The sequence below is a fragment of the Streptomyces olivaceoviridis genome, from assembly GCF_014650115.1.
Lineage (GTDB): Bacteria > Actinomycetota > Actinomycetes > Streptomycetales > Streptomycetaceae > Streptomyces > Streptomyces olivaceoviridis.
In genome coordinates this window covers 1-55645 of the sequence record NZ_BMUI01000021.1, presented here as the reverse complement: position 1 = coordinate 55645, position 55645 = coordinate 1, and the positions used below count along the sequence as shown (strand labels likewise).

General features: G+C 72.5%; 49 protein-coding genes and 5 pseudogenes (1 of these 54 cut by a window edge). 29 read left to right on the top strand and 25 right to left on the bottom strand.

The window, feature by feature from the left end; translation table 11 throughout:
* Window positions 1–1484, bottom strand: partial view of an MFS transporter gene (locus IE273_RS31510; protein WP_189818572.1) — the 5' portion only. 7 nt of this gene lie to the left of the window's left edge; the window shows 1484 of its 1491 coding nt (coding positions 1–1484); its start codon is at window positions 1482–1484; its stop codon lies off the left edge, out of view.
* 86 nt (window positions 1485–1570) lie between these two features.
* On the opposite strand from IE273_RS31510, the gene IE273_RS45285 reads away from it, so the two are divergent.
* The gene (locus tag IE273_RS45285) at window positions 1571–1972 is read left to right on the top strand and encodes a MarR family winged helix-turn-helix transcriptional regulator (RefSeq protein ID WP_189818571.1); all 402 of its coding nucleotides are present in this window, start codon (window positions 1571–1573) and stop codon (window positions 1970–1972) included.
* A gap of 34 nt (window positions 1973–2006) precedes the next feature.
* On the opposite strand, the gene IE273_RS31500 is transcribed toward IE273_RS45285, so the two are convergent.
* The gene (locus IE273_RS31500; protein WP_189818570.1) at window positions 2007–2747 is read right to left on the bottom strand and encodes a maleylpyruvate isomerase family mycothiol-dependent enzyme; all 741 of its coding nucleotides are present in this window, start codon (window positions 2745–2747) and stop codon (window positions 2007–2009) included.
* Window positions 2748–3053: 306 nt separating this feature from the next.
* Window positions 3054–4382, bottom strand: coding sequence for a C1 family peptidase (locus tag IE273_RS31495; protein WP_189818569.1), 1329 nt, complete (start codon window positions 4380–4382; stop codon window positions 3054–3056).
* Window positions 4383–4646: 264 nt separating this feature from the next.
* Between IE273_RS31495 and IE273_RS31490 the strand changes: the two genes are divergently transcribed.
* Window positions 4647–5042, top strand: a complete 396-nt coding sequence (locus IE273_RS31490; protein WP_189818568.1) for a luciferase domain-containing protein — start codon at window positions 4647–4649, stop codon at window positions 5040–5042.
* A gap of 41 nt (window positions 5043–5083) precedes the next feature.
* On the opposite strand, the gene IE273_RS31485 is transcribed toward IE273_RS31490, so the two are convergent.
* Window positions 5084–5863: a DeoR/GlpR family DNA-binding transcription regulator gene (locus IE273_RS31485; protein WP_189818567.1), complete on the bottom strand. Its 780-nt coding sequence runs from the start codon at window positions 5861–5863 to the stop codon at window positions 5084–5086.
* Window positions 5864–5988: 125 nt separating this feature from the next.
* Here IE273_RS31485 and IE273_RS31480 point away from each other — a divergent pair, with 125 nt between their 5' ends.
* Together IE273_RS31480 and IE273_RS31475 are read left to right on the top strand one after the other, a co-directional pair.
* Window positions 5989–6870, top strand: a complete 882-nt coding sequence (locus tag IE273_RS31480) for an SIS domain-containing protein (RefSeq protein WP_189818566.1) — start codon at window positions 5989–5991, stop codon at window positions 6868–6870.
* A gap of 31 nt (window positions 6871–6901) precedes the next feature.
* Window positions 6902–7762, top strand: a complete 861-nt coding sequence (locus IE273_RS31475) for a class II fructose-bisphosphate aldolase (RefSeq protein ID WP_189818565.1) — start codon at window positions 6902–6904, stop codon at window positions 7760–7762.
* A gap of 41 nt (window positions 7763–7803) precedes the next feature.
* On the opposite strand, the gene IE273_RS31470 is transcribed toward IE273_RS31475, so the two are convergent.
* On the bottom strand, window positions 7804–8937 hold the full coding sequence (locus tag IE273_RS31470) for a methyltransferase (RefSeq protein ID WP_189818564.1): 1134 nt from the start codon (window positions 8935–8937) through the stop codon (window positions 7804–7806).
* A 67-nt stretch (window positions 8938–9004) separates the two neighbouring features.
* On the opposite strand from IE273_RS31470, the gene IE273_RS31465 reads away from it, so the two are divergent.
* Both IE273_RS31465 and IE273_RS31460 read left to right on the top strand, forming a co-directional pair.
* Window positions 9005–9655 (top strand): alpha-ketoglutarate-dependent dioxygenase AlkB family protein, encoded by a 651-nt coding sequence (locus IE273_RS31465; RefSeq protein WP_189818563.1) that lies wholly within the window; start codon window positions 9005–9007, stop codon window positions 9653–9655.
* Window positions 9656–9703: 48 nt separating this feature from the next.
* Window positions 9704–10951 carry an ROK family protein gene (locus tag IE273_RS31460; protein WP_189818562.1) on the top strand — a complete coding sequence of 416 codons (1248 nt, stop codon included), beginning with the start codon at window positions 9704–9706 and terminating at the stop codon, window positions 10949–10951.
* Here the strand turns inward: IE273_RS31460 and IE273_RS31455 are convergent.
* The 3 genes and pseudogenes from IE273_RS31455 to IE273_RS31445 all read right to left on the bottom strand — a co-directional run bounded on the left by IE273_RS31455 (window position 10948) and on the right by IE273_RS31445 (window position 13433).
* A pseudogene (locus tag IE273_RS31455) lies at window positions 10948–11850 on the bottom strand (S66 family peptidase). The gene IE273_RS31460 and the pseudogene IE273_RS31455 overlap by 4 nt on opposite strands.
* A 60-nt stretch (window positions 11851–11910) precedes the next feature.
* Complete coding sequence (locus IE273_RS31450) at window positions 11911–12822, bottom strand: phosphotriesterase family protein (RefSeq protein WP_189818561.1); 912 nt, start codon at window positions 12820–12822, stop codon at window positions 11911–11913.
* Complete coding sequence (locus tag IE273_RS31445; protein WP_506005272.1) at window positions 12819–13433, bottom strand: DUF4865 family protein; 615 nt, start codon at window positions 13431–13433, stop codon at window positions 12819–12821. Before IE273_RS31445 ends, IE273_RS31450 begins: the two co-directional genes overlap by 4 nt.
* On the opposite strand from IE273_RS31445, the gene IE273_RS45280 reads away from it, so the two are divergent.
* Window positions 13320–13622: a M23 family metallopeptidase gene (locus tag IE273_RS45280; protein ID WP_373309420.1), complete on the top strand. Its 303-nt coding sequence runs from the start codon at window positions 13320–13322 to the stop codon at window positions 13620–13622. The two genes, IE273_RS31445 and IE273_RS45280, sit on opposite strands and share 114 nt — an antisense overlap.
* Before the next feature lie 12 nt (window positions 13623–13634).
* A pseudogene (locus tag IE273_RS43940) lies at window positions 13635–14081 on the top strand (aggregation-promoting factor C-terminal-like domain-containing protein); the annotation flags it as partial.
* 272 nt (window positions 14082–14353) lie between these two features.
* On the opposite strand, the gene IE273_RS31435 reads toward IE273_RS43940, so the two are convergent.
* Window positions 14354–15070, bottom strand: coding sequence for a hypothetical protein (locus IE273_RS31435; RefSeq protein ID WP_189818559.1), 717 nt, complete (start codon window positions 15068–15070; stop codon window positions 14354–14356).
* 373 nt (window positions 15071–15443) lie between these two features.
* Here IE273_RS31435 and IE273_RS31430 point away from each other — a divergent pair, with 373 nt between their 5' ends.
* Complete coding sequence (locus IE273_RS31430; RefSeq protein WP_189818558.1) at window positions 15444–15842, top strand: hypothetical protein; 399 nt, start codon at window positions 15444–15446, stop codon at window positions 15840–15842.
* 507 nt (window positions 15843–16349) lie between these two features.
* On the opposite strand, the pseudogene IE273_RS43935 reads toward IE273_RS31430, so the two are convergent.
* Together IE273_RS43935 and IE273_RS31425 are read right to left on the bottom strand one after the other, a co-directional pair.
* A pseudogene (locus tag IE273_RS43935) lies at window positions 16350–16424 on the bottom strand ((R)-mandelonitrile lyase); the annotation flags it as partial.
* A 33-nt stretch (window positions 16425–16457) separates the two neighbouring features.
* Window positions 16458–17033, bottom strand: a complete 576-nt coding sequence (locus IE273_RS31425) for a TetR/AcrR family transcriptional regulator (protein ID WP_229887739.1) — start codon at window positions 17031–17033, stop codon at window positions 16458–16460.
* 186 nt (window positions 17034–17219) lie between these two features.
* On the opposite strand from IE273_RS31425, the gene IE273_RS31420 reads away from it, so the two are divergent.
* On the top strand, window positions 17220–17510 hold the full coding sequence (locus IE273_RS31420; protein WP_189818556.1) for an SHOCT domain-containing protein: 291 nt from the start codon (window positions 17220–17222) through the stop codon (window positions 17508–17510).
* Between the two features lie 668 nt (window positions 17511–18178).
* Here the strand turns inward: IE273_RS31420 and IE273_RS43930 are convergent.
* Both IE273_RS43930 and IE273_RS31410 read right to left on the bottom strand, forming a co-directional pair.
* A pseudogene (locus tag IE273_RS43930) lies at window positions 18179–18593 on the bottom strand (ATP-binding protein); the annotation flags it as partial.
* 372 nt (window positions 18594–18965) lie between these two features.
* Window positions 18966–19289, bottom strand: coding sequence for a hypothetical protein (locus tag IE273_RS31410; RefSeq protein ID WP_014671112.1), 324 nt, complete (start codon window positions 19287–19289; stop codon window positions 18966–18968).
* 305 nt (window positions 19290–19594) lie between these two features.
* On the opposite strand from IE273_RS31410, the gene IE273_RS31405 reads away from it, so the two are divergent.
* The 8 genes from IE273_RS31405 to IE273_RS31370 all read left to right on the top strand — a co-directional run bounded on the left by IE273_RS31405 (window position 19595) and on the right by IE273_RS31370 (window position 27304).
* Entirely contained in the window at window positions 19595–20719 is a 1125-nt protein-coding gene (locus IE273_RS31405) for a PLP-dependent cysteine synthase family protein (RefSeq protein WP_189818554.1), read from the top strand.
* 231 nt (window positions 20720–20950) lie between these two features.
* Window positions 20951–22156 (top strand): ATP-binding protein, encoded by a 1206-nt coding sequence (locus IE273_RS31400; RefSeq protein ID WP_189818553.1) that lies wholly within the window; start codon window positions 20951–20953, stop codon window positions 22154–22156.
* Window positions 22153–22554 (top strand): roadblock/LC7 domain-containing protein, encoded by a 402-nt coding sequence (locus IE273_RS31395; RefSeq protein ID WP_189818552.1) that lies wholly within the window; start codon window positions 22153–22155, stop codon window positions 22552–22554. The genes IE273_RS31400 and IE273_RS31395 overlap by 4 nt, the downstream gene beginning before the upstream one ends.
* The gene (locus IE273_RS31390; RefSeq protein WP_189818551.1) at window positions 22551–22925 is read left to right on the top strand and encodes a DUF742 domain-containing protein; all 375 of its coding nucleotides are present in this window, start codon (window positions 22551–22553) and stop codon (window positions 22923–22925) included. Before IE273_RS31395 ends, IE273_RS31390 begins: the two co-directional genes overlap by 4 nt.
* Window positions 22900–23502, top strand: coding sequence for a GTP-binding protein (locus tag IE273_RS31385; RefSeq protein WP_189818550.1), 603 nt, complete (start codon window positions 22900–22902; stop codon window positions 23500–23502). The genes IE273_RS31390 and IE273_RS31385 overlap by 26 nt, the downstream gene beginning before the upstream one ends.
* Window positions 23503–23756: 254 nt before the next feature.
* The gene (locus IE273_RS31380; protein WP_189818549.1) at window positions 23757–25070 is read left to right on the top strand and encodes a cytochrome P450 family protein; all 1314 of its coding nucleotides are present in this window, start codon (window positions 23757–23759) and stop codon (window positions 25068–25070) included.
* 103 nt (window positions 25071–25173) lie between these two features.
* Complete coding sequence (locus tag IE273_RS31375; protein ID WP_189818548.1) at window positions 25174–26436, top strand: cytochrome P450; 1263 nt, start codon at window positions 25174–25176, stop codon at window positions 26434–26436.
* 79 nt (window positions 26437–26515) lie between these two features.
* Window positions 26516–27304: an enoyl-CoA hydratase/isomerase family protein gene (locus tag IE273_RS31370; protein WP_189818547.1), complete on the top strand. Its 789-nt coding sequence runs from the start codon at window positions 26516–26518 to the stop codon at window positions 27302–27304.
* Here IE273_RS31370 and IE273_RS31365 read toward each other — a convergent pair whose 3' ends face one another.
* Both IE273_RS31365 and IE273_RS31360 read right to left on the bottom strand, forming a co-directional pair.
* Window positions 27305–27778, bottom strand: coding sequence for an SRPBCC family protein (locus tag IE273_RS31365; RefSeq protein ID WP_189818546.1), 474 nt, complete (start codon window positions 27776–27778; stop codon window positions 27305–27307).
* Between the two features lie 82 nt (window positions 27779–27860).
* Complete coding sequence (locus IE273_RS31360) at window positions 27861–28694, bottom strand: DeoR/GlpR family DNA-binding transcription regulator (RefSeq protein ID WP_059264469.1); 834 nt, start codon at window positions 28692–28694, stop codon at window positions 27861–27863.
* Window positions 28695–28954: 260 nt separating this feature from the next.
* Between IE273_RS31360 and IE273_RS31355 the strand changes: the two genes are divergently transcribed.
* The gene (locus IE273_RS31355) at window positions 28955–31525 is read left to right on the top strand and encodes a hypothetical protein (protein WP_189818545.1); all 2571 of its coding nucleotides are present in this window, start codon (window positions 28955–28957) and stop codon (window positions 31523–31525) included.
* 39 nt (window positions 31526–31564) lie between these two features.
* Here the strand turns inward: IE273_RS31355 and IE273_RS31350 are convergent, their stop codons facing one another.
* The 4 genes from IE273_RS31350 to IE273_RS31335 all read right to left on the bottom strand — a co-directional run bounded on the left by IE273_RS31350 (window position 31565) and on the right by IE273_RS31335 (window position 36353).
* Complete coding sequence (locus IE273_RS31350; RefSeq protein WP_189818544.1) at window positions 31565–34003, bottom strand: right-handed parallel beta-helix repeat-containing protein; 2439 nt, start codon at window positions 34001–34003, stop codon at window positions 31565–31567.
* A gap of 230 nt (window positions 34004–34233) precedes the next feature.
* Window positions 34234–34839, bottom strand: coding sequence for an Rv1733c family protein (locus tag IE273_RS31345; RefSeq protein WP_189818543.1), 606 nt, complete (start codon window positions 34837–34839; stop codon window positions 34234–34236).
* Window positions 34840–35042: 203 nt separating this feature from the next.
* Window positions 35043–35867 (bottom strand): MOSC domain-containing protein, encoded by an 825-nt coding sequence (locus IE273_RS31340; protein ID WP_189818542.1) that lies wholly within the window; start codon window positions 35865–35867, stop codon window positions 35043–35045.
* A 45-nt stretch (window positions 35868–35912) separates the two neighbouring features.
* Window positions 35913–36353, bottom strand: a complete 441-nt coding sequence (locus IE273_RS31335) for a DUF6643 family protein (RefSeq protein WP_189818541.1) — start codon at window positions 36351–36353, stop codon at window positions 35913–35915.
* 294 nt (window positions 36354–36647) lie between these two features.
* Here IE273_RS31335 and IE273_RS31330 point away from each other — a divergent pair, with 294 nt between their 5' ends.
* Window positions 36648–37880 (top strand): TerD family protein, encoded by a 1233-nt coding sequence (locus IE273_RS31330; protein ID WP_189818647.1) that lies wholly within the window; start codon window positions 36648–36650, stop codon window positions 37878–37880.
* Between the two features lie 6 nt (window positions 37881–37886).
* Here the strand turns inward: IE273_RS31330 and IE273_RS31325 are convergent, their stop codons facing one another.
* Window positions 37887–39080 (bottom strand): glycosyltransferase, encoded by a 1194-nt coding sequence (locus tag IE273_RS31325; protein ID WP_189818540.1) that lies wholly within the window; start codon window positions 39078–39080, stop codon window positions 37887–37889.
* Between the two features lie 39 nt (window positions 39081–39119).
* On the opposite strand from IE273_RS31325, the gene IE273_RS31320 reads away from it, so the two are divergent.
* Both IE273_RS31320 and IE273_RS31315 read left to right on the top strand, forming a co-directional pair.
* On the top strand, window positions 39120–39905 hold the full coding sequence (locus IE273_RS31320; protein WP_189818539.1) for a glutamate racemase: 786 nt from the start codon (window positions 39120–39122) through the stop codon (window positions 39903–39905).
* Window positions 39906–40010: 105 nt separating this feature from the next.
* A complete protein-coding gene (locus IE273_RS31315) occupies window positions 40011–40556 on the top strand; it encodes a hypothetical protein (RefSeq protein WP_189818538.1) in 546 nt (181 codons plus the stop codon).
* A gap of 60 nt (window positions 40557–40616) precedes the next feature.
* On the opposite strand, the gene IE273_RS31310 is transcribed toward IE273_RS31315, so the two are convergent.
* The gene (locus IE273_RS31310; protein WP_189818537.1) at window positions 40617–41585 is read right to left on the bottom strand and encodes an O-antigen ligase family protein; all 969 of its coding nucleotides are present in this window, start codon (window positions 41583–41585) and stop codon (window positions 40617–40619) included.
* 349 nt (window positions 41586–41934) lie between these two features.
* On the opposite strand from IE273_RS31310, the gene lnt reads away from it, so the two are divergent.
* The 4 genes from lnt to IE273_RS31290 all read left to right on the top strand — a co-directional run bounded on the left by lnt (window position 41935) and on the right by IE273_RS31290 (window position 46998).
* On the top strand, window positions 41935–43545 hold the full coding sequence (lnt, locus tag IE273_RS31305) for an apolipoprotein N-acyltransferase (protein ID WP_189818536.1): 1611 nt from the start codon (window positions 41935–41937) through the stop codon (window positions 43543–43545).
* A gap of 101 nt (window positions 43546–43646) precedes the next feature.
* Window positions 43647–44126 (top strand): NUDIX hydrolase, encoded by a 480-nt coding sequence (locus IE273_RS31300; RefSeq protein ID WP_189818535.1) that lies wholly within the window; start codon window positions 43647–43649, stop codon window positions 44124–44126.
* A 54-nt stretch (window positions 44127–44180) separates the two neighbouring features.
* Window positions 44181–45002: a 3-hydroxybutyrate dehydrogenase gene (locus IE273_RS31295; RefSeq protein WP_189818534.1), complete on the top strand. Its 822-nt coding sequence runs from the start codon at window positions 44181–44183 to the stop codon at window positions 45000–45002.
* Window positions 45003–45078: 76 nt separating this feature from the next.
* Window positions 45079–46998 carry a helix-turn-helix domain-containing protein gene (locus tag IE273_RS31290; protein WP_189818533.1) on the top strand — a complete coding sequence of 640 codons (1920 nt, stop codon included), beginning with the start codon at window positions 45079–45081 and terminating at the stop codon, window positions 46996–46998.
* Window positions 46999–47082: 84 nt separating this feature from the next.
* On the opposite strand, the gene IE273_RS31285 is transcribed toward IE273_RS31290, so the two are convergent.
* Both IE273_RS31285 and IE273_RS31280 read right to left on the bottom strand, forming a co-directional pair.
* Window positions 47083–48459, bottom strand: coding sequence for an MFS transporter (locus IE273_RS31285; protein ID WP_189818532.1), 1377 nt, complete (start codon window positions 48457–48459; stop codon window positions 47083–47085).
* A gap of 1117 nt (window positions 48460–49576) precedes the next feature.
* A complete protein-coding gene (locus IE273_RS31280) occupies window positions 49577–50509 on the bottom strand; it encodes an acetylxylan esterase (RefSeq protein WP_189818531.1) in 933 nt (310 codons plus the stop codon).
* 33 nt (window positions 50510–50542) lie between these two features.
* Between IE273_RS31280 and IE273_RS31275 the strand changes: the two are divergent.
* Window positions 50543–51678 (top strand): annotated as a pseudogene (locus tag IE273_RS31275) (IS110 family RNA-guided transposase).
* Here IE273_RS31275 and IE273_RS31270 read toward each other — a convergent pair.
* The gene (locus tag IE273_RS31270; RefSeq protein WP_189818530.1) at window positions 51662–52057 is read right to left on the bottom strand and encodes a hypothetical protein; all 396 of its coding nucleotides are present in this window, start codon (window positions 52055–52057) and stop codon (window positions 51662–51664) included. The pseudogene IE273_RS31275 and the gene IE273_RS31270 sit on opposite strands and share 17 nt — an antisense overlap.
* 112 nt (window positions 52058–52169) lie before the next feature.
* Window positions 52170–52991 carry an AraC family transcriptional regulator gene (locus IE273_RS31265; RefSeq protein WP_189818529.1) on the bottom strand — a complete coding sequence of 274 codons (822 nt, stop codon included), beginning with the start codon at window positions 52989–52991 and terminating at the stop codon, window positions 52170–52172.
* A gap of 71 nt (window positions 52992–53062) precedes the next feature.
* On the opposite strand from IE273_RS31265, the gene IE273_RS31260 reads away from it, so the two are divergent.
* Window positions 53063–53881 carry a phytanoyl-CoA dioxygenase family protein gene (locus IE273_RS31260; protein WP_189818528.1) on the top strand — a complete coding sequence of 273 codons (819 nt, stop codon included), beginning with the start codon at window positions 53063–53065 and terminating at the stop codon, window positions 53879–53881.
* The gene (locus IE273_RS31255) at window positions 53878–54195 is read left to right on the top strand and encodes a hypothetical protein (protein ID WP_189818527.1); all 318 of its coding nucleotides are present in this window, start codon (window positions 53878–53880) and stop codon (window positions 54193–54195) included. The genes IE273_RS31260 and IE273_RS31255 overlap by 4 nt, the downstream gene beginning before the upstream one ends.
* The last annotated feature ends 1450 nt before the right edge of the window (window positions 54196–55645 follow it).

Genomic DNA, 55645 nt, shown 5'->3' with positions numbered 1-55645 from the left:
CGGACCGGTACGCGGTCCACGTCCGCCTCCTTCACGGTGGACCTGGCGACCACGACCGACCGTCCCCGGCGGGACCGGCGCAGCCCGGTGAGCGACAGCAGCAGCCCCACGACGGCCATGGCCGCGACCACGACCAGACCGGGCCGGTAGCTGTCCAGGACGGCCTGCGGAGTGGCCCGCGCGGGAGCGTGCGCGGTCACCACCGCCGTCACGACGGCCAGGAAGAGCGCGCCGCCCACCTGCACCGAGGTGTTGAGCAGACCCGAGACCATGCCCTGCTCGTGCTCGTCCACGCCGTTGGTGGCCTGGACGTTGAGGGACGGGAAGGTCAGCGCGAAGCCCGAGCCGACCAGCAGCATGGTCGGCAGGATCACCGCCGCGTAGACCGGGTGCAGGTCGACGCGCAGGAACAGCGCGTACCCGACCGCCAGCAGGACGAAGCCGAGCACGATCAGCCGCGCGGTGCCGAACCGGTCGATGACGGCCCCGACCTTGGTCGCGGAGAGCGCCACCAGCGCGCCCGCCGGCAGGAACGCGAGCGCCGTGTGCAGGGCCGACCAGCCCAGCACCTGCTGCATGTAGAGCGTGACCAGGAACTGGAACCCCGTGTAGCTGCCGACGAACGTCAACGCGCCCAGCTGGGCCCGGACCTGCGGCCCGGAGCGCAGCACCCCGAGCCGGACCAGCGGGCTCGGGGTGCGCAGCTCGACGAGCACGAAGGCGACCAGCATGACGGCCACGGCGACGAAGGACAGGAGCGTCCGGGCCGAGGCCCAGCCGGTCCCGGGCGCCTCGACTACGGTGAACACCAGCAGCAGCATCGAGGCGGTGCCGAGGACGGCACCCGGGATGTCGTAGCCGCCGTGGTCGCGTTCGCGCTCGGTGCGCGGCAGCAGCCTCGTGCCCACGACCAGCGCGAGCAGTGCGACCGGGGCGGGCAGCAGCATGGTGAACCGCCAGCTGGCCTCGGTGAGCAGCCCGGAGAAGACGAGGCCCATGGAGTAGCCGGCGGCGGCGCAGGTGGTGTAGATCGACAGGGCCCGGTTGCGCAGCGGGCCCTCCGGGAACGTCGTGGTGATGATCGACAGGCCCGCCGGTGCCGTGAAGGCCGCGCTCAGGCCCTTGACGAAGCGGCTGGCGATCAGCAGCGGGCCGGAGTCCACGAGTCCGCCGAGCAGCGAGGCCAGTGCGAAGACACCCAGCGCCACCAGGAACACCTGGCGCCGGCCGAGCAGGTCCGCGGTCCGGCCGCCGAGGAGGAGCAGGCCGCCGTAGCCCAGGATGTAGCCGCTGACGACCCATTGCAGGGTCGACGTGGACAGGCCGAGATCGGAACCGATGGAGGGCAGCGCGACGCCGACCATCGACACGTCCAGCGCGTCCAGGAACATCGCGGCGCACAGCACCAGCAGGGTGCCCCACAGTCTGGGTGTCCAGCGGACCGCCGCGGACGGCGTCGCGGAGGTGTTGAGCGGAGAGGTCATGCCGCGAACACTTACATGCACCTGCATGAGATGCAAACGCATTTAATGACGGTGCAATAAATGCGTTTGTCTGCTACGGTGCGCTCATGGCGGCGAAGAGGCAGCCCGAACAGGCGCTCGTGGAGCAGTGGCGGGACATCCTGGCCCTGCATGCCCGCACCCAGTGCGAAGTGGACCGGGCGCTGCACGGGCACGGACTGTGCGCGAGCGACTTCGAGGTGCTCGACCTGCTGGCCGAGGGCGCGGCCGCGGACGGCGGCTCCGCCTACCGGGTGCAGGAGATCTCCGACCGGGTCCACCTCAGCCAGAGCGCGCTGTCCCGGCTCATCGGCCGCCTGGAGAAGGACGGCCTGGTCGAGCGGGCCATGTGTCCGGAGGACCGGCGCGGGGTGCGGGTGGTCCTCACGGCGAAGGGACGCGCGCTGCACGGCGAGGTACGGCCGGTGCAGCGCGCGGTGCTGGCCAGGATGCTGGCCGAGGCGGACTGAGGGGTCTCGGTGGCGGTGAGGGCTGTCGCGGTCGTCAGATCCGCGACCGCTCCCGCCACAGGGCCGCGAGTGACGGGTCGCCGGTCAGGTGCGGCACCGCCGTCCGGTTCCACAGCGCCAGGTACAACTGATCGGCCGGCCCCGAGAGTTCGGCCTCGGCCGGACCCTGCTCCGCCCGTGCGGTCACCGGCGGCCCGTCACCGAGCCGCACCGTCCACACCGCGTCCTGCCCCGCGTCCAGCGCGCGCACCCGGAGCGTACGCGGCTCCTCGGTGCGCATCCGGCTGCGGGGGCGGGCGTGGAAGCCGCGCAGCAGTTCGTCGATGCCGTCCACCGCGAACTCCGGCGCGATCGGGGACGGCGTGCCGCCGCGCGCCGCCTCGGCGTCGTAGCGGTGCACGGTCGTCTCGTGCGCCTGCCGCCGGGTCCAGAACGCCAGCGACGAGGGGCTCGGCGCGGGATGGAAGGTCCAGCACTCCAGGTCGGCGGGCGCGGCGGCCAGCGTCTCCACCAGCAGGCCGTGACCGTCCCGGTACCAGGCCACCAGCTCGGCCCCGTCCAGCGCCGGCGGCTCGCCCAGGGGCCGGGGGGCGGTCTGCCCCTCGGCGACCAGGGCGGCGGCCCACCGGTGCACCGTGCCGGTGTGCCGTACCAGGTCCCGCACCTGCCACTCCGGGCACGTCGGCACCTTGGCTTCGGGCCCCGCGGCGGCGGCGGCCGTCGCGAGCAATCCACCCTCGCGGTCCAGGATCTGAAGGAACTCGGCAGTCTCCATGGGCTGAGTGTGCCGGATGGAGCGGGCTCCAGCGGGCATGCGTGCACGGCGCGAGCGGCCGGTAAGGCGCCGGTGACGACCGTTCCGCCGGCCTCGGGCACCTCCGGGCGGCACGGCTCGGACGCGCCCGCGCTGCCCGGCGCCCCGGCTCGGTCCCCGGAGCGCGCGGCGGCGAGCCGCGGTTCGCCGACCGCGACGACGACGGGGGTACGGCGATCACGCCGCACGCGATCCGCGTGGCGCTCGGGCCGGCCACCAGCGCTGACGGCATCGACAGGCGGTGCGGCGGCGGGCCCTCGCCGGCGCTCAGTCCGCGAGGGCGCCCATGGGGTCCCAGGCGGGCAGGACGATCGGCGGCTGGTCGAGGGCGCCGGCCAGCTCCGGCGGCAGCGCGGAGCGGCGCACGGCGATCTCGAAGACATGCTCGCCGAACCACGAGTCGTTCATGGTCCAGAATCCCTTGTCGGCCTTCTTCTCGCCCCAGCTGTTCTCCACCCGCCAGCGGCGCGGGCTCCCGTCCACCACGTCGACGCCGGTGAACAGCATCGCGTGGGTCATCTGCGTGTCGTGGTGCAGCAGCCGGTCGGCCTTGTCGAGGGTGAACGGGGCGTCGTAGACGGCGGCGTAGTCGAAGAGCGCGGCGTCCCAGACGCCGGCGTCCGCGTGCATCATCTTGGCCACGTCGCAGCCGAACCACACCGGCTCGCCGCCGACGATCGCCTCCATGGCCAGCCGCTTCAGCAGCTCGATCGGCGCGTTGAGGTAGACGACCGGCGGGGCGTCCACGACATTGCCCAGGTACTCGACGGTGAACGTGCGGCCGACCGGGCTCGACTCCCGGGGATCGTGCACCAGGCAGACGTACTCGTCCAGCGGGAGCTGGACATAGGAGGCGGCGAACTCGGCCGGGGTGAGCCAACCGTCGCGGTGGAACTCCTTGTCCTTGTCCTCCCACTGCCACAGGAACCGCTGCGGAGGCGTACCGAGATGGATGCCGAGCACCCGGTGGACGGCGGCCAGCACCTCCCGCTTGTGCTCCCGCTGTGCTTCGACCCCCTCGGCGGCCAGCGCGCGCAGGTCGCGGGCGCCCTGGCGGAGCAGGGTGCCCAGGGCCCGGTTCATCGCCCGGGTCGAGGAGGAGCTGTCGGTCTCCGGCATGGCCGACTTGGGGACCAGGCCGTGCTTGGCGACGAGGGCGACGAACATGTTCCACTGGCCGCCGTCACTGATCGGGTCCGCCAGCAGGTGGGCCACCGTGCGGTCGTCCACGTCCCGGTCCGAGGTCTCGACGACGGCCTCCAGGAAGTGGTTGGCCCGCTCGAACTTGTCCCACCAGAGCAGGTAGTTCTGGGAGAACTCGAAGTCCTTCACGCCCAGCTTCCGTGCGGCGCCGACCCGGAGCAGGTTGAGCCCGGCGAACATCCAGCAACGCCCGCTCTGCTTCTGGTCGGTGGCCTTCCAGTCGTCCAGGTGGTGGGAGACCGAGTGGTCGACACCGGTGAGTATCCGCCGGTCGAGGGCGACATCGTCGACGGGTGTCCGCGTGACCGCGTTCTGCATCAGCCGGTTCACCGGGCGCGCGGTGAACTCCTTCTCGAACAGCTCCAGCTGGTCCGGTGTCAGACTGCGCTCCATGGGCCGGCGGGAGTCATCGTTTCCGAAGGTCACAGCGGTCTGCCTCCAGTTCCCGGAGCTTCGTGAGAGGAGCGCGCCCTCACCGTCGCACGGCGGTTCGGCCGGAGTCAACGGAGTGTCGAGGCTCAGCTGCCTGCCGTCTGGGGCGCCGGTCTGTTCGACGCGTGGATTCCTGTGCGGATTCGTGAACGCATGGCGGATACAGGTCGGTTAATGCTTGCTCACGAGCTGGTTGCGGGCGGGTGAGCGCGCCATGATGGGCCCATGACGTTGGCCTCGCGCGCGTTCGCGCAACTGGCGACCTGGCCGGACCTGAGACAGGCCGTCCCGAGCTGCGGTCTGGGACGGGCCGTGCGGTCGGCCCAGGGGGAGATCGCGCACTTCCACTCCGAGCGTGATGTCGATCTGCGGCTCACCGACCGGGCCGTCCGGCGGTTCGCCAAGGACCTCAGGGGCTCGGACGCCATCAGGGTCGTGCCCGGCTCGCAGTGGGTCACCCTGCGCCTGGACGCCGCGAGCGACGTCGATCTGCTGTTGACACTGGTCAGCGTGGCGCTCCAGGCCCAGCAGATGTGGCCCGATCCGGCGGACCGGGCGGTCGCGGGCTGCAACGACCAGCGCGGCGCGGGGTTCGTGAAGGCCGACCTCGGCGGGCTCTGAGGCGGCGCCGGGAGCCGGGGGCCGGCCAGGCCGGGGCCGTCTCACACCGTCAGCACCCGGACGCCCGCCTCCTCGAACCGCCGTACCGTCTCCCGCTCCGCCGCCGTGTCCGTCACCAGCGTGTCCACGAGCTCCGTCCCGCAGATCCGGGCGAACGCCCGGCGGCCCAGCTTGCTGGAGTCGGCCGCGACCACCACCCGCTCGGCGCGCTCGCACAGCAGCCGGTTGATCGCGGCCTCCGCCTCGTCGTGCGCCGCCGCCCCGTGCACCACGTCGAAGCCGACGACACCGAGCACCGCCACGTCGAGCGTGATCTGGCCCAGCACCCCGTCCGCGAGCGGGCCGACGAGCTCGTACGACTGCGCACGCGCCACCCCGCCCGTCACCACGATCTTGAACTGCGGGCGTACGGCGAGCTCGTTGGCGATGTTGAGCGCGTTGGTGACCACGGTGAGCGCCGGTGAGCCGGTGGCGAGGTCACCGCGCACGGCCAGCGCCCGGGCCACCTCCGTGGTGGTCGTACCGCCGGTCAGTCCCACCGCCTCGCCCGGAGCGAGGAGTTCGGCCACCGCCTTGGCGACGCGCTGCTTCTCCGAGGCGCGCCGGGCCGTCTTGTAGCGCAGCGGGAGTTCGTAGGACACCCCGTGCACCACGGCCCCGCCCCGGGTGCGGACCAGCATCTGCTGTTCCGCGAGCTGGTCGAAGTCCCGGCGGATCGTCGCCGCCGACACCGCCAGCTCGGCCGCCGCCTCCTCGACCTCCAGCCGGCCGCGCTCGACGAGCAGTTCCAGCAGCGCCTGCCAGCGGGCGTCCCGGGACATCCGCCGCCTCCCTTCCGTTCGATCTCCGGCGACCCTAGCGCACCCGACCTGGCGTCCGAATGCTTGATTGTGCTCGAAAGCTCGCTATATCTTGCAAGAACAATCAGCCAGGGGAGGGTCTGGGCATGACACATGTCGAGGACGAGCTGAACAGCCAGCCCGAGTGCTGGATACGCGCGGCCGAGCAGGCGGAGCACCACCGCGGCGCACTGCCGGAGCCGGGCGAGCGGGTCGCCGTCGTCGGGTGCGGGACCTCGTACTTCATGGCCCAGGCCGTGGCCGCCCTGCGCGAGGGCGCCGGACAGGGCGAGACCGACGCCTTCCCCGCCTCCGAGTTCCCGCACGGGCGGTCGTACGACCGGGTCCTCGCCCTCACCCGGTCCGGCACCACCACCGAAGTGCTGGAACTGCTCGCGGGGCCGGCGGGGCGGACCCGCACCACCGCCGTGACCGCCGACCCGGACACCCCGGTCGTGTCGGCCGCCGACGACCTCGTCGTGCTGGACTTCGCCGACGAACGCTCCGTCGTCCAGACCCGGTTCGCGACCACCGCGCTCACCCTCCTGCGTGCCCACCTCGGCCTGCACACCGACGCCGTCGTCGCCGACGCGCGTACCGCCCTCGCCGCTCCCTTGCCCCAAGGGGCCGTGGAGTGCACGCAGTTCGCCTTCCTCGGGCGCGGCTGGACCGTCGGACTCGCCCACGAGGCCGGGCTGAAGATGCGCGAGGCGTCCCTCTCCTGGACCGAGTCCTACCCGGCGATGGAGTACCGGCACGGCCCGATCAGCGTCACCACCGAGGGGACGGCCACCTGGATGCTCGGCGAGGCGCCCGACGGACTCGCCGAACAGGTCCGCGCCACCGGCGGCCTGTGGATCGAGGGCGGGCTCGACCCGCTCGCCGAACTCGTCCGGGTCCAGCGGCTCGCCGTCGCCGTCGCCGCCGCCCGGGGCCTCGACCCCGACCGGCCGCGGCACCTGACCCGCTCGGTGATCCTCGCCCCCTGAATCCGCCGGCCCTCCCGGAAGGACACCTCACGTGCCCCTCGCGTCCACCGGCGAGCTGATCACCCGGGCCGCCGCCGCCCGCTCCGCCGTCGCCGCGTTCAACGTCATCACCCTGGAACACATCGAGGCCGTCATCGCCGGCGCCGAGTCGGCCGGCGCGCCCGTGGTCCTCCAGGTCAGCGAGAACGCCGTCAAGTTCCGCTACGGACGGCTGCTGCCGCTGGCCCGCGCCGCCGTCGCCGCCGCCGAACGGGCCGCCGTACCCGTCGCCCTGCACCTGGACCACGTGCAGAGCGACGACCTGCTGCGCCAGGCGCCCGGCGCCGGGTTCAGCTCGGTCATGTACGACGCGGCCCGCCTGCCGTACACCGGCAACCTGGCCGCGACCCGGGCCGCCGTCGACTGGGCACACGCCCAGAACCTGTGGATCGAAGCCGAGTTGGGGCAGATCGGGGGCAAGGACGGCCGGCCCGCGCTGGACGCGCACGCGCCCGGCGCCCGTACCGATCCCGGCCGGGCGCGGGACTTCGTCGCCGGCACCGGCGTCGACGCCCTGGCCGTCGCCATCGGCAGCACGCACGCCATGACCACCCGCACCGCCGTCCTCGACCTCGGCCTGCTGGGGCGGCTGTCCGCCGCGCTGACCGTGCCGCTCGTCCTGCACGGCTCCTCCGGGGTGCCGGACGACGGTCTGGTCGCGGCGGTCGGCCGCGGCATCGCCAAGGTCAACGTCGGGACCGCGCTCAACGCGGCCATGACCGGGGCGATCAGGGAGTTCCTCGCCGCCCGTCCCGAGGCCGTCGACTCGCGCACCTACCTCGGTGTGGGGCGGGAGGCGATGGCCCGCGAGGTACGGCGGATCATCGGGGTCCTCTCCGGGGCCGGGGGCTGACGGGGGCCGGGGGCTGACCGGCCCGGCTCCCGGCGGAGCGCCTAACCCCTCTTGACCGCCCTCAGCACCACGAACTTCGGGTCCGACGCCACCAGTTCACTGTTGCCGAACAACCGCCTCAGCTTCACGTGGTACCCCAGGTGCCGGTTCCCGATCACCCACAGCTCACCCCCCGGCCGCAGCGACCGCAGCGCCCCGGTGAACATCCGCCACGCCACCGCGTCCGTCGTCGCCTGGTGGGAGTGGAACGGCGGGTTGTTCAGGACCAGGTCCACACTGCCGGGCGCCACCCCGGCCAGCCCGTCCCCGACCCGGAACTCGGCGTGCCCCGGCACCCCGTTCGCCTTGTACGTCGCCTCCGCCGAGGCCACCGCCTGGTACGACTCGTCCACGAACAGCACCTCGGCCGCCGGATCGGCCAGCGCCACCGCCGTACCGACCACGCCGTTGCCGCAGCCGAGGTCCACCACGCGCCCGGCGCCGGGAGCGGGCAGGTGCCGCAGGAAGAAACGGGTGCCGATGTCCAGCCGCTCGGCGCAGAACACGCCCGCGTGGTTGACCACCGTGCGCCCCGACACCGCGCCGACGCCGTCCGGCAGGGCGTAGCTGTACGGCCACGGGTTCGCGGGCCGCTCCAGCGCCGGGTCCGGGGTGCAGAAGATCAGCCGGGCCTTCTGCCGGGCCAGGGAGGTCCGGGTCGGGCCGAGGATCCGCTCGAACAACTGGAGCGTCGAGGTGTGGATCTCCTTCACCATGCCGGTGCCGACCAGGACCGTGCCCGCGTGCACGGCGGGCGCCAGCCGCAGCAACTGGTCCTCCAGCAGCGCCAGGCTCTTCGGTACCCGCACCAGCAGCACGTCCACCCGCTCCGGCGGCGGGTCCTGCGTGGTGAGCAGCCGTACGGCACCGGGCTCCACGCCCGCCCGCGCCAGGTTCGCCCGGGTCGCCTCCTGGCCGAGGAAGGAGTCGGTGATCTGCGTCGGCCGGTGCTCCGCCAGCGCGGTCACCAGCGCGCCCCAGCGGTCCCCGACCACCGCGACCGTGCCCGTGAGCGGTACCTTCTCCTCCGCGAGGTGGCGCAGCAGGTACGCGTCGGAGGCGTCCCAGGCGCGCAGCCGGTCGCGGGGGTCGTCGGGGAAGCGGGTCAGCTCGACCTCGCCCCACGGTGTCGTCATACGGTCGCTCATCGTGCGTCCAGGCTAGCGGAGCCGCAGATCAGGGGGCGTGGGGCAGGATGGGGGCATGGAGGACGAGCTGTTCCCCCGGGAGCGTGCGGAGGTCGCGCCGGGCGCCGTGCAGGTCGTGGACTGGCTGGACGCCGAGCGGCAGCGCGCCCTGCTCGCCGCCTGCCGGGACTGGGCCCGGCCCCCCGCCGGGCTGCGCACGGTCCGCACACCGGGCGGCGGCACGATGACCGCGCGCCAGGTCTGCCTGGGCTGGCACTGGTACCCGTACGCCTACGCCCGCACCGTCGTCGACGGCGACGGCAGCCCCGTGAAGCCGTTCCCGGACTGGCTCGGCGCGCTGGGCCGCCGCGCGGTGGCCGACGCGCTCGGCCCGGACGCCGTACCGGCCGCGCCGTACGACATCGCGCTGATCAACTTCTACGACGGTGACGCCCGCATGGGCATGCACCGCGACGGCGACGAGAAGACCGACGCGCCGGTGGTCTCGCTGAGCCTCGGGGACACCTGCGTGTTCCGCTTCGGCAACACCGGCACGCGCGCGAAGCCCTACACCGACGTGGAACTGCGCAGCGGAGACCTGTTCGTCTTCGGCGGCCCGTCCCGGTTCGCCTACCACGGAGTGCCGCGCGTCCGGCCGGGCACGGCCCCGGCCTGGCTGGGTCTCGCCGGACGGCTGAACATCACCCTGCGGGTGAGCGGCCTGTAGCCGCCGGCGCAGGCCACCCGGGGTGCGGATCATGGGAGACTCGCCCTCATGAGCGGCAAGGCGGATCCCCGGGCAGCGGGGGAGAGGACCACGTCGAGGGCGCGGCTGGACCGCGGGCGCGGGGCGCTCGGACCGGCGCTGGAGCTGGTGCACACCGGACGGGCGCCGACCCGCGCCGTGCTCACCGCCGAACTCGGCGTCACCCGGGCGACGGCCGGCGCGGTCGCCGCCGAGCTGGAGGCGCTGGGCCTGATCCGCGTGGACGCCCGGCCCGGCTCGGCGGCCGGCTCGCAGGGGCGCCCCTCGCACCGGCTGGAGGTCGCCGAGGACGGTCCCGTCGCGCTCGCGGCCCAGATCCACGCCGACGGCTTCCGGGCCGCGCTGGTCGGCCTCGGCGGACGGATCGTGGCGACCGCGCCCGGCTGCGAGACCGTCGACGCCGACCCGGCGAAGGTGCTCGGCTCCGTGGTCGAGGCGGGCGCGGAGCTGCTGCGCGGCACCGGCCGGCGCTGTGTCGGCGCCGGACTCGCCGTGCCGTCCGCCGTCGCCGAACCCGCCGGCCTGGCGCTCAACCCCCTGCACCTGGCCTGGCCCGTGGGCGCCCCCGTCCGGGAGATCTTCGCGGAACGCGTGCGCGCCGCCGGCATCGGCGGACCCGCGTTCGCGGGCAACGACGTCAACCTCGCCGCGCTCGCCGAACACCGGCACGGCGCCGGCCGGGGCGCGCGGGACCTGCTGTGCGTGGCGACCGGGCACCGGGGCGTCGGCGGCGCGCTCGTCCTGGACGGCCGTCTGCACACGGGCAGTTCGGGGCTCGCGCTGGAGGTCGGCCACCTCACGGTCAACCCCGAGGGCCGCCCCTGCCACTGCGGCAGCCGGGGCTGCCTGGACGTCGAGGCGGACCCGCTGGCCCTGCTCGTGGAGGCGGGGCGAGAGCCCGGCCCCGAGGTGTCGCTGGTCCAGCAGGCGGGCGACCTGCTGCGCACCCAGTACGACGACCCGGCCGTCCGCAGGGCCGCCGAGGTCCTCATCGACCGCCTCGGCCTCGGCCTGGCCGGCCTGGTCAACATCCTCAACCCGGACCGCATCATCCTCGGCGGTCTGCACCGCACCCTGCTGGACGCGGACCCCGGCCGGCTGCGCGCGGTGGTCGCCGACCGCAGCCTGTGGGGCCAGAGCGGGGGCGTCCCCATCCTGCCGTGCACCCTGGACCACAACAGCCTGGTCGGCGCGGCGGAACTGGCCTGGCAGCCGGTGCTGGACGATCCACTGGAGGCGCTGGCCGAGAGCGACTAGGTGCGACGACCGCGGGACACCGGGCCGACACCGGGCCGTCGGTACGTCACCGTGATCCGGCGCGCCGGGCCGTCCACGCAGACCTGTCCGCCGTAGGGGATCACCACCTGCGGATCAGTGTGGCCGAAGTCCACGTCGAAGACGGCCATGGTGTGCGCTCGGCAGCTCCTCCGAGGTCTCCAGGAACAGCACGCCGCCGTCGTAGGCCGCCGGATCGCGTTCGATCTCGCGGTCGGCCATCAGCAGCCACGAGAGGATCTCCAGGTTGCCGCCCCCGCGCGCCCCTCGACGACCCGGTCGGGCCGGTGCCAGATCCAGCCGCCGCCCGGCTGGGAGTCGGGTTCGGCGTCGAACGTGGCGGGATCGGCCCAGTCGCGGTCGGTGTCGCGGTAACGCTCGGCCGGGCGCAGTTCGTACGGGCCCCGGGTGAACAGGGCCGCGCGCACCGAGTCGGCGGTCATCGGGTGCAGCGCGTACGGGCGCCCCAGCTCGGTCATCAGGCAGGCGCCGTGGTAGCCGACGATGCCCAGGTTGTGCAGGAACAGCAGCAGATTGGTGTTGTCGCTGGAGCCGAAGAACGGCTTCGGGTGGGCGCGGATCAGCTCCCGGTCCAGGTGCGGCAGCACGGTGATCTGGTCGTCGCCGCCGATGCTGGCCATCACGGCCTTGACCGTCGGATCGGCGAACGCCGCGTGGATGTCGGCGGCGCGCTCCCGGGGGGTGGAGCCCATGGTGCGGGTGGTGGGGTATTCCACCGGTTCCGGGCCGAAGTCCTCCCGCGGCCGCCTGAGCCCCAGCTCGTGGGGGAGCGGCAGGATCCCCGGCAGACCGGATCCGGGTGAGAGGATCGCCATTCGGTCGCCGGGCACGGGCTTCGACGGATACGCGGGTGCGGTCATGCCGGTCAGGTCAGGGAACCGACCGGCTCCTGATCACCCGCGTTTCCCGCCGCGAGGCGCTCACTTCCAGGCGGCCCCGAACGCCCGCCCCGGGTGCTCCGTGAGGACGCGGTCCACCAGGTCCGCGCCCACCGCCTGAACCAGCCGCTGCCGTACCCGGCGCAGCAGGTACGGCATCCCCGGCCCGCCGTCGACCGAGCGGGCCCCGGCGGTCACCGTGTCGCCGCCGAGCAGCAGCCGGTCCCCGAACCCGGCCTCCGCCAGGGCCCGTACGGCCTCCGGCATCCGCCAGTCGGTGGCGTGGTGGGCGCGGGACGGGCCGTCGAAGGCCAGCCAGCAGCCCGACGCGGCGGCCTGCCGGTGCGTCACCGGGTCGGGGGAGCGGTTCAGGTGCCCCAGGATCACCCGCTCACCCGGCACGCCCAACTCACCGCACAGCAGGTCGAGTACGTCCAGGGCGCCGGTGCCCAGCTCCAGGTGTACGGCGACGGGGGCGCCGGTGGCGTGGTGCGCCTCGGCCGCCGCCGCCATGGTCCGGCGGGCGTGTGCGTCGAGCCCGTGGAAACCGCCCGCCACCTTGATGAAACCGGCCCGCACACCGGTCGTGCCGATGCCCTCGGTGAGTTCGGAGACGAACAGGTCGGCGAGCCGGCCGCCGCGCAGCCGGGCGAGCGACTCGGGGTCGTAGTGCGCCGCTTGGTGCAGTCCGGTGGCGCAGACGATCCGTACCCCGGTCGCGCGGGACAGCCCCGGCAGGTCCGCCGCGCGCCGGCCCATGCCGTACGGCGTCCACTGCGCGACGGCCGCTCCGCCCGCCGCGCGGAAGGCCGCCAGTTCGGAGCGCGCGGCGCGGAGGTCGTCCAGTTCCTGACCCGGCAACCGCGGGCTGCGCAGGAAGAGATGGTCGTGCGCGTCGCACACGCCCAGCTCCCCGGCCGGGATGTCACCGAGGACCGTACGGACGCGGGTCACCACTGCCGTCCGCGCGGGAGCCGGTCCCGGCCGGGTGCGGACAGGTGCAGCACCTCGAAGACGTCCCCGTCGGCCTTGGCCGCCTCGTGCTCCCAGAGGGAGAAGTGCACGAGCTCCCAGGTGTGGGTGTCCACGGCCGCCGCAGCGAGCACCGCGCCGTCCTGCGCCGCCAGCCCCTCGGTCTCGGCCGCAGCGTCCGCCATGAAGGATGCCAACCGCACGCCGTCCGGCACCGGTTGGCGCCGGCGCACGGCGTACGCGGGTGCGGAGGCGGCGGCGGTGCCCTCCTCGAAGGCCAGGCCGGTCCACTGCCGGACCGCGGGCCGACCGAAGTCGTCGACGGGTCCCTGGAAGGCTCCGCCCCACAGGAAGCCGTTCATGCCCTCCAGAGTGTTCCAGAGGTAGAACGGGCCGTACTGGTTCACCGGCGAGCCGTTCACGCCGCGTTCGCGCATCAGGTAGGTCTTGATGCCGAGACCGTCCCAGTCGTCCAGCAGATGACCGACGCGGACGACACGGGAGCGGATGACCCCCATGTCGTAGTCGGCGGGCAGGGCGACGTCATCGGCAAGGTCGGCGCGACGGGTAACGTCACTGGCCCTCATCTCCACCTGGAGGCGCGGGTCAACGGGCGTGCCGTCGACCCCATGCCGTACCTGGAGAGCATCCGCACAGGTGGCAAGGTCTCTCAGTCCATCGCAGCAGCTGAGAACTTCGCCAAATCCCAGCTCAAGTACTTCGGTTGGGGCATGGGCGAGTGGCCGTCGCTTGACCGTCTGTGGACGGGAGAATCGGGGTAGAGGTGGAACGCCAAGAACCCATCCTCCGGTGCGTACGGCATCCCGCAGGCACTTCCCGGATCGAAGATGCAGTCCGCCGGCCCTGACTGGCTGACGAACCCCGCGACACAGATCCGATGGGGCATGGTCTACATCAAGAGCCGCCCCGACTACGGGTCCCCGTCCGCGGCCTACGGGAAGTGGCTGTCTCGCTTCCCGCACTGGTACGACGACGGCGGCTACCTCCCGCCGGGCCTCTCCCTCGTCGCCAACGGCACGGGCTCCCCGGAACCTGTTTTCACGTCGACGCAGTGGGACGACATCAGGGCTGCCCGCGGAGCCGGCCGACCCATCACGATCAATGTGGAGTCGACGACCGTCCTCGACGGCCAAGAGCTGAAGGGCATGGTCGACAAGCGCATTGAGATGTACGACGGGCAGGTAGCCACCGACCTCAACAATGGACGCTGGGTCATCTGACACGCACACCACGCCGCCTCTCCCGCCATGGGACGAGGCGGCCCACACACTCTCACCCCGCGCCCCGGCGGCCGCCATGGCTGACGGGGCGCTCCCATGACTTCAGGAGGAGCAACGATGGACGCGACGAAGACCGCGAAGCAGCAGCCGACGCAGTGCCTTCACTGTGGAGCCGACGTCGAGCAGACGCCGGGAGTCGGCCGCCTGCGGAGGTACTGCACGCCCGCGCACGGCAGAGCGTGGCGGCTGCGCATGCGCATCGCGGGTTGGCTCTAGGCGGTTGGGATGGGTCGTCCTTCCTCCCACAGCGCTGCAACATGGCTCGCGAACCGGTCGTAGAGGCCGTCATCGCCCAGTCGGCGCAAGTGGAGCATGGGCGACTCGTGCCCGAGCAGACTCGACAGGTGCGGCGTCACGAGCATCTCGTCATCGAAGGTGAAGACGGACAAGGCAATGTGACCGTCGGAGAACCTGGCTTCGACGCCGCTTGAGTCGATCTTGTTCAACGCGTCCAGTGTGATGCGAATCCGTGTGCTCACGGTTAGCGGAACACCTTCGATCTCCTCACGACGTCGGGTTACCTCTGACTCCGGGTCGCCGACGAGGAACCGTACGCGGCATCCTGCGGCAGCCTTGGCAGACAGGCGCTCTGCTAGACGGGGATGCTCCTGCCAGATGAAGTAGTTGGTGTACCCAGCGAAGGTGATAGAGGTTGACGCGCCATCGATGAGCCGCGCCCACACTGACGTAGAACAGGCGTTGCGGTACGGGTAGGCGGAGACGATCTCTCGATCAGGTCCCGTCTTCACAGCACTACGGATCGCCTTTGGCCACAGCACGTCTGCACTCACTCCCAACGCCTTTGCGACGTCATCCCGTGTACTGGGGTGCGGCACCCGGTAGGGGTCCGCTACCCACCGCTCCACGGTCTTAGCTGTCACTCCGACTGTACGGGCGAGGCGGCTGCGCGAAATCTTCGCCTCGTCCATAGCGCGCTGTAGGTCCGTATTCAAGGCTTCCCCCGGGGACGTTTAGGCCACTTAGGACGATAGCGCGCGGACGGCCTGAGTGTCCGCGGGTTGTCCGTTAAAACGTCTCGCGTGACGACCGACGATCTGTGTTGTCGGGCGGTCGACGAACGGGAGATGCAGGGATGGCGTCACAGACGTTTCAGCACGGAGTCACACTCAGAGACCTGCTTGCGTATCAGCCGCCGCAGCCGAAGACCGGCTGTAGGACGTGCGACGCAATGGCACGGGATATCGAGCGGCTCGACAGGCCGGGCGGATCGGACTACGACCCGTCGAAGGCGTCAGACCTGCGCGTAAAGCTCAGTCGACACCAGAAGAGCGGGTGCTGAAGATGACAGAGCCGAACCCGTACCCGCCGATCCAGTCGGCCGAAGGACTGGCCTACCTCCCCACCGTGACGTACCTCGAAACCGCTGGCCGCCTCCGCTCCATCCGGCTGGACGAGGACGACGACCCGGTTGAGGTGGCCCGGCAACTGGGACTGCGCTCCGGGGAAAACCGCTTCCGCGTCGTCACGATCCAACGGTTCAGCCTGACGCCGGATCCCGCGGCCCTCCCGGAACCGTACGTCGGCCCGCAGTGCGGCGCCATGGACGCGCTGGAGAACGGAGTCGTGCGCTGTGAGCTGGAGGCGCATAGCGACGGCATCGACCACGCCGGCAGAGTCCTGCGCGACGGTGAGGCGGGAGAGATCCACTACTGGCGCAGCAAGCCTGCGCACACCCCATAGACCCGCGTACTGGGCGCCCGTGCGCCTGGCTCGCGGAGGGCGCGACGGGGGTGTAAGTGCCGGTGCGGTCGGCCCACTGCACCCCCGTCAGCGTCCACTAGGCCCACTCCGGGGCTTTCCTGCCTGCCGGTCCCGGGGTGCGGCCCAAGTCCCTCGTCCTCCACTGCTCATCACAAGCCGGAGGGCGAGGGCCCCAAGCTCCTCGTCCCGCCCTGACCCCCTCAGCCGGGACGAGGTTGCCGTTCCGTAGCCCGCATCCGTGGCGGGTAGGGATGGCACTGCCCCGCTCATCTCCGCCCCCCGTCGGGGGTGAGCGGGGCTTTATCGTTCCCGCAGATCAGCGCCCCTGATAGGCTCTATGCAAGGGTGTCCATGCAGCCAGGGTGAACTCGTACTGCATGGCGTGCATATCGCGATTCCCTTCTCGGGCGGGGGAGTCGGCCACTGCTCGGGCGGGATGGTCGGTCACGTGCGCGTGCCACTCGGTCGCCGTGCCGTCCGCGGCGGCACCAGCCCCTCGCCCTCCAGCACGTGCAGCGCCTGTCCGTGCGGATGCCGGTGCCAGGCCGTGTGCGCGCCGGGTCTCGGGACGCCGTCTGGTGATGTGCACGTGACTCAGTTCTCCTGTCGAGGAACCGGAGGTGCCAGCAGGGAGAGCAGACCGCGTACGCCCGCGTCGAAGGCGGCCGGCGATCCGGACGCGCGGGCGAGGACGTAGCCGCCCTGCACGGTCGCGAGGACGGCCGCGGCGATCTCCTTGCCGTCCAGACCGGGCGCGAACTGCCCCTGCCGCTTGCCCTCTTCGACGATCCCGGCGATCCGCTCGCGGATGGCGGCGATCGTCCCGTCGACCGGCGCGCGCAGTTCCTCGCTCGCGATCACGTCCGGGTCCATGGTCAGCCGACCGACCGGACAGCCCCGCAGCACGTCACGCTCGCGCAGCAGATACGCCTCGATGCGCTCGTACGGCGTGCCCGGTCCGCCGAGCACGGCCTCGGCGGTGGCCCGCAGTTCGTCGGCGGTGCGCCGGATGGCCGCCAGGGCGAGGTCCGGCTTGCCCTTGAAGTGGTGGTACATGCTGCCCTGACCGGCCCCGGCGCGCTCCAGGATCGCCTTGGGGCTGGTGCCCACGTACCCGCGCTCCCACAGCAGCTCGCGGGTGGACTCGATGAGTCGTTCCGAGGTGCTCATGCGCTCACTGTACATACTAGTAGTTACAGTCCGCCATCCACTCACTCCGGAAGCAGCCCGGCGTCAGGGTCGTACTCCCCACGAGGTACGCGCACTGCCGCCGACCGCACGACGACCCGGACCCCGTGCCGGAGGGAGCCTCGGGACACCACCCGAAGACCCGAACCGACGAGGGAGAGACCTGAGATGCAGACCCTGGCGCACTGGGACGGCGGCGGACCCGGCCCATGGAGCCTGTTCGTCCCGCTGATCTGGGCGGCCGTCGTGACCGGCGCCGTCACCGTGCTGCGCCGCACCGCCCGGCGCGGTCGCGGCCCCTGGCGGCCGGTGGACGCGGGACGCCCGGCGGGTGACTCGCCGCTCGCGGTCCTCGGCCGCCGCTTCGCCTCCGGCGAGATCGACGAGGACGAGTACTGGCGCCGTCTGTCCGTCCTGGAGGAGCAGTTCGGCCGCACCGGAAAGGGCGGTGCGGCCTGACGGCGACGACCGCGGCGCGGGCGGCGGCCGTGTGGTCGACGCAGAGGCAGCGGAAGGACGGGCCGCACCGAGGCGGGCCGCCCCCAGGGGGCGGCCCGCGCTGCCGCGGTGTTCCGGGGAGGAGGGGCGGCGGACTCGTGACGGGTCCGGTGCCCCCGGCCGGAGGCGTGGTCGTCCGGGAGGCCACCCATGGGCTCTGGTTGGTCACAGGCGTGGTCGTCCGGGAGGCCACCCATGGGCTCTGGTTGGTCACAGGCGTGGTCGTCCGGGAGGCCACCCGTGGGCTGGGCGCGCCAGTGGCCGGCCGGGAGGCTTCGCGGGTCAGGAAGGGACGGCTGACCGGGCGGGTGCCGCTGTCCCGGCCGAGGTGGGGGCGGACCCCGTGGCCGGGGCGGGCGCTCCGACCGGCGCCGTGGCGGCGACGGGCGCCGTGCTTCCGGCGGGTGCGGCACGTCGGAGGGGTGGGGGTGCGGGACTGGTGAGGGGCGCGGCACTCACCGGCACAGGGGCTGCCGGGGCCACGCACGGCCCCGAACCGGTCGACCCCGCCGGGAGAACCGCCCCGGCCGGGACAGCCGCCCTCGTGGGGACGGCCGCCCTCGTCGCAGCCGGTGCCGGCGTGCTCCGTACCGCCCCCCGCGGCGACCCCGACGGATGGCTGCGGGCCGTTGCCGGAGCCGGGAGGGTGAACCAGACGACCTTGCCGTTCTCGCCGTCCGGGCGGGCGCCCCAGCTCTCGCTGACCGCGGCCACCATGGCCAGGCCCCGCCCACAGGTGGCCAGCGGGGTGGCGGTCGTCGTCTCCTTGGCGTCGGCCGGCACCGGAAGACGCGGATCGTGGTCGCGCACCGAGACCGTGAGCCGGTCCGGCAGCAGCTCCAGCTCGACGGTGCACGACTTGTCGGGCCGGGCGTGCCGGTGGACGTTGCTCAGCAACTCCGTCACACCGAGCGCGGCCCGGTCTATCAACGGGTCCATATGCCAGTAGCGCAACTGCGCAGATACGATTCTGCGGACCTGGCCGATCCGCGACGGCAGGGCTTGGAGCTCCACCGTGCAGTGCCTGCTTGGGTGACTGATCACGGCTGCGACTCCCCGATGTGAGGTCCGGAGGAACCGGAAGAACACGGAGAACAACGGATCCAGCAGGGTGCTTGCGTCCAAACGTCCGCCTGCTGTCGTGGCCGGCGGGCTGGTTCGCAGCGTTATCGCCGGTAAACCCAGAGTGACGTGAGACCAGCGTGGCGCAGCGGATGCGCTCCCGCAACTCGCCGCGACCGACCGCTGCCCGGCGTGTGCGACCGGCCACTGTTCGGCCTGTGCGACCGGCCGCCCTCCCGCTGTGCTACCAGCCACTGTTCGGCCTGTGTGGCCTGGCGCCCTCCCGTGTGGGCGACCGATCCCCGCTCGGCGCGTGCGGCTGACCGCCCCCGGCCGAGTGCGGCCACGCGCCCCTCAGCCGCCGCGCCCCGCCGCCCGGCGGACCGCCTCGACGAACCGCCGTGCCGCGGGCGGCCCCGGCCGGCCCGGCGCGGGGTCGTGCGCGCCCATCGTCAGCAGATACCGCGTGCCGTTGACGTCGGCGAGCGCTCGGTCGTCCGGTACGAACCACGGCTTGGACGCGCGGACCGCCTGCACCGGCGCGCTGTCTATCTCGCTGCCGTAGCTGGTGAGCAACTGCAGCCTGCCGTCGCTGATCCGGACCTGTCCGGCCCGGGTGAGCGAACGCAGGCGTTTGCCGATGCGCACGCCTGTGGCCGTGAACTCCGGTTCCGCCATATCTGGCCGCCCCCTCGCGGTGTTCCCGTGGTTCCCTGGTGCGCCCCCGTTCGGGACGGTCGTCCCGTCGCGTGCAGTCTGCCCCGGCTCGGCCTGGAGCACCAGTACGCCCGGGGCGCGCGAGACAGCCGCCCGGAGCACTCGCGCCCATGCGCCCCCCATCGGCTCGCACATCCGTGCCCCAGCGCGTCTTTGGGTGGCTCAAAGATGCGTTTATGCAGGTGGGACACGGTGTGAAAGGTGCCTATGCTCGGTCTGCCGGCCCGCGTGAGGCGCCGTCGGCGAGCAGCGGAAGGAGCCCCGCCGTGAGCACCACTCCCCAGATCAGCACCGGCGCCACCCTCGACGTCGACCGCACTGATCCCGCCTACCGTGACTGGCTGAAAGAGGCCGTCCGCAAGGTTCAGGCCGACGCGAACCGATCGGCGGACACGCACCTGCTGCGCTTCCCGCTGCCCGAGCAATGGGGTATCGACCTCTACCTCAAGGACGAATCCACCCATCCCACCGGCAGCCTCAAGCACCGGCTCGCCCGTTCCCTGTTCCTCTACGGCCTCTGCAACGGCTGGATCCGCCCGGACCGTCCGGTGATCGAGGCGTCCAGCGGCTCGACGGCGGTATCCGAGGCCTACTTCGCGAAGTTGATCGGCGTGCCCTTCATCGCGGTCATGCCGCGCACGACGAGCGCGGAGAAGATCCGCCTGATCGAGTTCCACGGCGGACGGTGCCACTTCGTGGACGACTCCCGGAAGATGTACGAGGAGTCCGCCCGCCTCGCGGTGGAGACCCGCGGCCACTACATGGACCAGTTCACCTACGCCGAACGCGCGACGGACTGGCGCGGCAACAACAACATCGCCGAGTCGATCTTCCGGCAGTTGCAACTGGAGCGGTTCCCGGAGCCGGCCTGGATCGTCGCCACGGCGGGCACCGGCGGCACCTCGGCGACCCTCGCCCGCTACGTCCACTACATGCAGTACGACACCCGCGTCTGCGTCGCCGACCCGGACAACTCCTGCTTCTTCGAGGGCTGGACGGCCGCCGACCCGGACGTCACCTGCGACTGCGGTTCCCGGATCGAGGGCATCGGACGGCCGCGCATGGAGCCGAGCTTCGTGCCCGGCGCGATCGACCGGATGATGAAGGTCCCGGACGCGGCCAGCGTCGCCGCCGTGCGGGCCCTGGAGGCGGCCATCGGCCGGAAGGCGGGCGGCTCCACGGGCACCGGCCTGTGGAGCGCGCTGAAGATCGTCGCCGAGATGGTGGCCGAGGGGCGTACGGGCAGCGTCGTCACGCTGCTGTGCGACCCTGGCGACCGGTACCTGGACAAGTACTACTCGGACGCGTGGCTCGCGGAGCAGGGTCTGGACATCGCGCCGTACGCTGCCGCGGTCGCCACGTTCCTGGCCGCGGGCGTGTGGCCGGACTGAGTCGCCCCCCTCCGCGGGCAGGTCGCGCACGACAGGCGGGTTGCGGGGTTGTGTGGGTTTGGTGACGTCTCAATTAAGGCCCTCGGCAAGCCGGTTGCGCCTAAGCGGCTGATAAGATCATCCCACTTTTCAGCGGACTGACGGCGTGTCATAAACGCGTCTGGGGGACAGTCTCGAAGGCACCGTCGCGCTGTTCACGTTCCCGGCGCGATGCGACTTGAAGAGAGTCTCATGACGTCATTGACTCGGGATCCACTGTTGTGGATCTTGCTGGTGGTGCTCATCGCTGCGGTCGTCGCAGTGATGCGGGCCCGGAGAACCAATATGGCTCTCCGAAGAACGAAGAAGGATCTGGAGGCAGGACTCGGTGAGGCCCGCGGCGATGTCGGAGAGCTCCACGCGCACATCGCCACGCTGACCACCCAGCACCAGCACGCCCTCGCGGACGTCCGGGCGGACGCGGAGGCGGGGACCAAAGCGGTGCTCAAGTCCGCGATGGGAACGCTCCAGTCGCTCGCCGAGGAGCAGCAGGTACTCCTCGACAGCCTGTTGAAGAAGTACGGCGACACCACCGAGATCCTGGCCGACCTGATGACGGTCGACCACACCGGCAGCCAGTTCGGCCGCCGTGCCAAGGGCATCTCCGTGCTGTGCGGCGGCTGGCTGGGCCGGCGGGAGAGTGTCGCCACGGTCTACGACGTCGCGCGCAGCGCCCAGGGCCGGATCAGGGACTTCAGCCGGGTCAGCGTCCACTCGCAGGTGAACGTCTCCCTCGTCGGCAAGGCGGTCGAGCCGGTGGCCGTCGTGCTGGCCGAGCTGCTGGACAACGCGACGAACTACAGCGCGCCCGGAACCCCGGTCGAGGTCAACATCCAGGCCGTGCCGACCGGTGTGGTGTTCATCGTCGACGACGCCGGACTCGGCATGGACCAGGAGACCAAGGACCGGGCGGCGGCCCTGCTGTCGGTCGACGGCCCGGTCGACATCACCGGTCTCGGCGATCCGCCGCGGTTCGGCTTCGCCGTGTGCGGCATGCTCGCCGCCCGCTACGGCTTCGCCGTCTCCGTCGGTTCCGTGTCCCCCTACGGCGGAGTGCGTGCAGTGATTCGTGTGCCCGAAAGTCTCCTCGCGGCCGACGTGCCCGCCCCCGCGGCCGACGCCCAGGACACCACGGCCCCGGAGGCGGCCCCCCAGCGGCTCGCGCCGGTCCCGGTGGTGGGCCCCACCCACGTGGTGGGGACGACTTCGGGAGGTCTGCCCAAACGCCGACGACGGAGCGGCCCCGTCACGGTGGTCCCGGCACTCGACGAAACCGCCGGTCAGGAGGGCACGCCCGAGCCTGCCAGCGAGGTGACGGCGTCACGGCTCGGGGCGTTCGCGCGCGGAACACAGCTTGGGCGCACCACGAACACCACGGAAGGACCTGACACCAAGTGAACATCGACCTGTCCTGGGTGCTCAACGACGTGCTTGAGGTACGCGGAGCCCGGCACGCGATCCTCGTCTCGGGCGACGGCCTGCTGTTGCAGCGCTCGGACGACATCGGGCGGGACGACGCCGAGACGAACGCCGCCGCGATGAGCTCCATGCAGTCGCTGAGCCGGGCCGTCGCGGGGTTCGTGGGAGCGGGACACGGGATCTGGAAGCAGACGCTGCTGGAGTACGACGGCGGCTGGATCTTCCTGATCGCCGCCGGCCAGGGCTCCTACCTCGCCGTCTCCGCCGCGCTGGACGTCGACATGGAGGCCATGTCCTTCCGCATGCAGAAGACGGTCACGGCGCTGAGCAAGGCGATGAGTGTGGCCCCCCGCTCCGACAACGGTGCCGGCGCATGACGAATCCCGGCGAGGAAGCCGCCGTCACCAGCGACTTCGTCCGTTCCTACGTCATCACCGGCGGCCGGACGCTGCCGGACTCGGACGACCTGGCGCTGCACACCCTGGTCATCCTGGCTCCCGACCGGACACCCCCGCTGGGAGCCGGTCCCGAGGTGATGGCGATCTGGAAGCTGTGCGCGGGCGGCTACCTGTCGGTCGCCGAAGTGGCCGGACACCTGGGACTGCCGGTGGGAGTGGCCCGGTTGCTGCTGACCGATTTATTCGAGCAGGGACACCTCCTGCGCCGAGCCGAGCCGCCCCGGGCTCAGAACGTTGACAGAGCGACCCTGGAAAAGGTTCTGAATGGACTCCAATCTCTCATCGGCTGAGACGGCCCCCGGCTCCATCTATGTCTCCAGCGCGGTGACCAACGCTGCCAAGATCCTGGTCGTCGGGCATTTCGCCGTGGGCAAGACGACCTTCATCGGCTCCCTGTCGGAGATCACCCCGCTGCGCACCGAGGAGAAGATGACGCAGGCGTCGCTCCACGTGGACGACCTCAGGGGCGTGACCGACAAGACCACCACCACCGTGGCGCTGGACTTCGGCCGGCTCACGCTCAGCGACGACCTCGTGCTGTACCTGTTCGGCACCCCCGGACAGCAGCGCTTCATGCAGCTGTGGGAGGACATGGCCCGCGGCGCGCTGGGGGCGCTGCTCCTGGTCGACCCCGCCCGGCTGGAGGAGACGTTCCCCGTCATCGACCTCGTCGAGCGGTACGGCCTGGAGTACGCCATCGCGGTCAACAGCTTCAAGGCGGGCACGGTGTACGAGGAGGCGGAGGTGCGCGAGGCCCTCGACCTGCTCCCGGACACCCCCGTCGTCTACTGCGACGCCCGTGACCGGCAGTCCTCCGCCCACGCGCTGATCGCGCTCGTGCGTCACCTGCTCGCCCGAGCCGCCTGACCCGCCCGTCCGCAGTCGTCTGATCCGCCCATCCCCCCGACCCCCGGCCCGGACCTCCGCCCGGGCCCCGGGCCCCGGGCCCGGACCCTCTGCCGGGACCCCGGCCCGGCACCATCCCCCGGCGCCGGGCCCGGGCCGCCCCCCGGCCCCGGCCCCGGCCCGGAACCATCCGCCCGGAGCCTCGGCCCGGAGCCAGCAGAAGGAACTTCATGGACCGCCAGTCAGCCCCCGCCCCCGCCGGCGCAAGATGCCCCATGCACGACGCCGCGTTCGCCGCCGACCCGCACCAGGTCTACGACCGGCTGCGCGCCCACGGTCCGGCCGGACCGGTCGAACTCGCCCCCGGCGTCGACGCGACCCTGGTCGTCGGCCACGAGATGGCGCTACGCGTGTTGCAGAACTCCACGCTCTTCGCCCGGGACGCCCGCCGGTGGAAGGCCCTCAACGAAGGGGCTATCGGGTTGGACAGCCCGGTGCTGCCGATGATGGCGTACCGGCCCAACTGCCTGTTCACCGACGGCGCCGTGCACCTGCGGCTGCGCAAGGCCGTCACGGACAGCCTGGCCCGGCTCAACGTCACCCGCATCCGCCGTGACGTCGAGCCCATCGCCGACTACCTCATCGACCAGTTCAGCGAGCGAGGCCGGGCCGACCTCCTCAACGACTACGCCAAGCTGCTGCCGCTGCTGCTGTTCAACAAGCTCTTCGGCTGCCCGGCGGACATCGGTGACACCCTCACCAGCGCCATGTCGGCGATCTTCGACGGCAAGGACGCCCTGCGTGCCAACGAGGAACTCACCGCCTGCCTCATGGAGCTGATCGCCCTCAAGCGCCGCCGGCCCGGCGACGACGTCACCTCCTGGCTGATCCAGCACCCCGCCGGGCTCACCGACGAGGAACTCAAGGACCAGCTCGTCATGCTGATGGGCGCCGGCGTGGAACCCGAGCGCAACCTCATCGGCAACGCGCTGCTCCTGCTGCTGTCGCCCGACACCAGCGGGCGCGACTCCGGGCTGCTGGTCGAGGAGGCGATCGACGACGTGCTGTGGAACGAGACGCCCATCGCCAACTACGCCACCCACTTCCCGGTGCAGGACGTGGACCTCGGGGGAGTGGTGGCCGAGGCCAACACCCCGGTCGTCATCAGCTTCGCCGCGGCCAACAGCGATCCGGCGCTTGCCGAGGCCCGCCGGAAGCACAGCAAGGGCGCCCACCTGGCCTGGGGAGCCGGTCCGCACGCGTGCCCGGCCAAGGACCCGGCGCAGGTCATCGCCGTCACCGCGATCGAGAAGATCCTCAACGCCCTGCCCGACCTCACGCTGGCCGTTCCCGAGAAGGAGCTGACATGGCGCCCGGGGCCGTTCCACCGGGCCCTGGTCGCGCTGCCCGTGACCTTCAGCCCGACCCCGGCCACCCGTATGGTCTCCGCCCTCCAGAACCGCACCGGCCCCGCCGCGGCGGAGCAGCCGCTGCCCTCGGTTCCGGCCTCCGCCGCCTCCGTCGGCCGACAGGAGCCGACCAGGAAGAAGGGATTCTGGAGCAGTTTCCTGGACATTTTCCGCGTGTGATGTACGGCATGTGACAGGAGCAACACTGTCAGGCGCATGACGAAGGAGAGGGGAAGGGTAGGTTCCGGCGGTAACGGTAGCGCCCAGCACAGAGGAGCTTTGCGTGACCGCCGTTGGCGTCATACGCGGTACCACCCCCGACCGCCGAGTCGTCATCCCCCTCCTTCGCCGCCTGAGGTCCGGCGAGGGTTTGGCCGACCCCCGCCCCGTCTGGGAAGAACTGCGCGCCCTGGGCGATGTGGTGCCCGCGCCCTGGGGCGGGTACTTCGTGACCGGATTCGAGGCGTGCAGCCAGGTCCTGCGCGGCAGGAACTGGCTCGTCCCCGACTTCGACTGGCAGGAGCGCCGGCCCGACCCGACGCGCTGGCGGGAGCCGGCGACGCGGGAGATGACACGGACCCTCTCCCGCCTCAACCCGCCCGTGCACACCTTCCAGCGGCGCGCTCTGGGCAACCTCTTCGACCGCGGCACCCTGGAGACCATGCGGCCCCGGATCGCCGGCCACGTCACCCGCCTCCTGGACCGCCTCGCCGCACAGCTGCGCACCCACGGCGAGGCCGACTTCGTCGACACGGTCGGCGACCGGCTCCCGATCCACACCGTCGGCCAGTGGCTCGCCATCCCGGCCGAGGACTACCCGCGGATCCTGGACTTCACCCACCGCCAGGTCCACGCCCAGGAACTCCTGCCCACCAAGAGCGAACTGGCCGTCTCCGCCCAGGCCACCCTGGAGATGAGGGACTTCTTCACCCGCCTGATCGCCCACCGGCGCCACCACCTTGGCAACGATGTCCTCTCCGGCTGGATCCGCTACTGGGACGCCCAGTACCCCGAGGACCGCGCGGCGGCGGACCAGACGCTCTACGACCTGACGATGTTCATCACCATCGCGTCCCTGGAGACCACCGCCACGCTGCTGACCAACGCCGTGTGGTTCCTCACCCGGGACCCTGACCGGGCCGACTGGCTGCGCCGGCACCCCGAGCACCTCGACGACGCGATCGACGAGGTGCTCCGCTACGACCCGCCCATCCACCTCAACACCCGGTACGCCGCCGACGACACCGTCCTCGCCGGCGTCCCCGTCGCCAAGGACACCGCCGTCCACGTCCTCTACGGCGCCGCCAACCACGACCCGCGCCGCAACGACAACCCGCACGTGTTCGACATCCGCCGCAAGGGCGCCCACCTCACCTTCGGCGGCGGGGCCCACTACTGCCTCGGCATGGCCCTGGCCCGACTGGAGGCCCGCCTACTGCTCGGCGAGCTGCTGGAACGATTCCCCACCCTGCGGCCGACCGCGGGCCCGACGTACGCGAGCCGGATGGTCTTCCGACGCGTCACCTCCCTCACGGTGACGGCGTGACCTGCTGGAGGCGGCCTTTGCGCACCTGACGAGACGACCTGCCCGACACCGACGACACGACTCCCCCGAAAGCGACGACATGACCGCCCTCCCCCTCACGGCCCTCCCGCCCGGCTCCGTACGGCAGACCCTGCGGACCCACCGGGAGGGCCCGGTCCTCACCATCGAGCTGACCACCCCCGAGCACGGCAACACCGTCACCGACGCCCTGCTGGACGACCTCCTGGCCGTTCTCCAGGACCAGGACCCGGCGGTCCGCGTACTCGTCCTCACCGGGAGCGGCGACGACTTCAGCCTCGGCGGGGACCGCGGCGAGTTCGCCCGGCACGTCGCCGCCGACCCCACCGGCAGCGGCATCCGCGTGTCGGGGACCAAGGCGCGCCGCGTCTGCGACGCCCTCACCGGGAACCCGGCCGTCACCATCGCCCGCGTCCACGGCAAGGCCATCGGGGCGGGCATGGCCCTGGCACTCGCCTGCGACCTGCGGGTCGGCTCCGAGGACGCGACCTTCCGGCTGCCCGAACTCGCCCTCGGACTCCCCACCGCCTGGGGCGGGCTGCTGCCCCGCCTCATCAACGAGGTCGGCGCCGCCCGCGTCCGCGAACTCGTGCTCACCGGCCGGGCGTTCACCGCGGCGGAAGCCCACTCCCTGTCCATCCTGCAGAAGGTCGTGCCGGCTCACGAACTGGACGCGGCCGTCGACGCCTGGGCCAAGCCCATCGTCCGCCGCCCCCCGGCGGCACTGCGCGTCACCAAGACCCTGCTCAACTCGCTGTCCGCCGCCTCCCGCCTGGCCGACGTCTCGGCGCTGGACGCGGAACTGATGGCAGCGGTCGTGTCCGAGGCGCACCACGCCCACGGCGACTGATCACCGCCGGGACACGTACCCGTCCAGGGACGTCACCGCGTCGCGGAAGGCGCGCCCCAGGCCCGCCCGGGCCAGCGTGAGGAAGAACCGGAACGGCGCCGTTCCATCGGCGGCCAAGGTCCACTGCACACGCGTGCCGGTGCCCCGAGGTGTGAGGCGCCACTCCTCGGCCAGGGCACGGGCCCCGGGCGCGTTGGCGCTGTCGATGCGGTAGGCGTACACCTCGGGTGCCTTCGCGAGGAGCACCGTCTCCGTGAACCGCGTCCCGCCCCGGAGCCGGATCTCCCGCCCGGAACCGCCGTCGGTGGCCCGGGCGAGCGTCACCGCCGCGAACCACTCGGCCCAGCCGGGCACGTCCTCGGCGAGCGCGCGGAAGACCCGCTCGGGCGAGGCGGAGATGTTCCGTGCGAAGACCAGGCGTACGGGGGCGGTCCCGATGAAGCCGGGATCCACCGGGCGCAGACGGCGAGCCATGGACGAAACCCCCTCGTGACACTCCCGCGGGCGGGTGAACAGACATCGTCAACCGGGCATCGTCACCTTAGCTGACGGACTCTCAGATGTCTGTGCCGTCCTCGTCCCCGGGCTCGCCCGCCACCAGCACCCGCAGGTGCTCGGAGATCTCCGCGCGCGCCTCGGCGGGCAGGCCGGCGTCGGTCACCAGCGTGTCCACCTGCTCCAGCGCGGCGAACGAACTCAGGCCCACCACACCCCACTTGGTGTGGTCGGCGACCACCACGACCCGGCGCGCGGAATGCACCAGCCGCCGGTTGGTCTCGGCCTCCGCGAGGTTCGGCGTGGACAGGCCGGCCTCCAGCGATATGCCGTGCACCCCGAGGAAGAGCAGATCGAAGTGGAGCGCGGCGATCGCCTGGTCGGCCACCGGCCCCACCAGCGAGTCCGACGGGGTGCGCACCCCGCCGGTCAGCACCACCGTCGCCGCCCCCTGCCGCTGCCCCGAGGTGCGCTGCGCCGAGTGGAAGACGTCCGCGACCCGCACAGAGTTCGTCACCACGGTCAGGTCGGGCACCTCCAGCAGCTGCTGCGCGAGCGCGTACGTCGTCGTACCGCCGGACAGCGCGATCGCCGCCCCTGGGCTGACCAGCCGGGCCGCGGCGCGCGCGATGTCCTCCTTGGCGGTCAGCTCCAGCCCCGACTTCGCCTCGAACCCCGGCTCGTGCGTGCTCGCCTCGACCACCGGCACCGCGCCGCCGTGCACCTTCTCCAGCACACCCTGGCGGGCGAGCGCGTCCAGATCGCGGCGCACGGTCATGTCCGAGACACCGAGCTTGCGGGTCAGTTCGTTGACCCGTACCCCGCCCCGGCGCCGGACCTCGTCCACGATCAGGGCGCGGCGCTGCTCCGCGAGGAGGTTCTGATTCTCGCTCACGTACGCTCCGGTCCTTTCGCCGCCATCCGTCCGACACGCCCGGCGCACCGGCTCCGACCAGGAAGTTCCCTCTGTCCGGCAGTGCGCGGGCGTCCCATCCTTTCACGGGTCGGCACCGGTTGCGCCACCGCGTCGTGACCCGTACGCCGCCACACGGTTCGGGGAGATTCCGTGACGAGGGGTGTACGCGACCGCCGGACCGGAGATCCTGGAGCGCGCACGACACAGGCGTCAGGCGGCACGGGGGAAGTGCGAGAACAGTGGAACGCGAGCGGGAACGCTCGGCGGGGCAGCGGGAGCGGCGTCCCGCCGGGCCGTACGTGGACCGGACCGGGGAGTCACCGGAGACCGAGCTGGAACTGCTGGTGCACGGGGTCGGCGGGACCACGCCGGAGAAGATGCTCGGCGATCCGCGCACGGTCCGGGTCACCGGCGACGACACGGCCGCCGTCTTCCGGCGCGCCGAGGACACCGAGGACGCCCCGGACGGGAGCGGTGCCGGAGAGGCGGGGGGAGAGCGCGGGCGGGAGCGCCGGAGCGGACCGGTCCGGGAGGCGTACGTCTGGTGCAACCTGACCTCCGGCGACGGCAGCCGGGCCCTGTGGCTGTTGCTGCTGCCGTTCATGGTGGTGAACCTCGCGCACTGGATGCGCCCCGCCGCACCCGACCGGCCGCGCGTGGTCCGGCTCTACGGCCTCCTGGTGCGTCTGTCCGCCCTCACCCTGACCGTGCTGCTGGTGGCCGCCGCCTGCGAGGTGGCGCTCGACCTGGTCGCCTGGCAGTGCGCGGGCGTCCAGGCCTGCGTCCGCCGCCACTCCTGGCTGGACTTCCTGTCACCCGCCGCCGGCGGCTGGTGGAGCGCCCCCGGCCGCCGACTGGCCCTCGCGGCGACACTGCCGGTCACGCTGACCGGCCTGCTGTGGTACCTCTCCCACCGCACCTGGCGCGCCTACGAGTCCCACCGTCCCCTGTCCTCCACCCCGGTGCCGACCGGTGACGAGCAGGCGCCGACCGACGACGAGCAGGCGCCGGGGAGTGGTGGAGCGGAGTCGGGTAGCGCTGGACCGGCCTTGGCCTGCGGTGGGTCGGAGCCGGACAGGGGTGGACGGGAGCCGGCTGGCGGCGGAGCGGAGCCGGGCGGTGATGACGCCGAGCCCGCCGCCCACGGCAGTGCGCTGGCCCGGCCCGGATTCTGGTACGGGCGCCGCCTGGTCGCCCGGCTGCGCGCGGCCCACACCGCGGCCGGCCTGCTCACCGTGGCCGCCGCCGTCACCACCCCGGCGGCCCGCTTCGACCACCGGCCCGGCGGCCCCGCGGTCCTGGACGTCCTCGGCCTGGGGCTGGCGGCGGCCCTGCTCCTCTGCGGGGCGGCGGTGGTCGTGGTGGTCTGCCGCCGGGGCCGCAGCGAGTGGCGGCTCGACCAGCGGCTCGACCGGCACCTCGTACGCCGCCTGCCCCTCGCCGCGCTCACCCTGCTGCTGCTCGGGCTGGTGTACGCCGGCTGGTCCCGGCCCGGCTGGCAGTCCACCGGCCGGCTGCCCGGCGACCCCTCCTTCGGCGCCCTCATGCTGGCCCAGGGCCTGCTCGTCGTCGCCCTCGCCACCGTGGCCGGGTACCTGCACCGGCGCCGCCCCGACCCACGCGCCGGCATGCGCGGCCTCGGCGGTCCCGCCGTCGCCCTGCTCGCCTGCGCGCTGGGCGGCGTGATCTCCGGCGGGGTCGCCCAGCGCGTCGCCGACTGGCTGGACGGCACCCGTGCCCTGCTCACCGGCCCGCCCGTCCTGCTGACCTGGCAGGCGTCCGTCATCCCGCCGCTCCTCGCGGTCCTGCTGCTCCTGGTCGCCGGGCTCGCCCTGCACACCGCCCGGCTCGCCCGGACCGAACGCGACCGGGTCCGCCGCGAACACCCCGGTGAGCCCGAGGACCCGGCCCGTACCCGTGCCATCGCCCATACGCGGGCCATGGCCACCCTCACCGACCGGGCGCCGCTCGTCGTCGCCGTACTCACCGCCACCACCCTGGTCCTGGGCTCCGTGGCGCTGGCCGGGGCGCTGGCCACGAGGAAGACGCCCGACGGGGCGGCCCACCGTACCCACCACCTCGTGCAGGCCGTGGCCGAGACCTCGCAGGCGCTGGGCTCCTGGCTGGTCGGCCTCGGCTTCCTGCTGTTCGTGACCTGGGGCAGGCGGGCCTACAAGGACGCCTCGGCCCGGCGCACCATCGGCATCCTCTGGGACGTCGGCACCTTCTGGCCGCGCGCCGCCCACCCCTTCGCACCGCCCTGCTACGCCGAGCGCGCGGTGCCGGACCTGACCTGGCGGATGGCCACCTGGGTCCGGCGCACCGGAGGCCGGCTGGTGCTGTCCGGCCACTCCCAGGGCAGCGTCCTCGCCGCCGCGGCGGCCTGGCAGTTACCGCCGTCCGTACGCGGGCGGGTCGCCCTGCTCACCTACGGCTCCCCGCTGGAGCGCCTGTACGGCCGCTGGTTCCCGGCCCATTTCGGCCCGCCGGCCCTGGCCGCCCTGCACCACGACATCGACTGCTGGCGCAACCTCTACCGGCGCACCGACCCCATCGGCGGCCCCGTCCGCGTCCCCGACGACACCTCCCCCGACGTGGACCACGAGCCCCTGCGGGACCCCCTCGCCTACGGCCGCACCCCGGACCACCCGCTGCCGGCCCCGATCCTCGGCCACTCCGACTACCAGACGGACCCCGCCTTCACCCGCGAACGGGCCCGCCTGCTGACCCGCCTGCACCCGGAGCTGCCGGGCCAGCGCCCGGAGCCGGATCCGGAGCCTCGGGCCGAGGCCGCCGGACCCTCGGCGTGAGTGGCCGGCGGGCCTGCCCCCACCCGCCCGCGTGACGGCTCAGGGCAGGTCCGGCAGGTCCTCCGCGAAGAGCAGGGTCAGGTCGTCGGTGGTCGGGTCGGGTACCTGGGCGACGCGGCTCGCGTGGCGCTCCACCATCGCCTCGAAGGTCTGCCGGGCGGTGCGGCCGTTGCCGAACGCCGGGCCCTTCGGGAGCGCCGTGAAGTACTTCAGCAGCGCCTCGGACGCACCCGGCGCCAGCCGGTACTCGTGCTCGTCGGCCTGCTGCTCCACGATCCGCAGCAGCTCCTCGGGACCGTAGTCGCCGAAGGTGATGGTGCGGGAGAAGCGGGAGGCCACGCCCGGGTTGACGGACAGGAAGCGCTCCATCTCCGCGGTGTACCCGGCGACGATCACCACCACCGCGTCCCGGTGGTCCTCCATCAGCTTGACCAGCGTGTCGATGGCCTCCTTGCCGAAGTCCCGCCCGGCGTCCTCCGGGGACAGCGCGTACGCCTCGTCGATGAACAGCACACCACCGCGCGCCCGCTCGAAGGCCTCCTGGGTGCGGATCGCCGTGGAACCGATGTGCTCGCCGACCAGGTCGACCCGGGACACCTCCACCAGGTGGCCCTTCTCCAGCACGTCCAGCGAGGCGAGGATCTCGCCGTAGAGCCGGGCGACCGTGGTCTTGCCGGTGCCGGGAGAGCCGGTGAAGACCAGGTGCCGCTTGACGGAGGCCGCCTTCAGCCCCGCCCGCTGCCGGCGCCGGCCCACCTCGATCATGTCGATCAGCGCCCGCACCTCGCGCTTGACGCTCTCCAGGCCGACCAGCGCGTCGAGTTCCCCGAGCACGTCCTTCGAGTCGCGCTGCGGCTTCACCGGCTCCGCCACGAAGACGGGCGGAGCCTGCTCCGCCGCCCGCTGCCCGGGGAGCGCGCCGAGCAGGCCGGTGGGCTGCGTCGCCGTCTCCACGGCCGTCTCCCGGGCCGCGGGCGCCCGGACACTCCCGCTCTCGTCGCTGGTGCAGTCCTCCACGACCGGTCCGGTCCCGGGCCCCGCGTCCGGGCCGCCGTCGGCGAACTCGTACCCGCCGCGCGCGCACCGCTCCGTACGGCACTTGCGCAGCGTCGTACGGCAGCCGTCGATCACATGGAAGCCGTAGCCGCCGCTGCCGGTGACCCGGCAGTTCAGGAAGCTGCCCCGGCCGCCCGCGGAGACGTAGAAGCCGGCCTCCGAGGGGGAGTCGACCGTGCACCGCTCGATGGTCGGGTCGGCGCCCTTGGTGACGATCACACCGGTCTGGGTGCCGTCCACGCTGCAGTTGTTGAGCGTGCCGCCGCTGCCGTGGTCGCGGAACCAGGCACCGGTGGCCGCCTCCCTGATCCGGCAGTCGTCCAGCTGCGCGGTCGCCCCGTCGCTCACCGACACGGCCGTGTTGCGCACTTGCGACAGATCGCTGTCGACGACGTCCGCGCGGGACCCGCGGTCCAGTACGAACAGCGCGTCCGGCACGTCGTGCACCCGGCAGGATTCCAGTACGGCGGTGGCACCGTCGCTCACCCACACCGCCGGGTAGTCGCCGGTGCTGTCGAAGATCTCGCACTGGTTGGCGTCCACCCGGGTCCCCGGGTCCCACACCGACAGGCCGTTGCGCCCGAACCGACGGACCGTCGTCCGGGTCAGCGTGAGCACCGAGCGGGAGCGCAGGTCGACCGCGTTCTCCGGGATGTCGTGGAGGTGGCAGTCGGCGAGCGTGAGCACCGCGTCGGTGTCCAGGGTGATGCCGTCGGCGGTGGTGCGGTGCACCTCGCAGTCCGTCAGGTGCGCGGTGGCCCGCTGGGTGACCTGCACCCCGGAGCCGCGCACCTCGTAGATCTCGCATCCCACCGCTTCCAGCGAGGAGTTCTCGCCGGTCGCGGTCAGCCCGGTACCGGAGGCGTGGTGCACCCGGCAGCGCTCCAGCCGGGGATGGGCCCCGCCGCGCACCGCCACGCCCGCCTGCCCGGCCGCGACGACCTCGCACTCCTCGAACACCCCGCCCCCGCCGTCGAGTACGGCGATGCCGATGCCGGCCGGGTTGTCGACGGTGCACCGGCGCACGGTCGGGCGGGCGCCGCCGCGCACCTCGATGCCGGCGGCGGACCGCGTGACGATCCGCACGTCCATCAGCTCGGGCGTGCCCTCCTCGACCAGCAGCGCGGGCACCGCCGCGTCCTGCCCCTCGATGTGCAGGTCCTGCACGACGGCCGAGGCCCGCACGGTGAGCGGAACGCCGTCCACCGGCGCGATCCGCACCGAGCCGGATGAGCCCTCGGGCCCACGGAGTGTCACCGCCCGCTGGACGACGAGGTTCTCCCGGTAGGTGCCGGGGGCGATGGTGAGGACGTCGCCGTCGGCGGCGGCCTCCAGGGCGGCGGCGAGCGAAGCGTACTCACCCGTGCGGCGCCGCCACCGCGAAGTACCGGTGTGCGTCACCTGGACCGTGCCCTGTGCCATGGCGTTGCTGTGCCCCCACCTCGTCGTACTGATGGCTCGCTGCCCGCCGGGGCGCTGCCGCCGGTGCTCGGACCGCGACCGTGCTCGGCTCCCGGGGCGTCAGCGCGTCCGCGCCCCTGGAGACCTGTGCGCCCCGGGGTTCACGCACCCGCGGGTTGTCGCCGAATGCGCTTCGGCCGGTCCACCGTAGCGCGTGCGTGCATGCCGGGATGACCAGAGCCGGAAGGCCGTCAGCTCCCGGTGCCCGCCTTGCCCCAGTCCGGACCCGCCCGGTCCCATGCCTGGTCCCAACGCGCGTACCGCCGACGGACCAGGCGCCAGACGGTCAGGCGCCGGCCGCCCTCGACCAGGGCCGCGGCCAGCAGGGCCGCGCCGGTTCCCGCGAGCACGGCGTGTGTCGTCGCCGTGGCGGAGTCCAGCGGGCGCGTCGTTATTCGGCCGTGCGGATCGGTCCACAGCCGGAAGTGGTCCCCCTGGTGCGGGGACTTGAGGTCCGCCAGGACCGGGCCGTGCTGCGGGGTGCCGTCCGGCGCGGTCCAGTTCGCGAGGACACGGCTGCCGGTCTCGCGCGCGGAAGTGGCGTCGGGGTCGGTCTCCGGCAGGACCCCGCCCATGCCCCGCACCACGGTGGCCTCGACCAGATGGCGTGTGTGCTGCTGCTGTCGTGCGGACCGCTGGAGCGAGTCCTGGGCGGCGGCACCGACCAGGCAGCCGGTCACGGGTGCGGCCACGGCGATGAGCAGCAGCGCCACCAGGGCCACCCACGCCTCGGCCAGATCGGTCGCGCGGCACAGCGGATTGCGCCGCCAGCGCCACAGCCCACTGAGTGCTCGCATGTCCCCACCCCCTCCCGGTCCGCCATGATCCCCGGCATCCGCGCTCGCCCCGGGCCCGGACCGGGTGAGAGCGCCGCACGTCCGCCGCGGCACCTGACGCAGGCGGACCTTCACGAATTTCTCACGCCTGCTCAACGACCGGCACCCGCCCCCTGGTTCCCGGTCCGGCCGATCATCACCGACCGCTGTGCGCGGGCCGGTCCCTACTCCAGCACCCGCACCGGGTCGCCGACCCTGATCGTGCCGGGGGAGAGGGGGACCAGGTTCTGACCGAACAGCAGCTTGCCGTCGATCCTGCGGTGGCGCGCCAGGGTGCGCAGCGGTTCCCGGCCGCGTGCGGCCGTGGCCTGGTCGGTGGTGGTCACCACGCACCGTCCGCTCGGCTTCGGGGCCCGGAAGACGACTTCGCCGACGGCGATCCGCGTCCAGTGGTCCTCGGCCCACGGCTCGGTGCCCGCGACGACGACGTTCGGCCGGAAGCGGTTCATGGGCAGCGGGCCCTCGGGGGCGTTCGGCCCCCGCGCTATCAGGGAGTTCAGGGCGTCCAGCGAGGCCACCGTGGTGACCAGCAGGGGGTAACCGTCGGCGAAGCTCACCATCTCGCCGGGCAGGGCGTACTCGGGGTCGACCGGGCGGCGGGTGGCCGGGTCGTCCATGTGGACCAGGCGGACCTCGAACCCCAGATAGGCGCTGCACCAGGCGTGCGCCGCCGGGCCGGCCGGGACCCCCTCCACCTTCGTGCCGAACACGTTCGTCGGCACGGTCGTCGCCGGCTCCGGCACCTCGACCGTCAACGGCGGCCGACCGGGCGCGGACAGCCGAAGGCCGCCGCCGGCCAGAGGCTCGGCGGCGGCCAGGGCGAGACGCGGCTGCTCGCGCTGCGTGACGACCTTTCCCCCGTGGTCGATCAGCGCCCAGCGTCGGTCACCGGCCAGGCCCCAGGGCTCCACGACGGCCTCCCGGGGCGAGAGGCCCCGGAACGCCTTGACCGGGTGGACGTGGATCGACTCCACTTCGGCATGTCCCATGCCGTCCATCCTGCCAGGCGGCACGGACAGCCGGGGCGCGAGCGGTCAGTAACCGCGGTACTGCTGGTTGTTGTACGGGTCCTGGTAGGGAGCCGGCGCGGGCCGCGGCGCGGCCGGGCGCATGGCCTCGTACCCGTTGCCCGGCGCCATCGGCCGCTGCTGCTGCGGGGCCTGCGGACCGGGGTAGCCGCGCGGGGCGCTCGCCTGCTGCGGGATGTACGCCGTGGGCGCCTGCGCGAGCGGTGCGGGCTGCTGCGGCTGCGGGTAGCCGTAGGCGGGGGGCTGCTGCTGGGCCGGTGCCGCCGGGAGGGCGGGGAGGGCCGACGGCAGGGCGGGCAGACTGCCGCCCGTGTCGTAGGCGGCGGGGACCCGGATCGGGGCGATCTGCGGGGTGCCCCGCTCGGCGACGAGGGAGTCGTAGATCGGGGTCTCCGGGAAGGAGGCGGAGTAGTAGCCGCCACCATAAGTGGAGCGGGGGGAGGTCATGGCACATAAGTTAAGCCCACGATGTGCTGGTTGGGGAGACCGATAAGAGGGTTGTTTTCCGTGTCGGTAGGAGCCTGGGATCCCCAATACGAGCGAACTTGGCAAAAAGGGACGCCGATCCACGTTTGGATCACGTAAAGGCCGAGTTCGTCCCGGGTTACCGGCGGTTGACCGGCGATCTTCCTGTGCCGTTCGTGGGCGTGCGAGGCGCCCGGGATTAGGTTGTGCGGGTAGGGATGACACGGACGCGGGGCGAGACCCGGAAGCCGACACGTGATGGGGGCGGACATGTCAATGCCCAAAGGATCCAACACACCGGTGCCCGCCACGGGGCTGCGCGTCGAAGTGGGCTGGCGCTCCGGCCCCGGGGTCCCGGACGCCGACGCGTCGGCGCTGCTGCTCGTCGCCGGAAAGGTGCGCTCCGACGGGGACTTCGTCTTCTACAACCAGTCCGCCCACGCCTCCGGCGCGGTACGCCACGAGGGCAAGCGGACGGACGGCGGACTGGTCACCGACACGTTGTGGGCCGACCTCGCGCGCGTGGAGGGCGCCGTCGAACGGATCGTCCTCGCCGCCTCCGCCGACGGCGGAACCTTCGGGCAGGTCCCGGACCTCTACGTCGAGGTGACCGACGCCGCCTCGGGCCAGGTGGTCGCCCGCTTCGACAGTCCCGGCGCGACCGTCGAGACGGCCTTCGTGCTCGGCGAGTTCTACCGCCGCCAGGGCGGCTGGAAGTTCCGTGCCGTCGGCCAGGGCTACAGCAGCGGACTCGAAGGCCTGGCAACGGACTTCGGCATCACCGTGGACGAACCGCAGCACACCGCGCCGCCCACCGCGCCGGCCGCGGCCACCACCCCGCCGCGCCCCACCGCGGCCCCCGCCCCGCCGCCCCCGGCCCAGCCCGTCCGCCTCTCCAAGGTCACCCTCACCAAGGCGGCTCCCTCCGTCTCGCTGGCCAAGCAGGGCGGCACCGCGGGGGTGATGCGGGTGAACCTCAACTGGCAGACGCGCAAACAGTCCACGGGCTGGGGCCGGTGGGGCGGCGGTGGCGACATCGACCTCGACCTGTGCGCGCTGTACGAACTCACCGACGGCCGCAAGGGGGTCGTACAGGCCCTCGGGAACGCCTTCGGCTCGCTCCACCGGCCGCCGTACATCCACCTCGACGGCGACGACCGCACCGGAGCCGTGGCGGCCGGCGAGAACCTCACCATCAACCTCGACCACAGGCAGGACTTCCGGCGCGTCCTCGTCTTCGTCACCATCTACGAGGGCGCCCGCTCCTTCGCCGACCTGCACGCCACCGTCACCCTCCAGCCGCAGCACGGCGCACCCATCGAGTTCTCGCTGGACGAGTGCACCGTCGACTCCCCGGTGTGCGCGCTCGCGCTGATCACCAACACCGGCGGCGACCTCCTCGTCCAGCGCGAGGCGCGGTACCTGGTGCCGGAACGCGGATCGAGCCCGCAGCGGACCATGGACCGCGCCTACGGCTGGGGCATGAACTGGACGCCCGGCCGCAAGTGACCGGGCTCAGCCCTCGTCGGCCACGGCGTCCGGGCGGGCGTAGGTGCGGCCCTTCCACGCGGCCCCGCGCCCGCGGTAGTGCTGCACGGCCGAGTCGACCGTCATCAGCAGATAGAGGAACGCGGTGAACGGCAGCAGCGGGGCGAGCCACAGCGGCTGCCGGTAGTAGCGCAGCATCGGCACGTACGTCCCCGCCATCACCGCCCACGCCACGGCCCCGACGAGCGCGACCGCCCCGGTGCCGCCGGCCGCGCCCACGGCCACGGCGGCCGGCGGGACCAGGTACACCAGCGCGAGCCCGGCGACCGTACCGAGGAGCAGCGCGGGACTGTGCCGCAACTGCGCGTAGGCGCTGCGCGAGACCATCCGCCACAGGTCACGCAGCCGGGGATAGGGGCGCACGCTGTCCACCCGGTCGGCCAGTCCCAGCCAGACGCGACCGCCCGAGCGCTTCACCGCGCGCGCGAGCGCGACGTCGTCGATGACGGCGTGCCGGACGGCCTCCGGGATGCGCGCCTTCTCGGCCATGTCCGCGCGCAGCAGGACGCAGCCGCCCGCCGCCGCGGCGGTGCGCGAGCCCGGCCGGCCGATCCACCGGAAGGGATACAGCTGCGCGAAGAAGTACACGAACGCCGGGACCACGAGCCGCTCCCACAGGCTCGCCACCCGCAGCCGCGCCATCTGTGACACGACGTCGAAGCCGCCGGTGTCGGCCGCCGCCACCAGCCCACGCAGGCTGTCCGGCGCGTGCGCGATGTCGGCGTCCGTCAGCAGCAGGTATTCGGGGTCACGCGCGCGTGCCAGCCCGATGCCGTACCGCACCGCCCACAGCTTGCCCGTCCAGCCCGCCGGCGGCTCCCCCGGCGATCCCACCGTGAGCGGCAGCCCGCCGTGCCGCCGGGACAGCTCGCGGGCCAGGTCCCCGGTGCCGTCCGTACTGCCGTCGTCCACCAGGAAGACCTCCGCCCGCCCCGGATAGTCCTGCGCCAGCAGCGACGGCAGGCCGACGGGCAGCACGGCGGCCTCGTCACGGGCCGGTACGACCACACAGACCGACGGCCACGCGTCCGGGTCCCGGCGCCCCGGCAGCCGGACGTCCGTGCGCCAGAAGAAGCCCTGGCCCAGCAGCAGCCAGCACCAGGCGGCCAGTGATACGACGGTGATCCACAGGAAGGCGCTCACGGCCGCAGTCTGCCCCACCCGACCGGCTCACGAGGACGCATCGTCTATCGTGGCCGGGTGAAGATCGCGCTCATGGACTCCGGAATCGGCCTGCTGCCCGCCGCCGCCGCGGTACGTCGACTGCGACCCGACGCGGATCTCGTACTGTCGTGGGACCCGGACGGCATGCCCTGGGGACCGCGCACCCCGGAGGACATCACCGAGCGGGCCGTCGCCGTCGCCGCGGCCGCCGCCGCGCACGAGCCCGATGTCCTGATCGTCGCCTGCAACACGGCGTCGGTGCACTCCCTGCCGGCGATGCGGGCCCGCTTCGAGCCGGACCTGCCGATCATCGGTACCGTACCGGCGATCAAGCCGGCCGCCGCGGGCGGCGGGCCCGTCGCGATCTGGGCGACCCCGGCCACCACGGGAAGCGCCTACCAGCGCGGCCTGATCGAGGAGTTCGCCGCCGGCGTGGCCGTGACCGAGGTGGCCTGCCCCGGCCTCGCGGACGCCGTGCACCACGCGGACGACGCGGCCATCGACGCCGCCATCGCCTCGGCCGCCGCCCGTACCCCCGACGACGTCACCACGCTCGTCCTCGGCTGCACCAACTACGAGCTGGTCGCCGAGCGTATCCGGGCGGCCGTCCAGCGGCCCGGCCGCCCGCCGCTCATCCTGCACGGCACCGCCGGCGCGGTGGCCGCCCAGGCCCTGCGCCGGATCGGAGCGGACTCGGTCCCGGCCGCCGTCGCGGACACCACGCTCACGGTGCTGCTCAGCGGACGCGAGGCGACCCTCCCGGACACGGCGCTGTCCTACGAGGAGGGCCGCTTCCTCAAAGCCGTCAGCCCCGTGCGCTGACCTCCGCGGCACCGGCCCGGTCGTGCGGTCCGCCGTGCCCCGGCCGGGCCAGTCACCCCGCGCCGCGCCCTACCCGCGGTGCGAAACCTGAGTAACCTCGTAGACATGAGGGACCACCCCGACGCCGACGACACCCCGCGCCCGGACGTCTGGACGGGACGCGCCACCAACCGGGTCCAGTGGCTGCTCGCGCTGGTCGGTGCCGCCTGTATGGCGCTCGGCATCGAGCTGGCCGTCGACTCGGCCTGGGGCTCCGGCATCGCACCGCTCGTGATGTCCGTGGTGGGCTGCATCGCGGCCGGCCTGCTGGTCCTCTTCGGCACGCTCGCCTTCGTGCACGTCGACCTCAAGCTCGACAAGGAGTGCGTCGAAGTGCGCTGCGGGCACATGGGTCTGCCGCGCCGCCGCATCCCGCTCTCCCACGTGGCCGGCGCCGACTTCACCGCTCTTGTCACCCCCCGGCACTGGGGCGGCTGGGGCTACCGCTGGCGCCCCGAGAAGGGGACCGCGGTCGTCGTACGCCGTGGCGAGGGCATCGTGCTGCGCCTGTGGGACGGCCACACGTTCACGATCACCGTGGACAACGCGGAAACGGCGGTACGGGTCATCAGGGACCGCCTGCGGACGATCAAGCCGGGGACGGCGGCCTGACCCGTCGCGGCGTCACGCCCGCGCCGGCCGTCGGCACCCATGGCGCCCACCGGCCTCCGCTCAGAGTCCCGGCGTCGCCGTCTCGCCCGTCCACGGGCGGGCCGTGGCCCAGCCGGCCAGGAGGGCCGCGCCCGACGTGACCGTCGTGAAACCGAGGGCGTCGCTCACCGAGGCGAGTGCGGCCAGCGCCGTCAGGGCCGCGCCCGCGGTGACGGCGACGGGGGTGGGGCGCGGGCTGCGCCACAGCGCGTAGAGGACCCAGCAGAACACGGCGACCAGCAGGAACACCCCGACCAGGCCCTGCTCGACCGCCTGTTGCAGGGGAGCCGAGTGCGGTTTGCCGTCGGACAGCAGGGTCCGCGGTGCCCCCGGGCCCGGATCACCGAACCGGCCGGGTCCGATCCCGAGACCGCTGTGGCGGCCCGCGAGCCCGAGGGCGTCCCGCCACAACAGGACCCGGTGTGCGCTGAACCGCCCTTCGATCGCCCCGGTGAGGTGGCCGGGCAGCGCTTCCCCGGCGACCGCCCAGACCGCCGCCGCCAGGCCCGCCGCCACGGCCGTCCCCGCCGGCCACGGCCCCCGGCTGCGCGCCGAGCCGGCGGCGAGTGAGCACAGCAGGACCGCCATGCCGGCCACACAGCCCGCCGTCGACCCCAGCACCGCACCGGCCGCCACGACGGCGCAGGCCAGCGCCCGCAGCACCAGCCGGAGGGCCGGTACGGACGTCGCCCAGGCGGCACAGCACGCGGCCCCGGTGGCCAGCGTCAGGAGGGCGGCCGTGGCACCGGCGCGCCCGAGCGGGGCGGCGTACCAGGGACCGGGGGAGAGCGCGGGCAGCGTCACGGCGAGGGCGAGTCCCGCCGCGGCACCGGCGCCCGGCGCCGCCACCGGCAGCAGCGCACCGGAGACCCGGCCCGCGGCATACCCGGCGGCCACGGCGAGCACCGCGAGCAGCATGCCCTCGGGCCGCCCGTCGTCGGCCGCAGCGGTGATCAGCGACCACCCGGCGCAGCCCCCCAACAGGATCATGCCCGTCCCGTCGGAGGCGTTTCTTCGCGTGCTGTGGGCGTCCGCACCGTACGCACCGGTGGCGGACCCCGTCCCCGTCGACCCCACCCGTCGCCCCTCGTACCCGGTCCCCCGGCCTGTGGCAGGCCACGGCCGCGCGCCGGGTCCGGCCGCGCCGCCGAAGCTGGGCACACCGTAACGGCTCATGACCGGTTCGGGGACGTGCGCGGAGCAGCACCGCGATCCCGCGGCGTCGCGAGAACCACCCTCACCACGGGCGGGAACAGGCGCCGACCAGCGGCGAACGCCGGTCTACGGGGGCCCCGACCGCGCTGTCGGCGGTGACGTCACCCGCCGTACACTCACCCGGGTGACCGTCACCGCAACTTCCGTGGACCAGTCGGACCAGCTCCAGCCGCGCCGCACCTCCGGCGCACGCGGCGGCCGGCTGCTGCGCCTGGTCCCGGCCGTCGCCTCCGCGCTCTGCGGAGTGCTGCTCTACGTCAGCTTCCCGCCACGCCCCCTGTGGTGGCTGGCCCTGCCCGCCTTCGCCGGTTTCGGCTGGGTGCTGCGCGGCCGGGGCTGGAAGGCCGCCCTGGGCCTCGGCTACCTCTTCGGGCTGGGCTTCCTGCTGCCGCTGCTGGTGTGGACGAGCGTGGAGGTCGGCCCCCTGCCCTGGGTGGCGCTCGTCGCCATCGAGGCGGTCTTCGTCGCGCTGGTCGGTGTGGGTGTCGCCGCCGTCTCCCGGCTGCCCGCCTGGCCGGTGTGGGCCGCGGCCGTGTGGACGGCGGGCGAGGCGGCACGCGCGCGCGTGCCCTTCCAGGGCTTCCCGTGGGGCAAGGTCGCGTTCGGTCAGGCGGACGGCGTCTTCCTGCCGCTCGCCGCGGTGGGCGGCACCCCCGTGCTCGGCTTCGCGGTCGTCCTGTGCGGCTTCGGCCTGTACGAGGCCGGCCGGCTGATCGCCGAGCGGCGCCGGAACCGGGTCGTGCGACGCGCCGCCGCGACCGCCGCCCTGCTCAGCGTGGCGGTACCGGTGGTGGGCGCGGTCGCCGCCCGCGCGCTGGTGAGCGACTCCGCGGAGGACGGCACCGCGACCGTGGCGCTCATCCAGGGCAACGTGCCGCGCGCCGGGCTGGAGTTCAACGCCCAGCGGCGGGCCGTGCTCGACTACCACGCGCGCGAGACGCACAAGCTCGCCGCCGACGTCAGGGCGGGCAAGGTCGCCAAGCCCGACTACGTCCTGTGGCCGGAGAACTCCTCCGACATCGACCCCTTCGAGTACGCGGACGCCGCCGCCGTCATCGAGGACGCGGCCAAGGACATCGGCGTGCCCATCTCCGTCGGCAGCGTGGTCGAGCGGGACGGGAAGCTGCTGAACGAACAGATCCTGTGGGACCCGGTCAAGGGAGCGACGCAGACCTACGACAAGCGGCAGATCCAGCCCTTCGGCGAGTACCTTCCGCTGCGCTCGCTGGTCGGCGCGATCAACAAGAGCTGGACCGAGATGGCCCGCCAGGACTTCAGCCGGGGCACCGAGCCGGGCGTGTTCGGCATCGACGGCGCCAAGGTGGGCCTGGCCACCTGCTACGAGGCCGCCTTCGACTGGGCCGTGCGGGACACGGTCACGCACGGCGCGGAGATGATCTCCGTGCCGAGCAACAACGCCACCTTCGACCGCAGCGAGATGACCTACCAGCAGCTCGCCATGTCCCGCATCCGCGCCGTCGAGCACAGCCGCACCGTGACCGTGCCGGTGACCAGCGGGGTCAGCGCGGTCATCACGCCGGACGGGCGGATCACCCAGAAGACGGGCATGTTCGTGCCCGCCTATCTCGTCCAGAAGGTGCCGCTGCGCACGTCCACGACGCCCGCCACCGAGCTGGGCATCCTCCCGGAGATCGCCCTGGCGCTGGTCGCCGCGGGCGGGGTCGGCTGGGCGATCGGGTCCGGACTGCGCGCCCGGCGCGCCGGTGACGCGTAGCCGTGGCTGTGTCGTACGCGTGCCGTACGACCGCCGTATGACCGTCATACGACCCCGGAACCGGCCCTGACGCGGCACACCGGCCCGCTAGGGTCGGGATCATGGCTACTCCCGATTTCATCCGTACGCTCAGGGCAACCGCCGGTCAACAGCTGCTGTGGCTCCCCGGGGTCACCGCGATCGTCTTCGACGACGAGGGCAGGGTGCTGCTCGGCCGGCGGTCCGACACACGCAAGTGGTCGGTGATCGGCGGCATCCCGGAGCCGGGCGAGCAGCCCGCGGCCTGTGCGGTGCGGGAGGTCTTCGAGGAGACGGCGGTGCAGTGCGTCGCCGAGCGGGTCGTCCTGGTCCAGGCGCTGGAGCCGATGACCTATCCCAACGGCGACGCGTGCCAGTACATGGACATCACCATCCGCTGCCGGGCCGTGGGAGGCGAGGCCCGGGTCAACGACGACGAGTCGCTGGAGGTCGGCTGGTTCACGGTCGACGCGCTGCCTGAGCTGCATGAGTTCGGGCTCTTCCGGATCAAGCAAGCCATGTCGGATGCACCCACATGGTTTGACCCTATGGCTGCCAGCTGAAGTATGGGTGGTCACCACATGTGGTGACCGTGGGGCTCCGCTTAGGGTCGGCACATGACCTCGCCCACCCCCCCTCCGGGGCCCGGCCCCCGATCCCAGCCCCTCAGCCTCGACCTCGGCGGCCGCACCGCCCTCGTCACCGGTGCCGCCAGTGGCATCGGCCGCGCCTGCGCGCTGCGGCTCGCCGCCGCCGGGGCCGAGGTGCGCGCCGTCGACCGGGACGCGGCCGGCCTGGCCGAGCTGGCCCAGCAGGCGGAGCGGACCGGCGACCTCGCGGGCACCGTCGTCCCCGTGGTCGTGGACCTCACCGACCTGGACGCCGCCGAACGCGCCGCCGCCGGCACCGATGTGCTGGTCAACAACGCCGGCCTGCAACTCGTGCGGCCCATCGAAGAGTTTCCGCCCGAGGTGTTCCACACGGTGCTCACCGTGATGCTGGAGGCACCCTTCCGCCTCATCCGCGGCGCCCTCCCCCATATGTACGAGCAGGGCTGGGGCCGGATCGTCAATGTGTCCTCCGTCCATGGTCTGCGTGCCTCGGCCTTCAAGTCCGCCTATGTGGCTGCCAAACATGGCCTCGAAGGGCTGTCCAAGACGGCCGCCCTGGAAGGCGCCGCCCATGGAGTGACCTCGAACTGTGTGAACCCGGCCTATGTGCGCACCCCACTGGTCGAGAAGCAGATCGCCGACCAGGCACAGGCCCACGGCATCCCCGAGGACCGCGTGGTCTCCGAGATCCTGCTGAAGGACAGCGCCGTGCGGCGGCTCATAGAACCCGAGGAGGTCGCCGAGGCCGTGGCCTACCTGTGCAGCCCGCAGGCGTCCTTCGTCACCGGCACCTCGCTCGTCCTGGACGGCGGGTGGACGGCCCACTGACCGGCCCGGCGGCACCGGCTCCGGGAGTTTTCCACAGGGCTGCCGGGCCGGGTGGCCCATACGGAATCCTGTGACCATGTCCCGCGATCACTTGCAGTCGGCACCCAGCGGCAGCGCCGAGGCCCCGTACCTCGGCCTGCTGGCCCGCGACGCCTCCGTCGAGGCCTACGAGCAGCCCGTGCTGCGCGCCCGAGCCGAGGGCGAGCCGGCCGACCGCATCGCCGCGCTGGAAGAGGCCAGACTGCTCGCCCTGCGCGTACGCGCGGAACTGGAGGGCCGCCGGCGGCGCGAGGCGGAGCTGTCGGCGCTCTTCGAGACCGCCCACGACCTGGCCGGACTCCGCGATCTGGACGCCGTCCTCCAGGCGATCGTGCAGCGCGCCCGTTCCCTGCTCGGCACGGACGTCGCCTACCTCAGCCTCAACGACCCGGCCCGCGGCGACACCTACATGCGGGTCACGGAGGGCTCCGTCTCCGCCCGCTTCCAGCAACTGCGCCTCGGCATGGGAGAGGGGCTCGGCGGCCTCGTCGCCCAGACCGCGCGGCCGTACGTCACCGACGACTACTTCCAGGACGGCCGCTTCCAGCACACCCTCACCATCGACGCCGGCGTCCGCGACGAGGGGCTGGTCGCCATCCTCGGCGTCCCCCTGATGCTCGGCCCGCACGTGATCGGCGTCCTCTTCGCGGCGGACCGGCGCGCGAGGGTCTTCGAACGCGGGCAGATCGCCCTGCTCGGTTCCTTCGCGGCGCTCGCCGCGGCGGCCATCGACACCGCCAACCTGCTCACCGAGACCCGCGCCGCCCTGGCCGGCCTGGAGCACGCCAACGAGATCATCCGCGACCGCAGCGCCGTCATCGAGCGCGCGTCCGACGTCCACGACCGGCTCGCCGAACTCGTCCTGCGCGGCGGCGGAGTCCACGACGTGGCCGCCGCCGTCTCCCAGGTCCTCGCCGGAACCGTCGAGTTCACCGAGGCCACGGCGGCACCGGCCGAGGCGCTGGAGGCCTCTCGCGCCGAGGGGCACGCGGTACGGCACGGCAGCGACTGGATCGCCGCGGTGGCCGCCGGCGGCGAACTCCTCGGCGCGCTGGTCCTGCGCGGACACCCCGGCCTCGACCCCGTCGACCAGCGCACCTTCGAGCGCGCGGCGATGGTGACCTCCCTGCTGCTGCTCGCCCGCCGCTCCGCCGCCGAAGCCGAACAGCGCGTGCGCGGCGAACTCCTGGACGATCTGCTGGACGCGCGCGACCGGGACCCACGACTGCTGCGCGAGCGCGCCAGCCGTCTCCAGGCGGACCTGGACGCCACCCATGTCGTCCTCGCCGCCCGCCTCGACGGCCCGGCGGCCGACGCCGACGAGGAGGCCGCGGCCCGCCGCCGGCTCTGGTCCGCCGCCTCCCACCTCGCGGCCACCCGGCACGGCTTGGCCGCGGCCCGCGACGGCGGCACGGTCCTGCTGCTGCCCCTCGGCGCCGGCGACACCGCCACGGACGTGGCCCGCCGCACCGCCCGCCATCTGGGCACGGCCGTCCACCAGCCGGTCACGGTCGGCGCCTCCGCACCCGTCACCGACCTTGCCGGGCACCCCGAGGCCGTGACCGCCGCCTACGCCGAGGGCCGCCGCTGCCTGGACGCGCTGCACCTGCTGGGCCGGGCCGGGGACGGCGCGGCGGCCGAGGACTTCGGCTTCCTCGGCCTGCTCCTCGCGGGCGAACGCGACATCGCCGGGTTCGTCGAGCGGACCATCGGCCCGGTGGTGACGTACGACGAGCGGCGCGGCACGGAACTGCTGCGGACCCTGGACGCCTACTTCGAGGGCGGGATGAGCCCGGCGCGCACCAAGGACGCGTTGCACGTCCATGTGAACACGGTGGCGCAGCGGCTGGAGCGCGTGGGCCGCCTGCTGGGCGAGGACTGGCAGACACCCGCGCGGGCCCTGGAGATCCAACTGGCCCTGCGACTGCACCGGCTGGCGACCCCGGGACGCCACTGACCGGCCCCCGCGCGGGGGCCGGTCAGGTCGGTACGGTGCCGGCGAAGGCCGGTCGGCACGGACGCGGGAAGGCGACGGCGTCGCTCAGACGGTGCGTGCCTCGGCGGCCGGGCTCGCCTCGGAGGTGTCCTCGTCCTCACCGTCGATCTGGGCCAGATCGCGGTGCCGCGTCTCCCGCCCGAGACCTACCGCGATCAGGGTCAGCACGGCGGCCGCGATCACGTACAGCGCGATCGGGGTGGAGTCGCCGTAGTCCTTGAGCAGCGCCGTGGCGATGAGCGGGGCGGGCGCGCCGGCCGCCACGGAGGCGAACTGCGCGCCGATGGAGGCGCCCGAGTACCGCATCCGCGTCGCGAACATCTCGGCGAAGAAGGCGGCCTGGGGCGCGTACATGGCGCCGTGCAGCACGAGTCCCACGGTGACGGCGAGGATCAGGTACCCGAACGAGCCGGTGTCCACGAGCGCGAAGAAGGGGAACATCCACAGCCCGACACCGGCCGCGCCCAGCAGGTACACGGGGCGCCGGCCGACCCGGTCGGACAGCGCGCCCCAGGCCGGGATGACGGCGAAGTGCACGGCCGAGCCGATGAGCACGGCGTTGAGCGCGGTCTGCTTGGAGACGCCGGCCGAGGTGGTGGCGTAGACGAGGATGAAGGCGGTGATGACGTAGTAGCTGATGTTCTCCGCCATGCGGGCGCCCATCGCCACGAGTACGTCCCGCCAGTGGTGCCGCAGCACGGAGACGAGCGGCAGCTTCTCCTGTACGCCGTCCCGCCGCGCCTCGGCCCGCTCCAGCGCCTCCTTGAAGACGGGCGATTCGTCGACAGACAGACGAATCCACAAACCGACGAGCACGAGCACACCGGAGAGCAGGAACGGGATCCGCCATCCCCATGTGCCGAAGGCGTCGTCGGACAGTACGGCGGTGAGCAGCGACAGCACACCGGTCGCGAGCAACTGCCCGGCCGGCGCGCCGGTCTGCGGCCACGAGGCCCAGAAGCCGCGCCGCCGCGCGTCCCCGTGTTCCGACACCAGCAGGACGGCACCGCCCCACTCGCCGCCGAGCGCGAAGCCCTGCACCAGCCGCAGCACGGTGAGCAGCACGGGCGCGGCGCTGCCGACGGTGGCGTGCGTGGGCAGCAGACCGATGGCGAACGTGGCCCCGCCCATCAGCAGCAGGCTGAGCACCAGCAGCTTCTTCCGTCCCAGCCGGTCACCGTAGTGCCCGAAGACGAGCGCTCCCAGCGGGCGGGCCGCGAAGCCCACGGCGTACGTCAGGAACGACAGCAGCGTGCCGACGAGCGGGTCGGAGCCCGGGAAGAACAGCTTGTTGAACACCAGCGCGGCGGCGGAGCCGTAGAGGAAGAAGTCGTACCACTCGATGGTGGTCCCGATGAGGCTGGCGGCGACGATCCTGGGGAGACTGGCAGGGGGTGGGGGAGCGGTGGTTCCGGAGGCCATGTGCGCCACTTCCTCGTGTGCGGTGGGGACGGGTACGTGTCGGCACACCGTAGAAACATGCAGGTCAGCCGCACATGTGGTGGGGCAACATAGTTCAGGGGGCGGCTATGCGTGCGGCCACCATGCCGGGCCAGGGAGGGCTGCTTCAGGGGCCCGGAAGCGGTCGAGACCAGTGCTGTCCGGAATGCGTATTTAAGGGGTGTTTCGACGGTGCGGTGCTGACTCCCGTGCTGACTTGGTGCTGACTACGCTGCGTTGAACCAGAATCTTTCGGACCGTTGCATCGCCTCCACTGGGCGCGGGAGAGGTTGTGCTGGCCCTGGAGAACGATCGGCGTACCGTTCCCGATCGTGCGGGTGCCGGACCGGGCTTCGGCCGGTAGTCCGAGGACGGGCTCGATGACGACGCTGGCGAGCGGCTGGCTGCTGTCCCGGGACGCAGCCTGAAGCCGAAGCCTGTAAGGTCTGCCCTCCTGGTCGGGCTGTGCGGCGCCACATGGCACAGGTTGTAGACACTGTCAGTCGGTGCCCAGGTCGGTCCACGATGAGCGCGTAAGGGGTTTCAAGGTGCCTGACGCGGTACGTCTCCGCGTACCGGATGCGGGCTTCTTCCATGGCGGCTTCCCAGCGGATGCGCTTCTGGCGTGCCGCTTCGGCCTCCTCCTGGCGTCTGCGTCAAGTGACTTCGCCGCGAAGCGTGACCTCCCGTGCGATCTCGGCGAGCTGCTCTTCGAGGGGGCGGGGAGCGCCTGGTGGACCTGCCAGACGCAGCGCACCGCGATGGGGTTGATCGCGGGGCCGGAGAGTCTCCCCTAGACGTTGGAGAGGGAGGGGCGCAGGGTGCGGGGGTGGATGGCCGCTGCCAGGACGGTGTTGACGAGACCGAGGGCGTCGTCGGTGCTCGGTTGATCGGTGTCAGAGCGCGGCAGGTTGAGCCCGTGCGATGGCGTCGAGCGGGGACCGTCGGCTGCGGTCAGGCGTGATGCGATGCTGTCGCGTCCCGAAGACCTGGCAAGGCGGCTCCGAGGGCGGTCACCGGCACGACGGCCTGACCGCCCCGCGATGACGCGTTCCGTCCAGGGAAGGGGACCGGCGCTTGCGCGGCCGGCCCCTTACCCCTACTGCCGCGGAGCCAGCCCGCGTTCGCGCAGCCACTTCAGCTGCTCCGCCGTGTTGAAGCCGAAGCCGTCGCCGTGGTCGGCGAAGGGCCACGCGGTCATGGTCCGGTCCACCCCCGCGTAGTGGTTGAAGGCGGCGTAGACGGTGGGAGGCGGGCATGTCGGGTCCATGAGGCCGACGCTGAACAGTGCCGGCGCCTTCGCACGCAGGGCGAAGTGGACCCCGTCGAAGTAGTCGAGTGTCGCGAAGGTCGCCTCCACGCGGTGCGGACTGTGCCGGCGCAGGTATTTGGCGAGTTCCAGATACGGACCGTCCCCGCTGGTCCGCGCCGCGTGGCGGAAGTGGCACAGGAAGGGGACGTCGGCGAGCACCGCCGCCACTCGGTCCGGGACGAGCCCGCCGACCGCGAGGGCCAGGCCGCCGCCCTGGCTGCCACCCGCGACGATGACCCGCCCGGCATCCAGCCCGGGCAGTTCGGCTATCGCGTCCACGGCGCGCACACAGTCCGTCATGAGCCGCCGGTAGTAGTGGTTGTGGGGTGAGTCGATGCCGCGGGTCATGAAGCCTTCGACCCATTGCGTGCCGTCGCCCCCACTGTGGTCCGGAGGTGGCGTGGCCCTGACCCGGCTGTCGACGACGAGTTGGCCGTAACCGGCCGCGGACCACAGGAGGTGGTCGGTGGGCAGCCCGCGGCCGGCGCAGTAGCCCAGGTAAGTGACGACGACCGGCAGTGGCCCTTCGGCCCCGCGCGGGCGCAGCAGCCAGGCGGCCACCGGTTCGCCGTTCCAGCCGGGGAAGCGGACGTCGTCCACGTCGACGGTGCTCAGCAGATACCGGTCGGTGACCCGCTCGGCCTTCACCGCTCCGCCTCGGGCGCGTGCTTCGGCCAGGGTCTGTTGCCAGAAGGCGTCGAAGTCCTCCGGCGGGGACATCTCCGGCCGGTAGGCGAGGAGTTCGTCAGATGCGTGGTGATCAACCAGGACGGTGAACGGCTGCTGTCCAGCCGGGTCCTGAACGACGAATCGGCCCTGCTGGAACTGATCGGTGACGTCCTGGCACTCGACGAGGACGTGCTGTGGGCGGTCGATCTCAACGGCGGCGGCGCCGCCCTGCTGATCGGCCTGCTGCTCAGCCACAGCCAGCCGATGGTCTACATCACCGGCCTGACCGTGCACCACGCCTCGGCCTCTTACCGGGGCGAGGGCAAGACGGACGCCAAGGACGCCTTCATCATCGCCGACCAGGCCCGCATGCGCCGCGACCTCGGCCCACTGCGGCCCGGCGACGAAGGCGCCGTCGACCTGCGCACTTTGACCACTCGCCGCACTGACCTCGTAGCCGACCGCACCCGCCAGATCAACCGGCTCCGCGCTCAACTGCTGGAGATCCGGCGTTGGAACGGTCTCTGGACCTGACCAACAAGGGCCCTGTCATCCTGCTGACGGGCTACCAGACACCGGCCGCGATCCGCCGCAGCGGGGCCAAGCGCATCGCGACGTGGCTGCGCAACCGCAAGGTCCGGGGTGCCGCCACGCTGGCCGGGGCGGCGGTGGAGGCGGCCGAGGCCCAGCACACGTCCCTTCCCGGAGAGAAGCTGGCCGCCGCCATGGTGGTCCGCCTTGCAAAGGGGGTGATGGCCCTCGATAAGGAGATCGCGGAAGTCGATGCCCTCATCGAGGCCCGGTTTCGGGAGCACCCACACGCCGAGGTAATCCTCAGTCTGCCCGGCATGGGCAAGACGATGGGAGCTGTGTTCATCGCGGCTACCGGCGGTGACATGGATGCCTTCAGCAGCGCCGACCGGCTCGCCGGCTTCGCCGGCCTGGCGCCCGCACCGCGTGACTCCGGCCGTGTCAGCGGCAACCTCCGCCGACCGCGCCGCTTCCACCGCAGCCTGCTCAACGCGATGTACCTGTCCGCGCTCTCCAGCCTGAAGAGCTGCCCGGCCTCCAAGGCGTACTACGCGCGCAAGCGGGCTGAAGGCAAGGGACACAAACAGGCACTGCTGGCGCTCGCTCGCCGCCGCCTGAATGTCCTGTGGGCCGTGATCCGCGACAGAGCGTGCTACCAAGCCACACCACCTGTCACGGCAGCGGCTTGACATCAGCATTGGGAAGCTCCTTCGAGGGTGGGAGGTGTCTCACGTGCCGGGGGTGGGTCGGGGCGCCGTGGCTGGAGTGGTGGCCGGTCTCCCTCGGGGGGCCGTACTCGCCGTTGCCGTACTGTTCGTTGCCGACCTCCCCGTACTTAACGCCGTAGTGCTTGGTGACGTTCGCGTACTGCACCCAGGAGGCCGCCTCCTGCGGCATCCCGGTGCCGTAGTTCACCGTGATGGTCGGCTGCGCGCCTGCCGCACGCGTCGTTCCCATGAAGGTGCCGAAGCCGGTGCCCGGGGCGAGATGACCCCCGCCCTCCTCGGTGCCGGTCTGCCCGGGGTAGACGTCGGCGACGCTGCCGCCGGGGTGACGGACGCTCCCCACGCCTTCCGCTGAGGAGCAGGCCCGGGATGCCGGAGCGGGGCATGTCGGGGTCGTAGACCGCGACGTTGGTGCCGACCCCGGTGGTCCTACCGATGCGCTTCGACAGACCGGGTCAGTTCGACCGACGGGCCTGTCCGGATGATCGCCCGTGGGCGGACCCCGCTGTCTCACGAACGGCTCGGGGTGACGCTCCCAGCTCCCGGCGGCAGGCCTTGTTGAAGGCCTGGAGGTCGGGGATTCCCACCGTGGCGGCGATCGCGGAGACGGAGAGGGTGGATTCGCGCAGCAGGTGACGGGCGCGTGCCAGGCGGCGCTGACGGATGTAGGCGACGACGGTCTCGCCGGTGGCCGCGCGGAAGAGCCGGGTGAGGTGGTTGTGGGAGATCCCGGCGGCGCGGGCCACCTCCGGGACGGTGAGGGGGTCGGTCAGCCGGGACTCGATGTAGGAGATCGCGGCGGTGACGGCCTGGTGCGGGCCGTCCCGGGGGCCCTGCGGGGTCGGCGGGGTGAGGTGGCCGACGCGCCACAGGGCGGCCCAGACCTCGGCCGCGGCCCGGAGCGGGGCGCTCGGCCAGGCCGCGACGGCCTGGAGCATCAGGGCGGACAGTATGGACAGCTCCGGTCCCGCGTCCTGCACGACGGGCACCGTGCGGAGCGCGCCTCCGGAGGACAGGCGCAGGTGGGCGTACAGGTGCTCGGAGCGGCCCCGGTAGCGGTACCGGACGGTCGTGGCGGGCGGTATGAGGCTGACCCGGCCGGGTCGGATGACATGGGGCGTGCCGTCGACGGTGAGGTCGGCCTCGTACCGGTACAGGTGCAGCTGCCACAGGTCGGGCAGGCGGAAGACGTCGGTGTGCCCGGCCGGTCCGTGGACGCCGACGCCGACGTTCGCCACGACCGGCGGCTCGTCCAGGCACACCACGGTCTCAAGCATGGTGAAAACCTACCAGCGGTGGTGAGCCGGACCCACGCGCCCGACCCCATGCCTTCCCTAGCGTGGTGCACATGTCGACAACCAGAGAGCATCTGCTCAGCTCGGTGCGGATGGCGCACTTCGTCGCCCACGGGTCACTGCGCCTGGACGCCGTGGTGCCTTCGGAGTTGAACGCCGAGGCCATGGAGGTGTTCGGCGCCGGAATCCCTCCGGTGCCGTACGGCACGCCGGTCACCGAAGCCTATGCCGAGGGGTCCCTCATACGCCGGCTCATCGACCTGCCGGAGGTGGCGGGCGCGCTGCACAGTCTCGTCGGGCCCGATCCGAACATCGACCACCACTTCGTCCACGTCCGGGAGCCGCACGAGGGCCGGGCGCAGCCGCTGCACGCGGACGCGATCATCGACGCACGGACCGACGCGTTCGACGTGCAGCTCATGTACTACCCGCAGGATGTGACGCTGGAGATGGGCGGCACGCTGAGCGTGCCCGGCAGCCATCTGCGGCGTACGAACGAGAGCGACACCGGCCGTTACCAGAACCTGCGCGGCCAGCACCGACTGGTCTGTCCGGCGGGCACCGTGGTGTTTCTGCACCACGGCCTCTGGCACGGTGGGCGGCGCAACGCCAGCGACACCCCGCGCTACATGTTCAAGATCCGCTTCAACCCGACCGTGCGGCAGCGGCGGCTGTGGGACACCTCGGACCTGGCGGACCCGGGCGTGGCGTCGGAACTGAACACCGTCTTCCCCTGGTACGAGCCGGCGACCGGTCGCCTGGAGCTCTACAACCGCGTCCTGCTGTGGCGGGCGCTGACCGGCGAAGCGGACTTCGACCTGGACCACTGGGTCACCCGCGTCTCGAACCGACCGCAGGAGGTGCCCGCATGACCGCGACCAACCCCACCCCGGCCCCGATCTCCTCGACCGTCCGCCAGCAACTTCTGGTGCTGTACCTGGGCACGTCCGCACTGGACTCCGACGTCATCGGCTGGGCACTCTACGACGGTACCGGCCGCACATGCCCCACCACGGGCGACAGCGACGAGCCTCCCTACGCGACGGGCGTGGCCGCCCTGTGCGACGGCTGGCGCCTGATCCAGGCGTCCCAGCTGATCCCGCCGTATCCGGGGCACGAGTACGACGTGTCGTTTCTGAAACACGAGTTCTTCTTCGAGAAGTTCGTGGACCTTCACGACGTCTGACGGCTCCCGCGCCGGACGGTGTGCGGCCGGGCCGGCGGGTTTCCGGGAGTGCCCCGCCTACGCCCCGACGGCGCGATCAGTGCCGTGAGAACTGGACCCTGGTCGGTCGCACGACGTTCGGCCGCGGCGCGATCCCGATGATGGTCAGCCAACCGTTTCCGGTTCGCGCCGTCGCTCGGTTCGCGCCGTTCGCCGCTGCCCCCACGTCGGCGGCTCGGCCGCGGCCCGCCCCGTACTCCGTTCACCTGCCGCGATCCCGTACACGACCGGCACCCCGACGGAGCACGAGGGGACACGTACCCTGCTGCGGCACGATCACGCACCTCGACCGGGACGGACGCACCCGCACCACGCTGCCCAGGCCGTCCCGCGTACACGGGAACGTGCCCCCCACGGCCGCAGCACCCCACCGCATCCCGAACGGACCAACTAGGCGGCAACCAGCAGAACTTGGACCCGAACCGGGTCAGCCTCTACCGTGAGCACAGCGCCTCCGTGCGCTTCACGGCCCTCGCGGCGCTCGGCCAAGAGAATCCGGGAGGGCCTCTTGCATGCCCTTCGTCGGCAAGGTGCCACCCGAATTTGCACCTCATCGTCGGCAGGCACGCTTACCGCTCTCGTCGGGGCGAAGCTGCCCAAACTGCCCTACTCGTAGGCGTTTTCAGTTCGGACGAGTGTTTTGATCGGGTGGTCGCGGGGCCCTTGGCACATGCGGGAAGGGCCTCCTGAACAGCTCGTTGGTGCCGAATGGCCGAGCAATACCGGGAGATGCCGGGTGCCGCAGAGGGGCCCGGCAGCCGCGCTGCCCGACGGACATGACGGATGAGGAGTGGGCGGTCGTCCGGCCGCTGCTGCCGGTGCCGGGCTGGATGCGTGGCCGGGTGGCCGGCCCGGAGGCACGCCACCGCGCGATACTCGAGGCGATCCGCTACCTGGTGGCTTCCCCAGTCCCGCCGCCCTCGGCCGACTCGCCGCCGCCCTGGCCGAAGTCCACGGCGAGTGGCAGGTCTGCGACCGCCGCCACCTCTCCGAAGCCTCCATGGCCGCTCTCTCATGACGCGACCGGCTGCGGGCGACCGCCAGCCCTCCCCGCAGTGGGAGCCGAAATCAGCTCGACCCGTAACGACGGCGTACGGCGGGACGCCATCCTTGTGGGCCTGCGGCGTCCCGCGTGCCCGCGCCGCTTTCACGTGACGGCATGCTCTGCGTTCGCGCACGTCGGTGCGCACGGCTTGGCGTGTGGCGCGGCCGGCCCCTTTTAACGCACTCCGCCTCATCGCGTCCGCAGCGACACGCTGCTGGGCGGGGTGAGCGGGTGTCAGGGAATCACCTTGATGGCCCAATGGTATGTCAATCTGCTTATTACTGAGGGGATTTGCTGTGCCGCCGGCCGCTCGGGAGCGCGGCGTCCGGGTGTCGTGGGCACCCCATTCGGCCCCCTGGAACCAGA

What these genes read in the sequence shown, in the direction of transcription:
- IE273_RS31430 (WP_189818558.1), top strand. Translation starts at nt 15,444, where the DNA reads ATGACAGAGCCGAACCCGTACCCGCCGATCCAGTCGGCCGAAGGACTG.
- IE273_RS31335 (WP_189818541.1), bottom strand. Translation starts at nt 36,353, where the DNA reads ATGACCTCCCCCCGCTCCACTTATGGTGGCGGCTACTACTCCGCCTCC.
- IE273_RS31410 (WP_014671112.1), bottom strand. Translation starts at nt 19,289, where the DNA reads ATGGCGGAACCGGAGTTCACGGCCACAGGCGTGCGCATCGGCAAACGC.
- IE273_RS45285 (WP_189818571.1), top strand. Translation starts at nt 1,571, where the DNA reads ATGGCGGCGAAGAGGCAGCCCGAACAGGCGCTCGTGGAGCAGTGGCGG.
- IE273_RS31365 (WP_189818546.1), bottom strand. Translation starts at nt 27,778, where the DNA reads ATGGCTCGCCGTCTGCGCCCGGTGGATCCCGGCTTCATCGGGACCGCC.
- IE273_RS31485 (WP_189818567.1), bottom strand. Translation starts at nt 5,863, where the DNA reads ATGTCCCGGGACGCCCGCTGGCAGGCGCTGCTGGAACTGCTCGTCGAG.
- IE273_RS31310 (WP_189818537.1), bottom strand. Translation starts at nt 41,585, where the DNA reads ATGATCCTGTTGGGGGGCTGCGCCGGGTGGTCGCTGATCACCGCTGCG.
- IE273_RS31500 (WP_189818570.1), bottom strand. Translation starts at nt 2,747, where the DNA reads ATGGAGACTGCCGAGTTCCTTCAGATCCTGGACCGCGAGGGTGGATTG.
- IE273_RS31345 (WP_189818543.1), bottom strand. Translation starts at nt 34,839, where the DNA reads ATGCGAGCACTCAGTGGGCTGTGGCGCTGGCGGCGCAATCCGCTGTGC.
- IE273_RS31385 (WP_189818550.1), top strand. Translation starts at nt 22,900, where the DNA reads ATGGACTCCAATCTCTCATCGGCTGAGACGGCCCCCGGCTCCATCTAT.
- IE273_RS31470 (WP_189818564.1), bottom strand. Translation starts at nt 8,937, where the DNA reads ATGACGACACCGTGGGGCGAGGTCGAGCTGACCCGCTTCCCCGACGAC.
- IE273_RS31255 (WP_189818527.1), top strand. Translation starts at nt 53,878, where the DNA reads ATGACCGCGACCAACCCCACCCCGGCCCCGATCTCCTCGACCGTCCGC.
- IE273_RS31285 (WP_189818532.1), bottom strand. Translation starts at nt 48,459, where the DNA reads ATGGCCTCCGGAACCACCGCTCCCCCACCCCCTGCCAGTCTCCCCAGG.
- IE273_RS31370 (WP_189818547.1), top strand. Translation starts at nt 26,516, where the DNA reads ATGACCGCCCTCCCCCTCACGGCCCTCCCGCCCGGCTCCGTACGGCAG.
- IE273_RS31340 (WP_189818542.1), bottom strand. Translation starts at nt 35,867, where the DNA reads ATGGGACATGCCGAAGTGGAGTCGATCCACGTCCACCCGGTCAAGGCG.
- IE273_RS45280 (WP_373309420.1), top strand. Translation starts at nt 13,320, where the DNA reads ATGACCGACGCGGACGACACGGGAGCGGATGACCCCCATGTCGTAGTC.
- IE273_RS31400 (WP_189818553.1), top strand. Translation starts at nt 20,951, where the DNA reads ATGACGTCATTGACTCGGGATCCACTGTTGTGGATCTTGCTGGTGGTG.
- IE273_RS31495 (WP_189818569.1), bottom strand. Translation starts at nt 4,382, where the DNA reads ATGGAGCGCAGTCTGACACCGGACCAGCTGGAGCTGTTCGAGAAGGAG.
- IE273_RS31490 (WP_189818568.1), top strand. Translation starts at nt 4,647, where the DNA reads ATGACGTTGGCCTCGCGCGCGTTCGCGCAACTGGCGACCTGGCCGGAC.
- IE273_RS31280 (WP_189818531.1), bottom strand. Translation starts at nt 50,509, where the DNA reads ATGTCCCCGCCGGAGGACTTCGACGCCTTCTGGCAACAGACCCTGGCC.
- IE273_RS31260 (WP_189818528.1), top strand. Translation starts at nt 53,063, where the DNA reads ATGTCGACAACCAGAGAGCATCTGCTCAGCTCGGTGCGGATGGCGCAC.
- IE273_RS31265 (WP_189818529.1), bottom strand. Translation starts at nt 52,991, where the DNA reads ATGCTTGAGACCGTGGTGTGCCTGGACGAGCCGCCGGTCGTGGCGAAC.
- IE273_RS31315 (WP_189818538.1), top strand. Translation starts at nt 40,011, where the DNA reads ATGAGGGACCACCCCGACGCCGACGACACCCCGCGCCCGGACGTCTGG.
- IE273_RS31300 (WP_189818535.1), top strand. Translation starts at nt 43,647, where the DNA reads ATGGCTACTCCCGATTTCATCCGTACGCTCAGGGCAACCGCCGGTCAA.
- IE273_RS31480 (WP_189818566.1), top strand. Translation starts at nt 5,989, where the DNA reads ATGACACATGTCGAGGACGAGCTGAACAGCCAGCCCGAGTGCTGGATA.
- IE273_RS31350 (WP_189818544.1), bottom strand. Translation starts at nt 34,003, where the DNA reads ATGGCACAGGGCACGGTCCAGGTGACGCACACCGGTACTTCGCGGTGG.
- IE273_RS31435 (WP_189818559.1), bottom strand. Translation starts at nt 15,070, where the DNA reads ATGGACGAGGCGAAGATTTCGCGCAGCCGCCTCGCCCGTACAGTCGGA.
- IE273_RS31460 (WP_189818562.1), top strand. Translation starts at nt 9,704, where the DNA reads ATGAGCGGCAAGGCGGATCCCCGGGCAGCGGGGGAGAGGACCACGTCG.
- IE273_RS31390 (WP_189818551.1), top strand. Translation starts at nt 22,551, where the DNA reads ATGACGAATCCCGGCGAGGAAGCCGCCGTCACCAGCGACTTCGTCCGT.
- IE273_RS31290 (WP_189818533.1), top strand. Translation starts at nt 45,079, where the DNA reads ATGTCCCGCGATCACTTGCAGTCGGCACCCAGCGGCAGCGCCGAGGCC.
- IE273_RS31330 (WP_189818647.1), top strand. Translation starts at nt 36,648, where the DNA reads ATGCCCAAAGGATCCAACACACCGGTGCCCGCCACGGGGCTGCGCGTC.
- IE273_RS31465 (WP_189818563.1), top strand. Translation starts at nt 9,005, where the DNA reads ATGGAGGACGAGCTGTTCCCCCGGGAGCGTGCGGAGGTCGCGCCGGGC.
- IE273_RS31420 (WP_189818556.1), top strand. Translation starts at nt 17,220, where the DNA reads ATGCAGACCCTGGCGCACTGGGACGGCGGCGGACCCGGCCCATGGAGC.
- IE273_RS31295 (WP_189818534.1), top strand. Translation starts at nt 44,181, where the DNA reads ATGACCTCGCCCACCCCCCCTCCGGGGCCCGGCCCCCGATCCCAGCCC.
- IE273_RS31380 (WP_189818549.1), top strand. Translation starts at nt 23,757, where the DNA reads ATGCACGACGCCGCGTTCGCCGCCGACCCGCACCAGGTCTACGACCGG.
- IE273_RS31425 (WP_229887739.1), bottom strand. Translation starts at nt 17,033, where the DNA reads ATGAGCACCTCGGAACGACTCATCGAGTCCACCCGCGAGCTGCTGTGG.